The organism is Halomonas garicola (assembly GCF_055382465.1).
The window spans coordinates 2,649,300-2,706,015 of record NZ_AP043931.1 but is presented as its reverse complement, the minus strand read 5'-3'; the positions used below and the strand labels follow the sequence as shown (position 1 = coordinate 2,706,015).

At 63.7% G+C, this 56,716-nt stretch carries 49 protein-coding genes and 1 riboswitch (2 of these 50 only partly in view); of the genes, 22 read left to right on the top strand and 27 right to left on the bottom strand.

Going from position 1 to position 56,716, the window contains the following annotated elements; all coding sequences use genetic code 11:
* The 3 genes from ACZ46Y_RS12990 to cydD form a co-directional block, all read right to left on the bottom strand.
* Positions 1–565: the 5' end (the start) of a cytochrome ubiquinol oxidase subunit I gene (locus tag ACZ46Y_RS12990; RefSeq protein WP_311955646.1), read on the bottom strand. It extends 848 nt beyond the left edge of the window; 565 of the gene's 1,413 nt are visible here — the first part of the coding sequence; its start codon is at positions 563–565; the stop codon falls past the left edge of the window.
* 137 nt (positions 566–702) lie between these two features.
* A complete protein-coding gene (gene cydC / locus ACZ46Y_RS12985) occupies positions 703–2,448 on the bottom strand; it encodes a thiol reductant ABC exporter subunit CydC (protein ID WP_311955645.1) in 1,746 nt (581 codons plus the stop codon).
* Entirely contained in the window at positions 2,441–4,114 is a 1,674-nt protein-coding gene (gene cydD / locus ACZ46Y_RS12980) for a thiol reductant ABC exporter subunit CydD (protein WP_311955642.1), read from the bottom strand. Before cydD ends, cydC begins: the two co-directional genes overlap by 8 nt.
* Before the next feature lie 204 nt (positions 4,115–4,318).
* Here cydD and hglS point away from each other — a divergent pair, with 204 nt between their 5' ends.
* A complete protein-coding gene (gene hglS, locus ACZ46Y_RS12975; RefSeq protein ID WP_311955640.1) occupies positions 4,319–5,722 on the top strand; it encodes a 2-oxoadipate dioxygenase/decarboxylase HglS in 1,404 nt (467 codons plus the stop codon).
* Between the two features lie 40 nt (positions 5,723–5,762).
* On the opposite strand, the gene ACZ46Y_RS12970 is transcribed toward hglS, so the two are convergent.
* A complete protein-coding gene (locus ACZ46Y_RS12970; RefSeq protein ID WP_311955638.1) occupies positions 5,763–7,007 on the bottom strand; it encodes a D-amino acid dehydrogenase in 1,245 nt (414 codons plus the stop codon).
* Positions 7,008–7,172: 165 nt separating this feature from the next.
* Positions 7,173–7,289, bottom strand: a riboswitch (glycine riboswitch).
* 144 nt (positions 7,290–7,433) lie between these two features.
* Here ACZ46Y_RS12970 and ACZ46Y_RS12965 point away from each other — a divergent pair.
* Complete coding sequence (locus ACZ46Y_RS12965) at positions 7,434–7,727, top strand: hypothetical protein (protein WP_311955635.1); 294 nt, start codon at positions 7,434–7,436, stop codon at positions 7,725–7,727.
* A 25-nt stretch (positions 7,728–7,752) separates the two neighbouring features.
* Here the strand turns inward: ACZ46Y_RS12965 and ACZ46Y_RS12960 are convergent, their stop codons facing one another.
* A complete protein-coding gene (locus ACZ46Y_RS12960; protein ID WP_311955634.1) occupies positions 7,753–8,640 on the bottom strand; it encodes a DMT family transporter in 888 nt (295 codons plus the stop codon).
* A gap of 89 nt (positions 8,641–8,729) precedes the next feature.
* Here ACZ46Y_RS12960 and ACZ46Y_RS12955 point away from each other — a divergent pair, with 89 nt between their 5' ends.
* Complete coding sequence (locus tag ACZ46Y_RS12955) at positions 8,730–9,659, top strand: sirohydrochlorin chelatase (RefSeq protein WP_311955632.1); 930 nt, start codon at positions 8,730–8,732, stop codon at positions 9,657–9,659.
* Here ACZ46Y_RS12955 and ACZ46Y_RS12950 read toward each other — a convergent pair.
* Positions 9,558–10,025 (bottom strand): TspO/MBR family protein, encoded by a 468-nt coding sequence (locus tag ACZ46Y_RS12950; RefSeq protein WP_311955630.1) that lies wholly within the window; start codon positions 10,023–10,025, stop codon positions 9,558–9,560. The genes ACZ46Y_RS12955 and ACZ46Y_RS12950 overlap by 102 nt on opposite strands.
* A gap of 45 nt (positions 10,026–10,070) precedes the next feature.
* A complete protein-coding gene (locus tag ACZ46Y_RS12945; protein WP_311955629.1) occupies positions 10,071–10,442 on the bottom strand; it encodes a hypothetical protein in 372 nt (123 codons plus the stop codon).
* 186 nt (positions 10,443–10,628) lie between these two features.
* Here ACZ46Y_RS12945 and ACZ46Y_RS12940 point away from each other — a divergent pair, with 186 nt between their 5' ends.
* The gene (locus ACZ46Y_RS12940; RefSeq protein ID WP_311955627.1) at positions 10,629–12,347 is read left to right on the top strand and encodes a putative bifunctional diguanylate cyclase/phosphodiesterase; all 1,719 of its coding nucleotides are present in this window, start codon (positions 10,629–10,631) and stop codon (positions 12,345–12,347) included.
* On the opposite strand, the gene moaA is transcribed toward ACZ46Y_RS12940, so the two are convergent.
* Genes moaA through mobA form a run of 3 tightly spaced genes read right to left on the bottom strand, consistent with a single transcriptional unit; the run spans position 12,344 to position 15,236 of the window.
* Complete coding sequence (gene moaA / locus ACZ46Y_RS12935) at positions 12,344–13,342, bottom strand: GTP 3',8-cyclase MoaA (protein WP_311955625.1); 999 nt, start codon at positions 13,340–13,342, stop codon at positions 12,344–12,346. The two genes, ACZ46Y_RS12940 and moaA, sit on opposite strands and share 4 nt — an antisense overlap.
* Positions 13,339–14,625, bottom strand: coding sequence for a molybdopterin molybdotransferase MoeA (gene moeA, locus ACZ46Y_RS12930; RefSeq protein WP_311955623.1), 1,287 nt, complete (start codon positions 14,623–14,625; stop codon positions 13,339–13,341). The genes moaA and moeA overlap by 4 nt, the downstream gene beginning before the upstream one ends.
* The gene (gene mobA / locus ACZ46Y_RS12925; protein ID WP_311955622.1) at positions 14,622–15,236 is read right to left on the bottom strand and encodes a molybdenum cofactor guanylyltransferase MobA; all 615 of its coding nucleotides are present in this window, start codon (positions 15,234–15,236) and stop codon (positions 14,622–14,624) included. The genes moeA and mobA overlap by 4 nt, the downstream gene beginning before the upstream one ends.
* Before the next feature lie 268 nt (positions 15,237–15,504).
* Here mobA and ACZ46Y_RS12920 point away from each other — a divergent pair, with 268 nt between their 5' ends.
* Genes ACZ46Y_RS12920 through ACZ46Y_RS12905 form a run of 4 tightly spaced genes read left to right on the top strand, consistent with a single transcriptional unit; the run spans position 15,505 to position 18,104 of the window.
* On the top strand, positions 15,505–15,816 hold the full coding sequence (locus tag ACZ46Y_RS12920) for a DUF1244 domain-containing protein (protein WP_311955621.1): 312 nt from the start codon (positions 15,505–15,507) through the stop codon (positions 15,814–15,816).
* 51 nt (positions 15,817–15,867) lie between these two features.
* Positions 15,868–16,389, top strand: coding sequence for a molybdenum cofactor biosynthesis protein B (moaB, locus tag ACZ46Y_RS12915; protein ID WP_311955619.1), 522 nt, complete (start codon positions 15,868–15,870; stop codon positions 16,387–16,389).
* Entirely contained in the window at positions 16,382–17,605 is a 1,224-nt protein-coding gene (locus ACZ46Y_RS12910; protein ID WP_311955618.1) for a molybdopterin molybdotransferase MoeA, read from the top strand. The genes moaB and ACZ46Y_RS12910 overlap by 8 nt, the downstream gene beginning before the upstream one ends.
* A 37-nt stretch (positions 17,606–17,642) precedes the next feature.
* Positions 17,643–18,104, top strand: a complete 462-nt coding sequence (locus tag ACZ46Y_RS12905) for a DUF3465 domain-containing protein (RefSeq protein ID WP_311955617.1) — start codon at positions 17,643–17,645, stop codon at positions 18,102–18,104.
* Positions 18,105–18,106: 2 nt separating this feature from the next.
* On the opposite strand, the gene ACZ46Y_RS12900 is transcribed toward ACZ46Y_RS12905, so the two are convergent.
* Together ACZ46Y_RS12900 and ACZ46Y_RS12895 are read right to left on the bottom strand one after the other, a co-directional pair.
* Positions 18,107–18,658 (bottom strand): hypothetical protein, encoded by a 552-nt coding sequence (locus ACZ46Y_RS12900; RefSeq protein WP_311955615.1) that lies wholly within the window; start codon positions 18,656–18,658, stop codon positions 18,107–18,109.
* Between the two features lie 14 nt (positions 18,659–18,672).
* Complete coding sequence (locus ACZ46Y_RS12895) at positions 18,673–20,448, bottom strand: OPT family oligopeptide transporter (protein WP_311955613.1); 1,776 nt, start codon at positions 20,446–20,448, stop codon at positions 18,673–18,675.
* A gap of 272 nt (positions 20,449–20,720) precedes the next feature.
* Between ACZ46Y_RS12895 and ACZ46Y_RS12890 the strand changes: the two genes are divergently transcribed.
* From ACZ46Y_RS12890 to ACZ46Y_RS12870, 5 genes are all read left to right on the top strand, one after another.
* On the top strand, positions 20,721–21,659 hold the full coding sequence (locus tag ACZ46Y_RS12890) for an ABC transporter ATP-binding protein (RefSeq protein WP_311955611.1): 939 nt from the start codon (positions 20,721–20,723) through the stop codon (positions 21,657–21,659).
* Positions 21,656–22,417, top strand: a complete 762-nt coding sequence (locus tag ACZ46Y_RS12885) for an ABC transporter permease (RefSeq protein WP_311955609.1) — start codon at positions 21,656–21,658, stop codon at positions 22,415–22,417. Before ACZ46Y_RS12890 ends, ACZ46Y_RS12885 begins: the two co-directional genes overlap by 4 nt.
* Positions 22,418–22,469: 52 nt before the next feature.
* Positions 22,470–23,474 carry a nucleoid-associated protein gene (locus ACZ46Y_RS12880; RefSeq protein WP_311955606.1) on the top strand — a complete coding sequence of 335 codons (1,005 nt, stop codon included), beginning with the start codon at positions 22,470–22,472 and terminating at the stop codon, positions 23,472–23,474.
* A gap of 87 nt (positions 23,475–23,561) precedes the next feature.
* Complete coding sequence (locus ACZ46Y_RS12875; protein WP_311955604.1) at positions 23,562–24,011, top strand: tellurite resistance TerB family protein; 450 nt, start codon at positions 23,562–23,564, stop codon at positions 24,009–24,011.
* Entirely contained in the window at positions 24,012–24,653 is a 642-nt protein-coding gene (locus tag ACZ46Y_RS12870) for an exopolysaccharide biosynthesis protein (protein ID WP_311955601.1), read from the top strand.
* 40 nt (positions 24,654–24,693) lie between these two features.
* On the opposite strand, the gene ACZ46Y_RS12865 is transcribed toward ACZ46Y_RS12870, so the two are convergent.
* The gene (locus tag ACZ46Y_RS12865) at positions 24,694–25,404 is read right to left on the bottom strand and encodes an SIMPL domain-containing protein (RefSeq protein ID WP_311955598.1); all 711 of its coding nucleotides are present in this window, start codon (positions 25,402–25,404) and stop codon (positions 24,694–24,696) included.
* A 153-nt stretch (positions 25,405–25,557) separates the two neighbouring features.
* Between ACZ46Y_RS12865 and ACZ46Y_RS12860 the strand changes: the two genes are divergently transcribed.
* Positions 25,558–26,106 carry a ferritin-like domain-containing protein gene (locus ACZ46Y_RS12860; RefSeq protein WP_311955596.1) on the top strand — a complete coding sequence of 183 codons (549 nt, stop codon included), beginning with the start codon at positions 25,558–25,560 and terminating at the stop codon, positions 26,104–26,106.
* Positions 26,107–26,266: 160 nt separating this feature from the next.
* Here the strand turns inward: ACZ46Y_RS12860 and ACZ46Y_RS12855 are convergent, their stop codons facing one another.
* From ACZ46Y_RS12855 to ACZ46Y_RS12825, 7 genes are all read right to left on the bottom strand, one after another.
* A complete protein-coding gene (locus ACZ46Y_RS12855; protein WP_311955594.1) occupies positions 26,267–27,238 on the bottom strand; it encodes an ABC transporter substrate-binding protein in 972 nt (323 codons plus the stop codon).
* Positions 27,239–27,333: 95 nt separating this feature from the next.
* Entirely contained in the window at positions 27,334–28,701 is a 1,368-nt protein-coding gene (locus ACZ46Y_RS12850) for a GntP family permease (RefSeq protein WP_311955592.1), read from the bottom strand.
* Positions 28,702–28,843: 142 nt separating this feature from the next.
* Positions 28,844–30,880 carry a TonB-dependent receptor domain-containing protein gene (locus ACZ46Y_RS12845; protein ID WP_311955590.1) on the bottom strand — a complete coding sequence of 679 codons (2,037 nt, stop codon included), beginning with the start codon at positions 30,878–30,880 and terminating at the stop codon, positions 28,844–28,846.
* A gap of 234 nt (positions 30,881–31,114) precedes the next feature.
* Positions 31,115–33,601 (bottom strand): trimethylamine-N-oxide reductase TorA, encoded by a 2,487-nt coding sequence (gene torA, locus ACZ46Y_RS12840; protein WP_311955586.1) that lies wholly within the window; start codon positions 33,599–33,601, stop codon positions 31,115–31,117.
* On the bottom strand, positions 33,598–34,257 hold the full coding sequence (locus ACZ46Y_RS12835; RefSeq protein ID WP_311955583.1) for a TorD/DmsD family molecular chaperone: 660 nt from the start codon (positions 34,255–34,257) through the stop codon (positions 33,598–33,600). The genes torA and ACZ46Y_RS12835 overlap by 4 nt, the downstream gene beginning before the upstream one ends.
* Positions 34,254–35,927: a c-type cytochrome gene (locus ACZ46Y_RS12830; protein ID WP_311955581.1), complete on the bottom strand. Its 1,674-nt coding sequence runs from the start codon at positions 35,925–35,927 to the stop codon at positions 34,254–34,256. Before ACZ46Y_RS12830 ends, ACZ46Y_RS12835 begins: the two co-directional genes overlap by 4 nt.
* Before the next feature lie 487 nt (positions 35,928–36,414).
* Positions 36,415–37,941 carry a Na+/H+ antiporter NhaC family protein gene (locus ACZ46Y_RS12825; protein ID WP_311955578.1) on the bottom strand — a complete coding sequence of 509 codons (1,527 nt, stop codon included), beginning with the start codon at positions 37,939–37,941 and terminating at the stop codon, positions 36,415–36,417.
* A 296-nt stretch (positions 37,942–38,237) separates the two neighbouring features.
* Between ACZ46Y_RS12825 and ACZ46Y_RS12820 the strand changes: the two genes are divergently transcribed.
* On the top strand, positions 38,238–38,708 hold the full coding sequence (locus tag ACZ46Y_RS12820; protein WP_311955575.1) for a flavodoxin family protein: 471 nt from the start codon (positions 38,238–38,240) through the stop codon (positions 38,706–38,708).
* Between the two features lie 159 nt (positions 38,709–38,867).
* On the top strand, positions 38,868–40,124 hold the full coding sequence (locus ACZ46Y_RS12815) for an ISL3 family transposase (RefSeq protein ID WP_464380047.1): 1,257 nt from the start codon (positions 38,868–38,870) through the stop codon (positions 40,122–40,124).
* Positions 40,125–40,229: 105 nt separating this feature from the next.
* Here the strand turns inward: ACZ46Y_RS12815 and ACZ46Y_RS12810 are convergent, their stop codons facing one another.
* From ACZ46Y_RS12810 to clrA, 6 genes are all read right to left on the bottom strand, one after another.
* Positions 40,230–42,131 carry a WD40/YVTN/BNR-like repeat-containing protein gene (locus ACZ46Y_RS12810; RefSeq protein WP_311957382.1) on the bottom strand — a complete coding sequence of 634 codons (1,902 nt, stop codon included), beginning with the start codon at positions 42,129–42,131 and terminating at the stop codon, positions 40,230–40,232.
* Positions 42,132–42,159: 28 nt separating this feature from the next.
* Positions 42,160–43,236, bottom strand: a complete 1,077-nt coding sequence (locus ACZ46Y_RS12805) for a P-loop NTPase (RefSeq protein ID WP_311957384.1) — start codon at positions 43,234–43,236, stop codon at positions 42,160–42,162.
* A 13-nt stretch (positions 43,237–43,249) separates the two neighbouring features.
* Entirely contained in the window at positions 43,250–44,062 is an 813-nt protein-coding gene (locus ACZ46Y_RS12800; protein WP_311957386.1) for an ethylbenzene dehydrogenase-related protein, read from the bottom strand.
* A gap of 68 nt (positions 44,063–44,130) precedes the next feature.
* Positions 44,131–44,871, bottom strand: a complete 741-nt coding sequence (locus tag ACZ46Y_RS12795) for a molecular chaperone TorD family protein (RefSeq protein ID WP_311957388.1) — start codon at positions 44,869–44,871, stop codon at positions 44,131–44,133.
* A 12-nt stretch (positions 44,872–44,883) separates the two neighbouring features.
* The gene (gene clrB / locus ACZ46Y_RS12790) at positions 44,884–45,864 is read right to left on the bottom strand and encodes a chlorate reductase subunit beta (protein ID WP_311957390.1); all 981 of its coding nucleotides are present in this window, start codon (positions 45,862–45,864) and stop codon (positions 44,884–44,886) included.
* A 12-nt stretch (positions 45,865–45,876) separates the two neighbouring features.
* A complete protein-coding gene (clrA, locus tag ACZ46Y_RS12785) occupies positions 45,877–48,648 on the bottom strand; it encodes a chlorate reductase subunit alpha (protein WP_311957391.1) in 2,772 nt (923 codons plus the stop codon).
* A gap of 300 nt (positions 48,649–48,948) precedes the next feature.
* Here clrA and ACZ46Y_RS12780 point away from each other — a divergent pair, with 300 nt between their 5' ends.
* The 5 genes from ACZ46Y_RS12780 (at position 48,949) to ACZ46Y_RS12760 (ending at position 54,958) form a co-directional block, all read left to right on the top strand.
* Positions 48,949–49,308: a c-type cytochrome gene (locus tag ACZ46Y_RS12780; RefSeq protein WP_311957392.1), complete on the top strand. Its 360-nt coding sequence runs from the start codon at positions 48,949–48,951 to the stop codon at positions 49,306–49,308.
* Between the two features lie 595 nt (positions 49,309–49,903).
* Positions 49,904–51,490 (top strand): ABC transporter substrate-binding protein, encoded by a 1,587-nt coding sequence (locus ACZ46Y_RS12775; RefSeq protein WP_311957393.1) that lies wholly within the window; start codon positions 49,904–49,906, stop codon positions 51,488–51,490.
* Positions 51,475–52,449 (top strand): ABC transporter permease, encoded by a 975-nt coding sequence (locus ACZ46Y_RS12770; protein ID WP_464380046.1) that lies wholly within the window; start codon positions 51,475–51,477, stop codon positions 52,447–52,449. The genes ACZ46Y_RS12775 and ACZ46Y_RS12770 overlap by 16 nt, the downstream gene beginning before the upstream one ends.
* 32 nt (positions 52,450–52,481) lie before the next feature.
* Positions 52,482–53,342: an ABC transporter permease gene (locus ACZ46Y_RS12765; protein ID WP_311957396.1), complete on the top strand. Its 861-nt coding sequence runs from the start codon at positions 52,482–52,484 to the stop codon at positions 53,340–53,342.
* Entirely contained in the window at positions 53,339–54,958 is a 1,620-nt protein-coding gene (locus tag ACZ46Y_RS12760; RefSeq protein ID WP_311957399.1) for an ABC transporter ATP-binding protein, read from the top strand. The genes ACZ46Y_RS12765 and ACZ46Y_RS12760 overlap by 4 nt, the downstream gene beginning before the upstream one ends.
* Here the strand turns inward: ACZ46Y_RS12760 and ACZ46Y_RS12755 are convergent.
* Positions 54,955–55,842, bottom strand: a complete 888-nt coding sequence (locus ACZ46Y_RS12755; RefSeq protein WP_311957401.1) for a LysR substrate-binding domain-containing protein — start codon at positions 55,840–55,842, stop codon at positions 54,955–54,957. The two genes, ACZ46Y_RS12760 and ACZ46Y_RS12755, sit on opposite strands and share 4 nt — an antisense overlap.
* 110 nt (positions 55,843–55,952) lie before the next feature.
* On the opposite strand from ACZ46Y_RS12755, the gene tmpA reads away from it, so the two are divergent.
* Positions 55,953–56,716, top strand: partial view of a 2-trimethylaminoethylphosphonate dioxygenase gene (gene tmpA, locus ACZ46Y_RS12750; protein WP_311957404.1) — the 5' portion only. The gene runs 388 nt beyond the window's last position; only the first 764 of its 1,152 coding nucleotides appear in the window; the start codon lies at positions 55,953–55,955; its stop codon lies off the right edge, out of view.

The following is a 56,716-nucleotide window of genomic DNA, read 5'->3' as shown; positions in this document are numbered from 1 at the left end:
CCATGACCATGTGGGCAAAGCGGTAGCGGAAGGAGGGGTTGAAGATGGCCTCGGTCCAGGAAGTAATATGAAAGCGGCCGTCGATCAGCTCATAGCCCACCGGCGTCTGCATCCAGCTGTTGGCGGAGAGGATCCAGAACGAGGAAATGAAGGTCCCAAGCGCCACCATGAGCGCAGCAAACAGGTGCGCGCCTTCGGGCACCTTGTCGCGGCCAAACAGCAGCACGCCGAGAAAGCCGGCCTCGAGGAAAAACGCCGTCAGCACTTCGTAGCTCAGCACCGGGCCCAAAAAATTGGACGTGGCCTGGGAGAAGTTGCTCCAGTTGGTGCCGAACTGGAACGACATGACGATGCCCGACACCACGCCCATGCCGAACACCACGGCAAAGACCCTGGTCCAGAACAGCGCCAGGCGGTCCCAGGCGGGGTTCTTGGTTTTGTAGAACAGGCCGTGCAGCAGGGCGATGTAGGATGCCAGACCGATGGTGAACACCGGAAAAATGGCGTGAAACAGCACCACGAAAGCAAATTGCAGCCTGGAGAGCAGAAGCGGATCCAGCTCCATGATGACCTCCGGGGGATAAAAGGGGCGTACCGAAACAAGCCGGCAAATGTGCAGCTAAGTTTCATTCATATAGAGGTTAGCGCTTTTTGCAGCGGATTAGCACTGACCTATCGTCTATACGCTGTGTGAATATCCTATTACTGCGGGCTGCCCTCAGGGCCGTGGTGTATGGTCGCAGCGCGCGTCGGCCGGCCGTTGACCAGCGATATCGTCTGCTGAATGCCCGGTAGCGCGACCTCACCGCCGGCCTTGTGCACCAGATAAACCACGCTGCGCCCGGCAAGCCAGGCGTCAAGCGCGGCGCCCAGCGCCTGCGCCGTGGTTCGGTCGACGCCGGCAAAGGGTTCGTCGAGCACCACCAGCGCCGGGTCGCGCAGGAAAAGCCGCGCCAGCGCCACCCGGCGCGCCTGGCCGCCGGAAATCCGCCGGCCGCCTTCGCCCACCCGAGTCTTTAGCCCCTGGGGGAGCGCTCCCGCCCAGGCGGCAAGCGAGACCTGGTCGAGCGCCTGCCAGAGCGCTTCGTTGTCGGCCTCCGGGTTGGCCAGGCGCAGGTTGGCGGCGAGGCTATCGTCGAGCAGCTCGGTCTGCTGGGTCAGCACCGCGACCCGGCGGCGCAGCGCCTCCTCGGGCCAGGCGTCGAGCGCTATATCGCCAAGGGTGATGCTGCCTTCCGACGGCGCCAGCTGGCGGCCGAGCAGGGCGGTGAGAGTCGACTTGCCCGAGCCGGAAGCGCCCTCGACGGCCAGCCGCTCACCCGGAGCAAGGCGCAGCGAGAGCCCGTCCAGCGCCGGCTCCAGCGCGCCCGGGTAGCGCACGCCGACGTCGTCGAGGGTCAGCGTCAGTTCGCCCGAGGGGGGTGCTTTGGTGGGCTCCGGCTCGGCGGCAGGCGCGGGGTCGGCCAGCTCGTTGAGCCGCTCGGCCGCGCCCCGGGTGGCGCCGAGCCAGGTAAAGGCCGCCGGCAGCGCGCCGAAGGCCTCGTTCATGGCCAGCACCGCCATGGGCAGCATCACTGTTACCGCGCCGCTGATGCTGCCGGCCTCGAAGGCGCCGGCGGCAAGCCACAGGGTGACCGCAACGGCGGTGCCGGTCAGCCATACCTGCAGCGCGTTGCCCAGCGCCACCCGGCGGCCAAGCTGGCGCTGGCTTTCGTGCAGGCGGGCTTCCAGCCGTTCGAGCCGTTGCTGGCGCTCGGCCAGGGTGGCGTAGGCTTCAAGCTCCGCAAGCCCCTGCAAGGTTTCCATGACGCCGCCGCGCAGCGCCTCAAGCTCGCTTACGTGGCGGCGGCTCGCGGCCATGCCCAGCCGCGCCTGCCCCAGGGTAAACCACAGCCAGCCGGCCAGCAGCGCAGCGCCCAGCACCGCGCCGGCCAGGGGCACAAAATATGCCACGAAGGCGCTGAGCAGGGCCCCGGCTACCAGCGCCACGGCGGGCGGCGCCAGCAGCCGCAGGTAGAGGCTGTCCAGGGTGTCGATGTCCGCGGTCAGGCGGTTGAGCCAGTCGCTGGCCCGGCGGCCGGCGAGCACCCGGCTGCTTTGGCCGGCCAGCGCGGCAAACAGCCGGGTGCGCAGATCGGCGAGCAGGCGCAGCACCGTATCGTGGTTGTACAGCCGCTCCAGATAGCGGCTCGCCGTGCGGGTGACGGCAAACAGGCGGATCAGGCCGCCGGGCACGTAGACGTCAAGCGTTGCCGCCACGCCGGCGGCGAACAGCAGGCCGGTGAGGCCGGTCGCGGTGATGAACCAGCCGGACACCGCAAACAGCCCCAGCGCCGACAACAGCGTCAGCGCCATGAGCCCCCCGCCCAGCCACAGCCGGCGGCGGCGTTTGGCGAGCACGCCGAGCCAGGGGCGCAGGGTGCGCATAAGGGATGAAGAATCAGCCATGGGGCACCTCCTCGAGCCGGCCCTGATCCAGCTGCCAGCGGCGGCTGGCCAGGGCAATCAGCGCCGGATGGTGGGTGGCGATGATCAGGGTGCGCCCGGCGGCCTTAAGCGCCTCAAGGGCGCTCATGATCGCCTGCTCGCTGCGGGCGTCGAGGCTGGCCGTGGGCTCGTCGAGCAGCACCAGCGGCGCGGCCGAGAGAAACACCCGGGCCAGCGCCAGCCGCTGGGCCTGGCCGCCGGATAGCCCGGCGCCGCGCTCGCCGACGGGCGTCTGGAGTCCCTGGGGCAGGCGCGCGAGCAGCTCGCCCAGGTGCGCGCTTTCCAGCGCCCGGGTGAGCGCGGCGTCGTCGGCCTCCGGGTCGGCCAGGCGCAGGTTGTCGGCAAGCGTGCCGTGGACCAGCAGCGGGCGCTGGTCCATCCATGCAAAGCGCAGGTTTGGGGCGCGCCGGCAGGCGCCGTCCTCCTCGGGGGCGACAAAGCCCGCCGCCAGCTGCAGCAGCGTGGACTTGCCGCTGCCCGAGGCGCCGGTGATCACGATGGTATCGCCCCGGTTGACCGTCGTCGTGACCGGCCCCAGCACCGTGCCGCGGCCCGGATGGGCGACGCTTGCCGCGTCGAGCACCAGCAAATCTTCCTCGCTTGCGGGGGGCGGCGACGGGGCATCATTGCGGCGCGTGGCCGGCACCGGCTGGTCGAGCAGTTCGGCAATGCGTTCGGCCGCGCCCAGGGCGGCGGCGCGGTCGTGGTAGTGCTGGGCGAGGCTGCGCAGCGGCTGAAAGAACTCCGGCGCCAGCAGCAGGATGAAAAGCCCGCTGAACAGCGTCAGCTCGTCGGCGGGGCCGTAGCCGATATAGCCCAGCAGCCCGAAGCCCACGTAGATGGCCACCACGGCAATGGCCACCGAGGCAAAGAACTCCAGCACCGCCGAGGAGAGAAACGCCAGCCGCAGGGTGCGCATGCTGCGCACGCGGTAGCCGTCCGCCGCGGCGTGAATGCTCTGGGTGGCGCGCTCGGTGTGGCCGAACAGCCGGAGCGTGGTGAGGCTGCGCACGCGGTCGATGAAGTGCCCCGACAGCTGCGACACGGCGGCGAACTGCTCGCGGTTGAGCCGCTCGGCGCCCATGCCCACCAGCGCCATGAACAGCGGAATCAAGGGGGCGGCCAGCAGCAGAAAGATCGCCGCCAGCCAGTCGAGGTAGAGCGTGATGCCAAGCACCAGCAGCGGCACCGCCACGGCGAGTACCAGCTGCACGCGAAAGCGCGCCAAGTAGCCGTCCAGCGCCTCCACCTGCTCCACCGCCTGGTAGGCAAGCGACGCGGTGTGGTGCCCGGCCACCTGCACCGGCCCCAGCCGCGCCAGGTGATCCAGCAGTCGGTGGCGCAGGCGCTTGCGCACCGCCAGCGAGGCGTCCTGGGCCAGGGTTTCCCGGGCGTAGCCGAGCAGCCCGCGTAGAGGCAGCGTTGAAAGCCAGAGAGCAAACGGCAGCGCCATCCGGGCAAGCGGCCGGTGATCGACCAGCAAGGCGCTGGCGATCCAGGCAAAGAGCCCCGCCTGAAGTACGACCAGAGCCCCTTCCAGCAGGCCGCAGCCGGCGGCCAGAGCCAGGCGCCGGCGCTGGGTGGCGGCAAGGTCGGTGAGTAGCCGGGTGGCGGTAAGCGCGGGCATGAAGGCTCCTTGGCAGCACGGGCAACCAGCTTAAGCCCTGCGCCGGCGTTCGCCAACGTAACGCGCCGCCGGCGCCGGCCTTTTAACCCCTTTGCGACCTCGCTGGCGCCTTTATGCAGAAAAGCGGGGCAATTGTGGTACACGTCGCGGCCAAAGGGCGGTTATGGTGTGAGCACACGCTGCTGCTTGGCAAGGAGTCACTCCATGAGTCAGTGGATAAGTCCCGATCAGATACGCGCGCGCTTTGCCCGGGCGATGTCCGATATGTATCGCAAGGAGGTGCCCCAGTACGGGGCGCTGGTCGAACTGGTAGAGGCGGTTAATCGCGAAACTCTCGCCGCCGATGTCGGGCTTGCCGCCCGCCTGGCCTCCGCCGACGGGGTGCGCCGGCTGGGCGTGGAGCGCCACGGTGCCATCCGCGTGGGCACGCCGGCCGAGCTTGCCATGCTGCGCCGCCTGTTCGCGGTCATGGGCATGTTCCCGGTGGGCTATTACGATCTTTCCCCGGCCGGCGTGCCGGTACATTCCACGGCGTTTCGGCCGGTCGCCGACGACGCCCTCCAGGAAAATCCGTTTCGCGTGTTCACTTCATTGCTGCGTCCCGAGCTTATTACGTCGGACGACCTGCGCGAGCGGGCGCTGGCGCTGCTCGACGCCCGGGACATTTTTACCCCCGGCGTAAAAGAGCTAATCGAGCGCAGCGAGGCCCAGGGCGGGCTCGACGAAGGCGACGCCAAAACGTTCGTGAACGAGGCGCTGGAAACGTTCCGCTGGCACAGCGACGCCACCGTGGACAAGCCCACCTACGACGCGCTTAGCGCCGAGCACCGGCTGATTGCCGACGTGGTGTGCTTTCGCGGCCCGCACATCAACCACCTGACGCCGCGCACGCTGGATATCGACGAGGTCCAGCGGCGCATGCCCGACTACGGCATCGAGCCCAAGGCGATCATTGAAGGGCCGCCGTACCGGGGCTGCCCGCTGCTGCTGCGCCAGACCAGCTTCAAGGCGCTCGACGAGCCGGTGCGCTTTACCGGCGATGCTCAGGGCTCGCATACCGCTCGGTTCGGCGAGATCGAGCAGCGCGGCGTGGCGCTGACGGCCAAAGGGCGTGCGCTGTACGACCGGCTGCTGGCAAGCGTCAACCAGCAGGCGCCGGCCGCGGACAACGCCACCCACCAGGCGCGGCTGACGGAGGCCTTTGCCGAGTTTCCCGACGACGACGCCGCGCTGCGCCGGCAGGGGCTGGCATTTTTTCACTATTGGCCGGCTAGTGACCTGCGGGAGTCCCAGCGGCTTTCCGATGAGGCCCTCCAGACGGATAACGTCGAGGCGCTGGTGGAGCGCGGCGCGCTGCTGGCAACGCCGATGGTGTACGAGGACTTTTTACCCGTGAGCGCCGCGGGGATTTTCCAGTCGAACCTGTCCGGCGAACCGCCGCACCGGGACGACGGGAAGGAAAGCCGGGACGAGGCGCCGCCGGACGGCTCGAGTCAGGCGCAGTTTGAGGCCGCGCTGGGCGCCGAGGTGATCGATGAAATCGCGCTCTACGCCCGGCGCGAGCGCGGTTCCCTGGAAGCGGCCCTGAAGGCGCTGAAAAGCCGCTGAGCGGCGGCATCGGGCCATTACCCATGGCCGCCGCGCCTGCTTAGCGGGCCCGGGCCGGCTGCCCTGTGCTTGAGACGTCGGTGACGGTATCGGCCAGCATCTCGGCGGTAATGGCGGAAAGCGTCCAGCCCAGGTGGCCGTGGCCGGTGTTATAAAATACCGTCGGCTGCTTGCCTTGCCCGACGTGGGGCATCATGTCGGGCATCATCGGGCGCAGCCCGGCCCAGGGCACCACCCGGCGGGTGCTGACGCCGGGGAAGCACTCTTCCACCCAGCGGATCAGCGGACGAATGCGCTCGTCGCGGATATCCTTGTTGAAGCCGTTGAACTCGGCGGTGCCGGCAACGCGGAAGCGCCTGTCGCCCAGGCGGCTGGTCACCAGCTTGGTTTCATCGTCCAGCAGGCTCAGCGTGGGCGCGGCGTCCTGGGAGGCCCGATCATCAAGCTCCACGGTGATGGAGTAGCCCTTGACCGGATAGACGTTGACGCGGTCGCCAAGCTTTGAAGCCAGCGCGCGGCTGGCGGTGCCGGCGCAGATCACCAGGCCGCCAAAGGTCTGGCGCACCGGCGCGCCGCCGGCGCTTGAGGTGACCCAGGCGCCGTCCTGGTCGGCGCCAAGGTCCTCGACGCAGTAGCCGTAGTGAATATGGCCGCCGCGGCGCTCTATGGCCCCGGCGAGCCCTTGGGTAAACTGGTGAATATCGCCGGTGGCGTCGCTTTCTGTATAAAAGCCGCCGTAATACTCGCCGGCAAGCGTCGGCTCCAGCTCGCGCATTTCGTCCGGGGTCACCGCGCGGCGCTCAAGCCCGCCCCGGGCCAGCAGCTGGGAGACTTTGGCGGCGTGGTCGAAGCCGGCCTTGTGGCGGTAAATATGCAGAATGCCCTTGTGCTTGAGGTCAAAGTCGATGTTTTCCTCTTCCGCCCAGCGAAACAGGTGTTCGCGCGCGGCAATGGCCAGCCGCGCGGTTTCGGTGGTGTTGTCGCCGTAGCGCGGGATGGCGCGCATGAACTCGGCAAACCAGCTGAGCTTGTGCCAGCCGGGGCGCGGATTGACCAGCAGCGGCGCGTCCCCGCGCAGCATCCAGCGCAGCCCCTGGACAATAGTGGGCCAGTGGTTCCAGACCTCGGCGTTGGAGGCCGACAGCTGGCCGCCGTTGGCAAACGAGGTTTCCATGGCGGCGTAGCGGTTCTGTTCGAACACGCTGACGTCAAAGCCGCGCTTCAACAGGCTATAGGCGGTGGTAATACCGGTAATGCCGCCGCCGATGACAGCAATATGGCGCATGGTGTGCTCCCGAAGCAGGGGAAGAAGGGGATTCAAAAGCGCTGTAAAACAGCCGCGAATCGCTGTTCAGCGTTTGCCCCTTCCGTCTTGAACCTGAGAGATTCACGCGCGTCGGCGCTTGCTCCTTCGGTGCGCCGGCGGTGGCCGGCTGCTCTTCGGAATGTCGTTGTGCAGGCGGTCCGGTTGCCTGAGAGTTTCCGGGGCTGTTGCTCCTTCGGCGCTGCCGCTGGCGGCGCGTCTCTACACCACGCTCGCCAGGGCAGTCTCTCCCGCCTGCACTGACTCTGGGATACCCCGGGATAGAACGCAAAAGCAATGGGGCAAAGGTCTATACGGACGGCCTGACGTGTCGCCGGGGCAGGAAAGTTGCGCCAGGCGCAGCGATCAAGGGATGATGGGCGGATCATCTGCAAAAGGGAATGAACCATGCTGGCCAACGGATTTTTCGACGATGTCGGCGAGGCGATCGGCAACGCCATTCACGCGCTTGTCACCTTCCTGCTGGCGCTATTTGGCAACGCGTTTGCCGCCGTCGACGACTTTGTCGACGGCCTGACGCGCTCGCTTGGAATCAGCGACTCGTTTTTCAGCATCCTGGTGCTGGTGGTAGGGCTTTTCCTCCTGCTGGGCGGCTTTCGCGCCCTGCTTCGCGGGGGGCTACTCGGGGCGATCGTGCAAATTGGCCTGGGGCTATTGATCCTTGGCTGGCTGATGGTGTGACCGCGGCCGGCCGCCGCGCTTGCCGTCAGGCGCGCTGGCTCAGGCGGGCCTGGAAGATGCCGCCGGCGAGCACCAGCCCGCCGCCGGCCAGCTGCAGCGCCGTCAGCGCCTCGCCAAACAGGCTCCAGCCAAACAGCACCACGGCCAGCGGCTCGCAGTAGGCAAGCGTGCCGTATAGCGCGGTCGGCAGACGGTTGATGGCGAGCACGGCAAACAGCAGCGCCAGAAAGCCGGGCACCAGGCCGGTGCCCAGCAGCCACGGCCACTGCCAGGGCGCGGCGGTGAGCCCCTCGGGTCTTAACAGGGCAAACGGCAGAATGGCCAGGGCGCCGAAAAACAGCTGCCAGAATGCCCCAGTGCGGTCGTTAAGGCGTCGTGGCAGGCCGCGGTTGCTGAGGATAAAGCCGCTGTAAGCGAGCATGGCCAGCAGCCCGAAACCCAGGCCGACGGCGTCGCGCCCGCCGCCCAGCTGCAGACGAAACTCCTGCATCATGGCAAAGCCGAAAAGGGCGGTGGCAATACAGAGAATCTGGGCGCGCCCCAGCCGCTCGCGGAACAGAAAGTGGGCGACCACGGCAGAAAACACCGGCGCCAGATAGACCATCAGGATAGCGTTGGCCATCTGCGTATAGTTCATGGCCTGGACGTAAAACAAAATAAAAGCGGCGAGAAAGCCGCCGCTGATCACAACGCCCCAGCCCGGCGCGTAGCGCAGGTAGCGCCCGCGCCGGGTGAGCACCAGATAGAGCAGCAGAAAACAGGCGCCAAGCCCCAGCCGGTAAAAGGTGATGCTTTCGGCGTTCAGCCCGGTAATGCGCGAGATGACCCCGATGGTGGCCATGCCCACAGCGCCGGCAACGGCAAGCAGCAGGCTGGAAAGCGGAACGGCGGCGGGCCGGGACGAGGCGGGCATGGTACTCCTTGGGTATGACGGCAGTCGGTGCACGCCATGCTATGCCAGCGCCTTGGCATAGCGCCACTCTCCAATAGAAGGACGACGCAGTGTCAGACTCCAGGCGCGCGATTTTTCTGGTCGATAACGGCTCGCTGCGGCCCCAGGCAACGCACAGTCTGCGCCGGGTAGCGGCGCGGCTGAGCGAGGCCTGCGGTGAGCCGGTGCAGGCGGCATCGCTTTTGCATTCGTACAAGATCCCCGCTGACGAGCTCGGCGGCGAGCCGGCGATCACCCTGGGCCCGGCCGCCGAGCGGGCCGCCTCTCGGGGGGCAAAAGAGATCGTCGTGATCCCGTTTTTCTTTGGCCCCAGCCGGGCGCTGACCGACTATTTGCCCAGGCGTCTGGGCGAGATGCAGGCGCGCTTTCCAGGCGTTGGCGTGACGGTAGCGCCGCCGCTGGTGGACGAGCAGGCCCCGGTAGACCTGCGCCTGGCGCGGATACTCGCCGACCACGTGCGCGCCTGCGCCCCGGCAGACGCGCCGTTCAACGTGGTGCTGGTGGATCACGGCAGCCCCGCCCCCGAGGTCACCGCGGTGCGCAACCGCCTAGCGGGCCAGCTCAGCGTGCTGCTCGCCGGCGAGGCCACGGGCGTGATGCCGGCCTCCATGGAGCGCCGCGACGGCGAGGAGTATCGCTTTAACGAACCGCTGCTGGAGCACGCGCTGGAAAGCGAGGCCCTGGCCGGCAGCGACGTGGTGCTGGCCCTGCTGTTTCTCTCGCCGGGCCGCCACGCCGGGGAAGGCGGCGATATTGACGGCATCTGCGCGGCGGCCAAGCGCCGGCCGGGCCGGCGCATCGTCTCGACGGCGCTGGTGGGCGAGCACCCGGATATTGTCGCCATTCTGGCCTCGCGGGTGGCCCAGGCGCTGGGCGGCTCAGGCGCGGCGGTTGCGCCGCCAGACGCTGGCGTTGAGCGCCAGCGCCAGCGTGACCCAGAGCAGGTACGGCACCATCAGCCAGGCGGCAAGGACGCTTGAGCGGGCGAACAGCGCGATGGATACGGCGATCAGGCCCAGCAGCAGGGCGATATCCAAAAGCCCGAGCAGAATTTGCCGGCGGCCGAAGAACAGCCACGACCAGGCCGCGTTGGCGGCGAGCTGGAGCGCATAGACGATCAGCCCCGCCGTGCGCCAGGTCGACGGCTCGGCGAGAAACACCCGCCAGGCGGCAAGCGCCATGAGCAGGTACAAAATGCCCCAGGCGATGGGAAATGCCAGGTCGGGGGGCGTCCAGGCGGGCTTGGCCAGCTGGCGATACCAGCCGTCAGGACGGAAGCGCGCGCCGCTGGAGGCCGCCGCGCCCACCAGGCCGAGCGAAATCAGCAGGCTGAACAGTGAAAGCAAGAAAGGTCTCCCGGGTTGACGGCATCAGGTAGCGCCAGCATACGCTCAGCGCCGCTGCCAGGGCCAGCGGCGCTTCGGGGCCGGCAGCTCCAGGCATGCCAGGGCGCCGCCAAGAGGGAGCAGAATAGCCGCCAGCTGGCGATGGCAAACCGTGCTGCTGAGCACCCCGGGGCACTGTTTGAGGAGCAATTCGCAGCGCTCGCCGGCAATGCCGAGCTGGTCGCAGGCCTCCCGGGAGAGCGGCCGGGCCTGCTGCTGGCAGCGGCACAGCTCGCGCAGCAGCATGGTCAGCAAGGTGGCGTCCAGCCAGCACGGCAGCGGGTCGTCCAGGCGACCGGCAATGGAATGCTGCACCGCCTCGAAGGAGGTGCGCAAAAAGATCAGTGTCTGGCGCAGTTGGCGGGCTTCGCTGTTCATGACCGGGACGCCTTTGTAGTGATTCTCATTTACTTTAAAATAAAGTTAGCGGCAATCCGGCGCGCTGTCAAATGCCCACCCCCTGCCGTATGCCGGGTATAGCGCCGGCAGATACTTTACTGCTGCGCTGGATCTGGCATGCTATTGCAAGATAATCAACGCGATAACCAAGACCTTGCTGGCACCATGACTGACATATCCCCTATAGCGGACGGCCGCCCTGAAGACGCCGAGCTGCGCATTGCGGCGACGGCGTTTCATACCCATCTGGGCATGGCCATCACCGACCCCCAGTGTTGCATTCTCAAGGTCAACGAGACGTTTTTGCAGATGACCGGCTACGCCGAGGAAGAAGTGCTGGGCAGGCACCCGCGCACGCTAAGCGCCGGGCGCCACGGCGACGATTTCTACACGGCGCTTTGGCAAAGCGTTAACCGCCAGGGGTTCTGGGAAGGCGAGCTCTGGAACCGGCGCAAAAGCGGAGAGGTATATCCGCAGTGGGCGACGCTGAGCGCGGTGCATGACGAAAGCGGCGAGCTGACCCACTATGTCGCTACCCTGAGCGATATGAGCGAACACAAGGCCGCCGAGCGGGAGATCCAGCGGCTGGCGTTTTATGACCCGTTGACCGGGCTTGCCAACCGCCGCTTGCTCCTCGACTGCCTGGGCGAGAGCCTGACGGCCGCCCGGCGCGAAACGACGCACTGCGCGCTGCTGTTTCTGGATCTGGATAACTTCAAGCAGATCAACGATACCCTGGGCCACTACGCCGGCGACCAGCTTTTGCAGCGCATGGCCCGGGAGCTCAGGAGCACGCTTGGGCCAACCGACACCCTCTCGCGGCTGGGCGGCGACGAGTTCGCCGTCGTGCTTCATCAGCTGGATGCCGACCTCGGGCCGGCGGCGGAGCAGGCCGAGCGTATGACCCACAAGCTGCTGGCAGCGATCGGGCGGCCGATGGCGCTGGGTAGCGCCACGGTGACGGTGACCGGCAGCATCGGCATTGCCATGCTTGACGGCAGCGAAGACGGGGTGGAGTGCTGCCTGCAGCAGGCCGACATGGCGCTGTTTCAGGCCAAGGACGCCGGGCGCAATACCCTAGCCTTCTTTGACCCGCGCATGCAGGCCAAGCTGGTCAACCGGGCGCGGCTGGAGGCTGACCTGCGCCATGCGCTGGCCAACGACGAATGGCGGCTGTACTACCAGCCCCAGGTCAACGCGGCCGGCGAGCTCAACGGTGTTGAAGCGCTGCTGCGCTGGGCGCACCCCGAGCGCGGCCTGATATCGCCGGGGGAATTTATCCCGCTGCTGGAAGGGTCGCGAATGATTAATGAGGTAGGCGCCTGGGTGCTGGAAAGCGCCTGCGCGCAGCTGGTGGCGTGGCAGAGCGACCCGCGCACCGCGGCCTGGGAGATGGCCGTCAACATTAGCCCGGTGCAGTTTGTCGAGGCTGACTTCGTGCCCCGGGTCGAGGCTATTCTGCAGCGTACCGGCGCGCCGGCGTCAAGGCTCAAGCTGGAGATGACCGAGTCGCTATTCGTCGAGGCCGGAGACGAGACCCGGAAGAAAATGCAGCACCTGCGCGAGCTCGGCCTGCGCTTTTCGCTTGATGACTTCGGTACCGGCTATTCGTCGCTGGCGTATCTGGCCTATCTGCCGCTGGATCAGCTCAAGATCGACCAGAGTTTCGTGCGCGAGCTGCCCGCAAGCAAGGCCAACGGCGCTATCGTGGAAAGTATCATAGCGCTGGCCGGAAGCCTGGGGCTTGCGGTAATTGCCGAGGGCGTGGAAACCCACGCCCAGCATGAGTGGCTGGCCGCGCGCCGCTGCTGCGCCTACCAGGGCTATCTGTTCGACCGACCGCTGCCGGTGGCCGAGCTTGAGGCCTGCTGGCGCGACGCTTAGCCGCCGGTCATGTTCATGAAGCGCACCACCTGGACATCACCGTCGGTGGTGAAGTGGTGGCGCTCGGGCTTGAGCGGCATGGCGTTGATGATCGCCTCTTTCAGCGCGTCCATGTCGCCGGGATAGCGGCGCAGCACGGCGCGCAGATCCACCGAGTGCTCGTTGCCCAGGCACAGCAGCAGCCGGCCTTCCACCGTCACCCGGACGCGGTTGCAGGTGGAGCAGAAGTTATGGCTGTGCGGCGAAATAAAGCCGATGCGCGAGTCGCTGTCCGCCATGCGGAAGTAGCGCGATGGTCCCGGCGTGGCCTCGGTGGTGGGCACCAACGGATAGCGCGACTCGATGTCCGCCTTGACGTCGTCGCTGGAGTAGTAGGTCTCGTCCCGGCCGTGGTCGGACACTTCGCCCAGCGGCATTTCCTCAATGAAGCTGATGTCCAGCCCTTCATCCCGGGCGAAATCCACCAGGTCGAGGACTTCGTCTTCGTTGCGGCCCTTGAGAATTACCGCGTTGAGCTTGATGCGCTTAAAGCCCGCCTCCTTGGCGGCGCGGATGCCGCTGATGACCTTGTCAAGGTTGCCGGTGCGCGTCAGGCGCTTAAAGCGCTCCGGGTCCAGCGAGTCAAGGCTGATGTTGAGCCGGCGCATGCCGCCGTTATACAGCGCCTCGGCGTGCTTGGGCAGGCTCGCGCCGTTGGTCGTCATGGTGAGGTCGTCGAGCCCCGGCAGCGCGCCGATTTCGTCCACCAGCTTTGTTACCCCGCCGCGCACCAGCGGTTCGCCGCCGGTCAGGCGAATCTTTTCTACCCCTAGTTCGGTAAACGCCCGGGCGACCATGCCCAGCTCTTCCAGGGTGAGCACCTGGGCCCGGGGCAGGAAGGTCATTTCTTCGCTCATGCAGTACACGCAGCGAAAGTCACAGCGATCGGTAACCGACATGCGAACGTAGTTAACGCGCCGGCCGAAGCTATCGATGAGCTGTTGTTGTTGCGTCATGGGTCTCTCCTCAACGGCTGAATCGTGACCGTGTCGCCCGGCGATACCGCCGCGCAGGTATCGGGCAGTTCGATCAGGCAGTTGGCGTCGACCATCGACGCCAGTATGCCCGACCCTTGGGCGCCGGTGCTGCGCACCCCGAGTCGCCCTCGGGCGTCCACGGTATACACCCCGCGGATAAAGTCGCAGCGGCCTTCGCGCCCGGTAAAGGTTTCTTCGGCCACTGCTTGCCGCCGCGTGGGCGGGCGCGGCGGCCGGTCTTCCAAGCGTTCCAGAAGCGGTGCCACAAATTGTAAAAAGGCGACCATAGCCGCTACCGGGTTGCCCGGTAGGCCGACGAACGGCGTGCGCGCTTCGCCCAGCCAGCCGCAGGCCAGCGGACGCCCCGGGCGCATGGCCACGCGCCAGAACGCCAGTTGGCCAATCGCGTCCAGCGCCTCTCGGGTGTAGTCGGCCTGGCCCATGGAAACGCCGCCGCTGGTCAGCACCAGGTCGGCATCGGCGGTGGCGCGGTCAAGCGCCTCGCGGATGGTGGCCGGGCAGTCGGGCAAAATCCCCAGGTCAATGACCTCGGCCTGGTGCTCGCGCACCAGCCCGCCCAGGGTAAAGCGGTTAGCGTCAAAAATGCCCGCGGCGGGCAGCGCCTCGCCAGGGGCAGTGACCTCGCTGCCGGTGGAGAACACCGCCACCCGGGGACGGCGATACACGGCCACCTCGCCGGCACCCAGCGAGGCGGCAAACCCCAGACGGGCAGCGTCGAGCCGCTCGCCGACGGTAAGCGCCACGCTGCCCCGAGCGATGTCTTCGCCGGCCTGGCGGACGTTTTGCCCGGGCGTCACGCGATCCGGGGAGGCTACCATAACGTGGTCGGCGTGTATCTCCAGCTGCTCGCGCATGATCACCGTGTCGGCGCCGCTTGGCAGCGGCGCGCCGGTGGCAATGGTAACGCACTCGCCGGGGGCCAGCGTCGTGGTGAAGGGCGCTCCGGCAAGCGCCTGGCCGGCAAGCGCCCAGCGGGCTTGCCCGGCCTGCCAGGCAAGGGCGATGCCGTCCATGGCGGCGTTGGTGTTTTGCGGCACGTCGATGGGGGCGGTAATGCTTTCTGCCAGCCGCCGGCCGTGGGCAGCGTGCAGGGCAATGCGCTCTTGGGGGAGCGGCGCTTCCACCAGCGTCAGCAGGGTGTCGCGCGCTTGCTCCACGCTTAGCTGGCGGTCGTCCAGGTCGAAGCAGGAAAGCGGCCCGTCAGGCGCTTTTGCTGCGGGTGTTACCGGTGACGGGGTCATGAGGCCTCCCTGGCAAGCGTGGCTTCAAGGCGTGCCTTGTCGGCGGGCGTATTGACGTTGACAAGCTCGCCGGCGCAGTCGGCCATGTCTACCTCGTTGACATAGCGGCCGGCATAAAACTCGCGCACCGAGCGCTTGCCGGCGTCCAGCGCCTGGCCCAGCGCTGTAGCGAGATCGGTGCGCATCAGCGCGATGACCGGGTGCACCCGCTGGCCGTCGTGGGCCACGGCGATATCGGCATTGCCAAGGCCCTGGATCAGGCGCGCGGCGAAGTCTCGGGGCAGCGCCGGGATATCGCAGGGGGCGACCAGCAGCCAGGGCGTGCGCGCCGTGCAAAGCCCGGCGTAAAGGCCCATCAGCGGGCCGTGAAAGTTGCCGCGCTGGCCGTCCAACGCTTGGTCGGCCACGACCCGGTCGCCGTAGCGCCGATAGTTTTGCGGATGGCGGTTGGCGCTGATCACAAGCTCGCTCACCTGGCCGGCAAAGCGCTCGCTGACGTGGGCCACCAGCGGCCGGCCGGCGAGGAGCTCGAGGCCTTTGTCGCGCCCGCCCATGCGCCGCCCTTCGCCACCGGCGAGAATCAGCCCTGTGAGATCGTTAGGGGGTATCATGGCGGGGTCTCCCGTAGCCAGCCGTTGAGGTCATCAGGGGCACGGCGAGGCGCGTGCGATACCTGAGTAAATTTGTCGACTATGTGAATGATGGCGCCCGCGCTCCCGCTTTGTCCAGCCTGTTTGTTGACCAACTGATCAACATACGCTGTGATCGGCGGGCGTGGCAGGCGCTGGCCGCCGGCGCGCTTTTTGTTAAGCTGGCCGGTAGCCTCGCCTCATCGTCATACACGCTGCTTTGCAAGCGGCCTTTCTGAAGGAACCCCAAATGCAATCGTTTGACCATGCTACCCGCACCGAGCTTGAAGCCGCCGCCTTTCGCCGTCTGCTGCGTCACCTTGACGCGCACAAGGAAGTACAAAACATTGAGCTGATGAACCTGGCCGACTTCTGCCGCAACTGCCTGTCCAAGTGGCTCGTGGCCGAGGCCGAGGAGCGCGGCGAATCCCTGGACTACGAAACCGCCCGGGAGTACGTCTACGGCATGCCGTACAGCGAATGGAAGGCCCGCTATCAGGAGAAGGCCACGCCGGAACAGCTGGCCGCCTTTGAGGCACGCGAGGCACAGAAGCAGGGCTAAAACACCACGCCACCTTTTTCACGCCACCTTATTACAGAGGGCAATATCGCCATGAGCGAACCGATGATACCGCTGAATATCGCGGTGCTGACCGTTTCGGACACCCGTACCGAAGACACCGACAAAAGCGGCCGGACGCTTGTGGAGCGCGCCACCGAGGTCGGGCACCGAGTGGTGGAAAAGCGCCTGGTGGCCGACGACGTTTACCACGTCCGCGCGATTGTCGCCGGCTGGATCGCCGATCCCGACATCCAGGTGGTGCTGACCACCGGCGGCACCGGTTTTACCGGCCGCGACTCCACCCCAGAGGCCGTTTCGGTGCTGTTGGACAAGGAAGTCCAGGGCTTCGGCGAGCGTTTCCGCCAGCTCAGCGGCGACGAGATCGGCAGCTCTACGGTGCAGAGCCGCGCGCTTGGGGGGCTTGCCAACAACAGCGTGATCTTTTGTCTGCCCGGCTCCACCGGCGCCTGCCGCACCGGCTGGGACGGCATCCTCGCCGAGCAGCTCGACAGCCGCCACAAGCCGTGTAACTTCGCTAACCTGGTGATTCCGGGGCGGGGGCAGCATGGCTGAACAGTCTTCTCCTGAGCTTGGCACCGTTGAGCAGGCGCTGGGCGCGCTGCTGGAAGGCGTTACCCCGCTGGAGAGCGAACCGCTCTTGCTGGATCACGCCGGCGGGCGGGTGCTGGCCGCAGACCAGATCGCCCGGCTGAACGTCCCCGACTTTGATAACAGCGCCATGGACGGCTACGCCCTGCGCGCGGCGGATGGCGGCCAGTGGCTGTCGGTCAGCCAGCGGGTGGCCGCCGGCAGCGCCCCGGAGCCGCTGGCTCCCGGCACCTGCGCGCGGCTGTTTACCGGCGCCCCGGTGCCCCCTGGAGCCGACTGCGTGGTGATGCAGGAGCGCGTCGAGCGCGAGGGCGAGCGCGCCCGCTTCCCCGAAGAGCTGACCGTCGGCGACAGCATCCGCCGGCGCGGCCGGGACGTCGCCAGCGGCAGCGTTCTGCTTGCCGCCGGCACTCGGCTGGACGCCGCCGCACTCGGCCATCTGGCCGGGCAGGGCGTGGTCGAAGTCGAGGTGCGCCGCCGGCCGCGGGTGGCGCTGTTATCCACCGGGGATGAGGTCATCGATCCCGGCACGCCGCTGGGCCCCGGCCAGCTTTATAACACCAACCGGCCCATGCTCAAGCGCCTGCTGGAAAGCTTTGGTGCCGAGGTCACCCGCTGCGTCAACGTGCCCGACGACTTCGACGAGACCCGAGCGATCCTTGGCGAGGTTGCCTTTGATGCCGACGTGGTGATCAGCACCGGCGGGGTCAGCGTGGGCGAGGAAGACCACGTCAAGCACGCCCTGGAAAGCCTCGGCCAGCTGGACCTCTGGCGGCTCGCCATCCGCCCGGGCAAGCCGCTGGCCCTTGGGCGTTTACCCAACGCCCGAAACGGCGGCGACACCCGCTTTATTGGCCTGCCCGGCAACCCGGTTTCCAGCTTTGTTGGCGCCTGGCTGTTCCTGCGCCCGCTGATGGGCGCGTTTTCCGGCTGCCCGGCGCTTGACGCGCTGCCGGCGATCCCCGCCACCGCCGATTTTGCCACCCGCACCGGCCCGCGCAGCCACTACATGCGCGCCGCGCTTGCGTTTACCCCCGAAGGCCCGGTTGCTACGGCCTTTGCCGACCAGAACTCCGGCGTGCTCTCGTCGTGTGTGGGCGCCGACGCCCTGGTGGTCGTGCCGGCCCATACCGCGGTGGAGAAGGGCGACGCCGTGACCTGCCTGTGGATCAAAGGCTGATAAGCAGCCCTGGCGCCATTTTGAAGGAGCGGGTGGGATGAAAAGAGCGGGCGTATGGGGGCTGCTGCTGGCGATGATGATCGCCGGCATGGCGCAGTACAGCCCGTCGCTGCTGTCGCGGATCACCGGCGACGCCGGCCCGCCGGCGCCCGCCGCGGACGAGCAGCAGGGCGACGGCGCCCACCCGACTTACCAGCGGCGCCACCACCGGCAGCAGATTGCCGATAGCGGGCGGGTGGTAGCGATACTGGACGATGACCTGGACGGCAGCCGCCACCAGCGGTTTATTCTGCGCCTGGCCAGCGGGCAAACCTTATTGGTTGCCCATAATATCGACCTGGCCCCGCGGGTCAGCGGGCTGGAGGCCGGCGATACCGTGGCGTTTTACGGCGAGTACGTGTGGAATGACAAGGGCGGCGTACTGCACTGGACCCACCGCGACCCCCGGGGCGCCCATCCGGGCGGCTGGTTAAAGCACCGGGACCGCCGCTATCAATAGCTTCAAGAGGCCGTATTACTGTGCTGCTTTTGCGCCGCATCGAACACGTCCAGCGCGTGTTTGAACTGGTCGTTGGCCTTGGAGACGTACAGCAGCACTTCATCGACATAGCCGTCGGTTGAGGCCGACCAGATGCGGTTGATATAGCGCTCGCCCGCGGCAAAGGAGCTCATGATGTCAGCAAAGCTTTGAATGCCGAAAAGGTGCTTCATGCTGTTGCGCGCATCGGCAAACTGGCGTAAATCCTCGCGAAACAGATGATCAATTTCAAAGCGCATGTCATAGGTAGGCACCTTGTCCTTGCGGCCTTCCAGGGCGTTCAGGTTGGCCACGATGTTATGCAGCGACGTGTCCATGGTCGTCTGGTTGTTCTTGAGCGTATCGCTATGGATGGCGGCTTTGTTGGACTCCTTGATATACACAAGGGCACTCACAAAGCCCACCAGCATGGTCGGGGTAAACAGTAGCCAGTTAACCTCGTTTTCGTCCAGCGAGGCTAAAAAAGCACCGCCTAAAAAGGCGAGGATCACCAAAATAAAGGCTGCGTTTTTCATCTGTCTATTCCTTGTCAGGCCGATGCAATCACGTAAACGGCGTTGCCCACGCCAACCAGGGCCTCACCGACGATGAGGCCTGCGGCAATCGGAATGCCTTTATTTTCTGCCCACGCCTGGCCTTTGGTGCGGTCCACAATCTCGCGGATTAACGTGCCCACGGCGTAGGTGAGAACAATACTGAAGGGCAGATAAAAGCCCAGGCCGACGGTAATGCCCAGCCCCGTTTGCAGTAGCGACAGCAGGCCGCCCAGCACCGCCCCGGCGATGTACTTGGCGGCCGGCACGTCGCCGCCGGTAATGCCTTCTACCATAGAGGCCAACGCCTGACCCTGGGGCGCGGGGAACTCCTCGCCCCCGAGGCCAAAGGCCTTATGCAGCATAAAAATGAGAATGATAACGATGATGGGGCCAAGCCAGGCCCCCATAAACTGGCCCAGCTGTTGCTTGCGCGGGGTCGCCCCGACCAGGTAGCCGGTTTTCAAGTCCAACATCAGGTCGGTTGCCTGGCTCATCGCCACGCAGGTGGCAGCGCCCACGGTAATCGCCGCCACGATGGCCGGGCCGGTGCTCATGCCGCCAAACATCTGGGTCACCATGATCAACAGGGTAACGGCAATCAGGGTTAACCCCGACAGCGGCGACCAGTTGGTACGGCCAATGGATTCGGACAAAATTATACCCGCCATCCAAATCCACAGAGTACCTAGCGCGGCCATCACGACACCGCGCAATAAGCCCACTTCCTGGGCCGACGTCACGGCCATGACGCCGAGCAATATAGCGGCACCCACCACCGCGAAGTAGAGTAGCTTGATGGGCATTTCATCCTTGCTTAACGCCGCATTGTTCTTGGCTGATGACTGCATCGACTTGATCGCCGAGGCGATGAGCGGCAGGGCAAATAAAACCCCCACAATGGCGCCGCCAATCAGCATGCCGATCCCGGTAGGCCTGAATAATATTAACCGTAATTGGTTCGGGTCAGTGATGGTGGTGCCATCAACGACGGGAAACATGCCGGTAATATCCAGTAGCGGGGCTAATACCCAGTAGCAAACGAAGCCACCGATGATAAACGCAAGCCCGCCACGGCCGGCAATAAAGGCCACGGCGGCGGTCATTAAGGACAGATACCAGGTGCCGTTGAGGTAGGCCGGCAAGCCCAGCTGTTCGAACAGGGGCCAGTACTCAACCCCCGACACGAGAGAGACGACGTGCACGATGCCCGACAGCAGCATGGCGCCGACCAACAGCAGCGCCTTGCGAATGCCCGCCCCGGGCGATTTCAGAATCGACGCCACCGCCACCCCGCCGGGGTAGGTCAGGCGTTCGTAGTCGATCATCTGCTTGCGCAGGGGGATAATAAAGGCGATCCCCAGAAAGGCCCCGGCGATAGCGCCAAACGTCAAGACGTAAGGGTTGAACTCGGTGCCGTAGCCCAGAATAAAAATCGCCGGTACGGAAAACATCATGCCGGACGAGGCCCCGTTAACGCCGGAGGCCACCGTTTGAACCACGTTATTTTCCACGATGGACCGGCGACGCAGCATGCCGCGCAAAATACCAAAGCCTAAAATCGCCGCCAGCTCGGAGCCTTCGATGGAAAAGCCCAGCTTCAACGACGCATAGCCAATCGAAATGGCGAGAACAATACCCAGAAGATAACCCACAATAATGGCATGCAGCGTGAGTTCCGGGTAAGGACCTCGGGTAAGAGGGTCGTGGCTAAGGGAGCCTTGGGTCAGGGAGCCCTGGCTAGGCGGGGCGTCGGGGCTTTTTTTAGACATGCTGTTCTCAAGCTATATGCAACGAATTGACGGGCCATATGGCGTGCTTACAAGAGCGCGTTATACTTCTGCCACCTTGGCTGGCTGGCGTGAAAAATCCGCCGAAAATAACATGAATATAAAGTATGCCTCAAGTTGAAAATAAGCGCCGAGTTTGCCCATGCTGGCCGTCGCCAACGCCGCGGTAGAGCCGGGCGATACGTGCGGCTGGCGAGCGCTACCCCTAAGCGTGCTAAGGTAGAACGCCTTTACGTCTTGCTCGGGAGGCTGTGGTGAACGATTCCATCATTCGTATCAACGGCGTGGGCAAGACCTACGAGGGCGGCTTTGAGGCGTTGAAGCGCGTGGATCTTGAGATCCAGCGCGGCGAGATTTTTGCCCTGCTCGGCCCCAACGGCGCGGGCAAGACCACGCTGATCAGCATTATCTGCGGGCTGGTATCGCCCAGCAGCGGGGATATCCGCGTAGCCGGGCACGACATCATCACCCAGTACCGCGCCGCGCGAAAGCTCATCGGCCTGGTGCCCCAGGAGCTGACCAGCGAAGCGTTCGAAACGGTGTGGAACACGGTGAGCTTCAGCCGCGGCCTGTTCGGCAGACCGCCAAGCCCCGCGCACATTGAAAAGGTGCTGCGCGCGTTAAGCCTCTGGGACAAGCGCAACAATCGCCTGATGACGCTCTCCGGCGGCATGAAGCGCCGAGTGCTCATCGCCAAGGCGCTGTCCCACGAGCCCCGGGTGCTGTTTCTTGACGAGCCCACCGCCGGGGTCGACGTTGCCCTGCGCCGGGAAATGTGGGGCGTGGTGCGCCGGCTGCGCGAAGACGGCGTGACCATCATTCTCACCACCCACTACATCGAGGAGGCCGAGGAAATGGCCGACCGCATCGGCGTGATCAATCACGGCGAAGTGGTGCTGGTAGAAGAAAAGGCCGCGCTGATTCAGAAGCTCGGGCGCAAGCAGCTCACCCTGCAGCTGCACACGCCGCTTTCCCGGGTGCCCGAGGTGCTCGCGCCCTTTGATCTGACGCTTGCCGACGACGGCGCGACGCTCAAGTACACCTACGACGCCGCGGCGCGGGAAGAAGGCGAGCACGGCATCGCCGCACTGCTGAGCGCGCTAAAAACCGCCGGTATTCGCGTCAAGGATTTGAACACCCGGCAAAGCTCTCTGGAAGATATCTTCGTTGACCTGATTCAGGAGCGTGCATGAACCTCTACCCCGTCCGGGCCATCTACATGGCCGAAATTGCCCGGGTGCGCCGCACCCTGCTGCAGAGCATCGTCTCGCCGATTATTTCTACCTCGCTGTATTTTGTGGTGTTCGGCGCGGCCATCGGTTCGCGCATCGACCAGGTCGGCGGCGTGAGCTACGGCGCCTTTATCGTCCCCGGGCTGATCATGCTGATGCTTTTGACCCAGAGCGTGTCCAACGCCTCTTTCGGCATCTTTTTTCCCCGCTTTTCCGGCAGCATCTACGAGCTGCTTTCGGCGCCGATATCGTATCTGGAGATCGTCATCGGCTACGTCGGCGCGGCGGCGACCCGGTCGATCGTGCTGGGGCTGATTATCCTTGCCACGGCCAACTTCTTTGTGCCGCTGCACATTGCCCATCCGCTCTGGATGGTGCTGTTTCTGGTGCTCACCGCGGTGACCTTTAGCATGCTCGGGTTTATCATCGGCATCTGGGCCGACGGCTTTGAAAAGCTCCAGCTGGTGCCGCTGCTGGTGATTACGCCGCTGACGTTTCTCGGCGGCAGCTTTTATTCCATCGATATGCTGCCGCCGTTCTGGCAGGGCGTGACCCTGTTCAACCCCGTTGTCTATCTGGTCAGCGGCTTTCGCTGGAGCTTCTACGGCGTCAGCGACGTCAGCATCGGCGCCAGCGTGGCGGTCATCGCGCTGTTTCTGGCCCTGTGCCTGGCGACCGTGGCGTGGATATTCCGCACCGGCTACCGCCTCAAGCCCTGAGCCGGCGTTTCGGCCCAGGCCTTTATCCCGTACTGAATAAAAGACAGCCGCCATGCCGCTATTGCACAGCATCGTTCATCGCCTTGACCCGACTCTTGACGGCGAAACGCTAACCCTGACGCCCGCCGACGCCGCCCACCCGCTGGATGACCCGCACCTCGAGGCGCTGGCGGCGGCGCTGCATGAAACCTTCAACGCCAAGCCCAAGGGCTGGGGCCGCTTTGCCGAAGAGGGCGCCGAGGCCGCGCCGGTATCGGCCTGGCTGCAGGCCTGGCTTGACGGCAGCGATAATTTTGCCGGCGTGACGCAAAAGCTGGCCGAACGCCTGGCCAACCGCCTCGCCGGGCAGCTGGGCGTTGGCGGCTATCTAGTGCTCGTTGACCAGCAGCAGGGCGATACCCGCACGCTGCTCGTGGCGCTGGTTCACCAGCGCGAGGGTATCGGCATTGACGCCTCGCACCACGCCGTGCCCGCGGCCCAGCTCAACGTGCGCCAGCTGACCTTTGCCGCGCGGCTGAACATCACCCAGTGGCAGGGCGGCGACGGGCAGACCCAGTACGCGTCTTTTCTTAAGGAGCGCGGCGGCAGCAAGCTTGCCCTGGCGCTGGCCGAGTGCCTGGGCATTGTTGAGGGCGCCGACGCCCCGGCGGATACCCGCACTCTGCTCAAAGCGTTCAGCGACTACGTCGAGAAAGAGGACCTGGACGATACTGCCAGCCGGGAGAAAACCGACGCCCTGGTGGGCTACGCCAACGAGCAATTGAGCCGGGGCGAGCCGATGACCCTGGAAGACGTCTCGGAGCTGGTGGACGAGCAGCAGCCCAAGGCGTTTTACGACCATATCCGCAACGCCGACTACGGCCTGGCGGCGGAAATCCCCCCGGATAAGCGCACGCTCAATCAGTTTCGCCGCTTTACCGGCCGCGCCGGCGGGGTGTCGATCAGCTTCGATTCGCACCTGCTCGGCGGCAGCGTGGAATACGACGAGGCCGGCGACCGCCTGATCATCAAACAGGTCCCCGCCAAACTGAAAGAGCAGCTGAAAGGCCAGGGCTGAGCCCGGCGGTGCAACTCTGGCCTGTTGGCACGGTCAGAAAGGCCCACCGCCGCCCTTTAAAGATGACAGAACAAACAGGAGTCCCGCATGCTGGACGCCGTAACCCAGTTTTTTCAGCGCGCCCTGGCCGAGCCCGAGCAGAGCCGGGACCCGGCGCTGACCCTGGAGCTCGCCTGCGCCGCGCTGCTGTGTGAAGTCATGCGCGCCGACTTTGACTCAAGCGCCGACGAACGCGCCGCCCTGCGTACCATGCTGGTCTCAAGGCTTTCCGTGAGCGCCGACGAAGTCGACGAGCTGATGGCGCTGGCCGAGCAAAAGGTCGACGACTCCGTGGATCACTACCAGTTCGTGCGCCTGATCAGCGAGCACTACGGTGAGGTCCAGCGCTATGAGCTTGTCAAGCTGATGTGGCAGATGGCCTGGGCCGACGGCGAGGTCGACCCTCTGGAAGAGCACCGTATCCGCCGGCTGGCGGGGCTTTTGTACGTCAGCCACAGCGATTTTATCCGCGCCAAGCTGGCCGTAGAGGAGCGCTGAATGTCCGAGTCCGATACCTCCCAGACAGCGGCGGCAGAAGTGAGCGAGGAGGAAGAAGCGCCGTTAACCGCCAACCTCACTGAGCTTTTGGCGCTGCTGGAACGCATCGAGCGGCACAACCCCAACATCAGCGTGGACGACGTGCTGGCGGCCATCGGGCGGCGCTCCTTCGGCCCCATGCTGCTGATCGCCGGGCTGATCACTCTTGCGCCGCTGATCGGTGACATCCCCGGCATGCCGACCCTCATGGCACTGCTGGTGCTGCTCACCGCCGGCCAGCTGCTGGCCGGGCGCAAACGTTTCTGGCTGCCCGGCTGGCTGGTCAGGCGCAGCATCTCTCGGGAGAAGTTCGACAAGGTCCTGCCGTACATGAAAAAGCCCGCCCGCTGGGTGGATAAGCTCTTGCGCGTGCGCCTGCCGTGGCTCACCGGCTACTGGGGCAGCCGGCTTACCGCGCTTGCCGGCATCGCCATTGCCCTTGCCATGCCGCCGATGGAGTTCATCCCCTTTACCGCCAACGGCGCGGGGCTTGCGCTTGCGCTGTTAGGCCTGGGGCTTGTCGCCCGGGACGGACTGGTGCTGCTGATCGGCTTTACCCTGACCGTCGCTACCTTCGCCATTGTCGGGGTGAACCTGTTTTAAACCGTTCCTTTTAACATGCCCGGCGTTTCGGCGCGGCCGCTTATTCCAGGTAATAGTCCACCGTGGTGACCACGCGGACGGTCTTTTCGGCCTGCTGGGTCTGGCTGACGCCGGCGGCGTGGTCCCGGGCGCGGATCTGGAAGACGCCCTGATTGGCACGGCGAAGCTTGCCTACCTCGGCGCTGGCGTCTTCGGCAAACTGCTCGGCGGACTGCCGGGCAGCGGCGGTGGCGTTGGCGATCATTTCCGGCTTGATGTCGTTGAGCTGGCTGAACAGGTAGCTAGGGCCGCTATCGCCGTAGTCGGACGACAGCACCACGCCGGCATCCACCAGCTCGCCGATGGCCTGGGCGGCCTGGCGCACGCGGTCGATATTCTGGCTGCGCACGGTGAGGGTCTGGTTGATGATGAAGCTCGGCCCGCCGTCGCTGCTCTGGTAGGGATCGGCGCTGGTATCGTTGACGCTGAGCTTTTGCAGTTCCACGGCGTCGGTGTCGATCTGCTGGCGGTCGAGAAAGGCCATGACAGCGCGCTGGCTCTCCCGAGCGTTGGCCTGGGCCTTTTCCAGGGTGTCGCCGGTCGCCACAAAGCGCAGCGGCCAGAGGGCAGTGTCGGCGGTGACGTCGCGCTCGGCCAGGCCTTTTACCGTCACGTAGCGGTCGCCGGTGCCCAGATCGGTCAGGCCGCTGCCGATGAAGGTGGCGGCGATGATGCCGGCGGCGCCGAGAATCAGCGCGGGGACGATACGCATAGCGGCCTCTCTGTGTGATGCTGGATGAATACTGGGTTAACAAGTGACGCGCGGGCGCGGGGTTGTGGTGTATCACGGTAAGGTGAAATACTGCAAACACCGTGTAGCCCCGGAACCCGCCGAGGTACGCACATCCACAGAAGGAGAGACGTTATGGTTGATCAGCCGTTTCTGACCGACATCAAGACCATTCGCGAGCGCGCCCGCCGGCACATCGAGCAGGGTGCGGTAACGGAGGGCTACACCGCCGACCGTGAAAACGTCATCCGCCTGCTGAACGAGGCGCTGGCCACCGAGATTGTCTGCACCTTGCGCTACAAGCGCCACTATTACATGGCAGAAGGACTCAGCGCCAGCGTGGCCCAGGCGGAGTTCCTGGAGCACGCCCAGCAGGAGCAGCAGCACGCCGACTGGCTGGCCGAGCGCATCGTGCAGCTGGGCGGGGCGCCCAACTTTTCGCCGGAAGGGCTGGTGACTCGCTCCCATGCGGAGTATACCGAGGGCGATTCCCTGCGCGAAATGATCAAGGAAGACCTGATTGCCGAGCGCATCGCCGTGGACAGCTACCGCGAGATTGCCACCTACCTGGGTGACAAGGATCCGACCTCCCGCCGGCTGATGGAAGATATCCTCGCCCAGGAAGAAGAGCACGCCGACGACATGGCCGGCCTGCTCGACGGGCTGGATGCCATGGGCCGGTAAGTCGCTTGCCGGCGCGCGTAGAGCCGGCATGTGACGAAGACGGCATCAGAAACAAAGCGGCCGCCCCGAGATACAACTCGGGGTAGCCGCTTTGTTTTATGCCTCTATCCTGAATTCACGCTCCCCGCCGGGGAGCACTCTTTCCAGGCGATGTGGCTGATCAGGCGTCGGGGATCTCCAGCGCGTCCTGTACGGCGGGCCAGGCTTCCTGTTCGCCGCTGCGGGTGGTGACGCCTTCCGTGAAGGCCTTGACCTTTTCGGGGTGTTCCTTCAGCCACTCCCGGGCGACGTCGTCGGCGGGCTTTTCGTCAAAGCTGAAGCCGTAGATCATCGCGCTCTGGTCGTCGGCGCTGAAGCTCAGCTGGTCGAGCAGCCGGGTGGCGTTGGGCTGATCCTCGGCAAAGGCCTGGCGTACCAGGGTGCGCACGTTGCTGCGGCCGCCTTCGTCGCCCCAGAAGTCTTCGGGATCGTCGAGGTAGCGCACGTCGTACTCGATGTTCATCCAGTGCGGTGTCCAGGCGGTGAAGACCACCCACTCTTCGCGCTGTAGTGCGGATTTTACCGTGCTCAGCATGCCCGGGGTGGAGGTTTCGGATACGTTCCACTGGGTCAGGTCGTAGGTGTCCTTGTCCATGTTATCGTCAAGAATCTCGCTGATGCCCGAGCCCACTTCGATGGCATAAATCGTATCGCCAAACTTCTCGCGCAGCTCGGGATCCTTGAGGTCCTCACCCGAAGTCACGCCGGCATCATAGACGTAGGTGGGTACGGCAAAGCCCAGCCGCGCGCCGTCGACGTTGTTGCCCAGGTCGTTGATTACGCCTTCTTCCATGGCGGTGTCGTAGGAGGTGCTCTGGCCGGGCAGCCAGGCGGCAAGGTAGACGTCCACGTCGCCCTGATTCAGCGCCTCGTAGGCGATGGTGGAGCCCAGCTCTTGCTGCTTCGGCTCGTAGCCCAGCGCTTCCAGCAGCTGGCCGGCAAGCTCGCTCTTGACGGTGACCCCGGGCCAGGACGGCACGGCAAAGCGTACGTCGGCGGGCTCTTCGGCCACAGCGGTAGCGCTGGCGGCAAGCGCACCGACGAGTACGGCAGCGCCCAGGGCAGGGGGAACAAAGCGTTGATGGGAGTACATGGCGGCTCCTTGAAAATCCACGAATAGACATTCTACAAATAAAAGGTCAGAGCCAAACCTTACCCGCCGGCGCGCTCAAAGAGCAAAAAAGGCGGCTACAGCAGCACAAGCGACAGCAGATAGACCAGCAGGATGGCGGTGACGCCCTGCACCAGGGTGGCAAGGGTCTGGGCGCGGTAGGCCAGACCCACGCTCATGCGGCTGAAGCGCGAGACCACCCAGAAAAAGCTGTCGTTGGCGTGGGAGACGGTCATCGCCCCGGCGCCGATGGCCATCACCGTCAGCGTGCGTCCCATGTCGCTGCCCAGGCCCAGGGAGTCAAGCATCGGTGCGACCAGCGCCGAGGTGGTGACCAGCGCCACGGTGGACGACCCCTGGGCGGACTTCAGCCCGGCGGAGACGATGAACGGCATGAAGATGCCGATGCCCAGGGTGGAAAGCGTGTTGCCCAGATAGTCGCCCAGCGGCGAGGCGCTGAGCACCGCGCCAAACGCGCCGCCGGCCCCGGTGATCAGCAGGATGGGCGCGGCGGAGACGATGCCTTCGCTGATGCGCTCGCTGAACTCGCTGATCTTGCTGTCGCTTTTCAACAGCGTCGTGGACAGCAGCAGGCCGATGAGCAGGGCGGTAAGCGGCTGGCCCAGCAGGCTGAGTACGGCCATGGCGGTGCCTTCGCCGAAGGGCGCGGCGGGTAGCCGGGCCACGGTGCCGATGCAGATCAGCGCGATGGGCACGATGATCGGCGCGAACGCCGCCAGCGGCCGGGGCAGGCGGCCGTAGCTGGCCTTGAGCGCCTCCCAGTCCTGATGCTGGTGGCGGGCTTCCGCTTCCGTCAGGGTGTCGTCCACGTCGGGCTGGGTATTGACGAAGCGCCGCGCCCAGAGCATGCCGGCAAGCGCCGCCACGGCAGCCACGGGAATGCCGGCGGCAATGACCAGCCCCAGGTTGGACTCGAGCCCCAGGTTGCCCGCCGCGGCGATGGGCCCCGGCGTGGGCGGAATGAAGGTGTGGGTGGCGTAAAGCCCGGTGGCCAGCGCCACGCTCATGGCGATGGGCGAGGTGTCGAGCTTTTTGGCCAGCGACTCTTTCAGCGAGTTAAGGATGATAAAGCCCGAATCGCAAAACACCGGTATGGAGACGATGTAGCCGATCACCGACATGGTAAGCGTAGGGAAGCGGTCGCCGAGTCTGGCGATCATGACGTCGGCCATGGTGATGGCAGCGCCGCTCTTTTCCAGGATCACCCCGATGATGGTGCCCAGGACGATGACCAGGCCGATGTAGCCCAGAATGCCGCCAAAGCCGGAGGTGATGGTCTCGACCACCGAGTCGATCGGCAGCCCGTAGGCAAACGCGGCGATGAACGCCGCCCCCAGCAGGGCAAGAAACGGATGCAGCTTAAGCTTGCTGGTGGCGAGCACGATAAACCCCACCACCAGCAGTAATATTACGATCAAACCCATGGTTGTCCCCTGCGCGTTGCGTTTTCATGTCGGGCGGCCGCCGTTGCAGCGCCGCAAGGTGCTTTAATACGCACCCGCCGGGGAAATGTAAAGAGGGCAAAACCGCGCCTTGTGCCCGCACCTCGGCGCGGGCACCGGGCGGTTAAAATTCCACGGTAACGCCGAGGTTGTAGCGGCGTCCGTCGAGGACCTTTTCGAAGTCGGCGTAGTTCACGTCCTTGTCCAAGGCGTTGTACACGCCGCCAAACAGCTTGGCGCTGGGCGTGAGCTGATAGGCGGTGCCCACGTCGACAAAGGTGTAGGAGGGGATTTCCCGACCGCTGCTGCCGTGGAACTGCGGCGCGCCGCTGGAGCGGCCGCGGAAGTTGACCCGGGTCCAGGCCGAGAGCGGGCCTTGCGGCTCCCAGTCAAGGGTGGCGTTGGCCATGTGCTCGGGCAGGTTGTTGAGCGAATCTCCCTTGTCGTCGCCGCTTTTCTGCTCGGAGTCGGTATAGGTGTAGCTGGCGGTGAGCGAGTAGGCCTCGGCCAGCGGCAGGGTCAGCGTGGCTTCGACGCCCTGGGTCACGGCCTTGTCGATATTCTTGCGGGTGTCGATATAGGCGTACTCGTGGTCATCGCCTGCTACTACGCACTCTGGCGCCACGTCGTCGCCGCGGTAGGCGCCGCTGTAGCACACCGGGTCTTCGGCGATCTTGTCCTTGAACTCGTTATGGAAGACGGTGAGCCCCACCTGAGTGCCGCTGTCGTTGCCCCAGAGCACCCCGAGCTCTTTGTTCAGGCTTTTTTCCGGCTCTAGGTCCGGGTTGCCGATGAGCAGCGCGTTGCCGCCGGGTCCGCCCGTGGCCTGGCCCCAGCCCGGCGCGGTATAGCGCAGGTCCGGCGCGCGGTAGCCGCTGGTGATACCGCCTTTTACCGTCCACTGCGGCGTCGTGTTCCACACGCCGTAAAGGCGCGGTGACCAGTGGGTGCCGTAGTTTTCGTCCTTGTTCAGGCGCGCTCCGCCGGTGAGAGAGAAGTCCTCGGTCAGCATCCACTCGTCTTCGACGAACAGCGCCCACTGCCAGCGGTCGATCTTGCCTTTATCGTCCGCCAGGGTGTTGCCCTGGCTGGTGAGCTTTTGCGTCTCGTACTGGCCGCCAAGCGTCAGCATGTGCATGCCCAGGGGCAGCACCGTCTGGGTATTGAACACGGTATCTTCGTAGTTGATGCCGCCCCGGGCGTTGGGGTTGCGGACTTTCTCGTGCTGGACGTAGCTGTCCGAGGTGCCGATGTCCCAGCTCCCTTTGTGGCTGAGCGTATAGTGGCGGCGGTCGTATTCATCCTTGGAGCGGGTGTTGGGGCCGCGCCGACCCTCTTCGGCGATGGATTCGCCGGGATTGGTGGTGCGCTCCTGCTCGCTATAGCCGGCTTCCAGGGAAAGGTCGTGATCCTCGGAGGCGTTCCAGCTAAGCTCGGCCGTGGCGTTGGCCAGGCGCTGGTCGTTGTAGCCGTTGACGATCTGGTCTTCGTCGCGCTGGGAGTACTGCCCGTAGACCTTGAGCCCGAGCACGTCTTCCTTGAGCGGCCCGCCCACGTAAAAGCGGCTCTGCTGCCGATTGCCGGAGTCGGCGTCTTCCTGAATCGTGGTGTCGACGGTGACGCTGCCGCCCCATTCCCGCTCGACGCTGCGGGTGATGATGTTGACCACGCCGCCCAGCGCATCGGAGCCGTATAGCGACGACATCGGCCCGCGGATGACCTCGACCCGCTCGATAGCCGAAAGCGGCGGCAGCCAGCCCTGCTCGATGCCCGGGCCGTCGCTGCCGGGGCGCGTCTCACGCGAGCCCTGGCGCTTGCCGTCGACCAGCATCAGCGTGTACTTGGCGCCCATGCCGCGAAGGCTGATGTCCTTTGAGGAGCCGCCGCCGGTGACGACCACGCCGGGCACGTCTTTCAGCGCGTCGGTGACGTCGCGGTAGGCCTTGTCGTCAAGCGTCTGACGGTCAATCACGCTGATCGAGGCCGGCGCATTTTTGGTCTGCTGCTGGTAGCCCGTGGCCGTGACCACGACGTCATCGAGCTCGGCGGTGTCCTGGGCCTGGACAGCGGCGCTGGCAAGCCCGGCCATGGCCAGCGCCAACCCACGCTTGGGAAACCTGGGGTGGGGTCGTGAGGCCTGCCGGGGCGGAAGAAATGACATGATGTTCCCTTACGGTGCGTTGTATGAATTAGCAGCGCGGCATAAGATAATGGGAATACTTTTTATTTGCAATAACTATCGCATCCATGCAGGGAACTTTTTAGCGTTAAAAATGCCGCCGTCCGACGGTGCGCGGTCGTTGCCAAACGCCAGGCATAAATACCAGACACAAAAAACCGGGCCGCGTTGGCGGCCCGGTTAAGGGGATGGCATCAAACGTTTCGCCTGTCAGCGTTAGCCGGCGTCGCGCGGTGACGGCTGGGAGAATACCGTTACCTCGGGCAGGTCATCGGTAAACTTCTCGACGTCGGCGACCCCGGTCTGTCCGCAGTTGGCCTGGGCCAGTTTGGAGGTGGCGATGCCCGGCGTCAGGACGTTGACGTCGCCGTAGCTGCACAGGCTGCCGATCTCGGTCGGGTCGACGGGGTCGAACCAGCCGCCTTCCTGGACGCGAATGACGCCGGGCATGATGTCTTCGGTTACGACCGCGCCGGCGAGCAGCTGCCCGCGATCGTTGAAGACCCTCACGACGTCGCCGTCCTTGATGTCGCGCTCCTCGGCATCCCGGGGATTGAGCCAGCAGGGCTCCCGCCCCTGCACCGCGTAGGTCTCGCGGAAGGAGGTGCCGCAGATCTGCGAGTGCAGGCGGCCGCGGGGGTGGTTGCTGGCAATGCTCAGCGGGTAGCGGGTCGTGGGGCCGTCCAGGCGTTCGATGGGCTCAAGCCAGGTTGGGTGCGGCGGGCAGTCGTCGTAGTCGTACTCGGCGATGGCCCGGGAGTAGATCTCGAACTTGCCGGTGGCCGTGCCCAGGGCGTTGAGAATCGGATCTTCGCGGAAGGCTTCGTGCCTGACGAAGTATTTCTGCTCGTCCTTCAGCGGAAAGCCCAGCGGCTCGTTGGATTCCCAGAAAACGTCAAAGACCGGCATTTCCATGCCCTTGGCGCGGGCTTCGATCTTGGCGCCTTCGTAGAACCCGCGAATCCAGTCCATCTCGGAGCGACCTTCGGTAAACTCGTAGCCTTTACCCATTTTGTCGGCAATGTCGGCGAAAATATCGAAGTCGCTGCGCGCCTCGAACTGGGGCTCGACGATCTTTTTCATCGCCACGACATGGCTCAGGGCGTAGTCGCCGAGCTGTTCGATATCGTTGCGCTCGTAGGAGGTGGTGGTGGGCAGGACGATGTCTGCGTGCCGGGCGGTGGCCGTCCACTGGAAGTCGTGGACGATAAAGGTGTCCAGCTCCCGCCAGGCGCGGAGCATCTCGTTGCGGTCCTGGTGGTGGGCAAAGGGGTTGCCGCCCGCCCAGTAGGCCAGCTTGACCAGCGGAAGCTTAATCTCGTTGCCGTTGAACTGCATGGTCTCGCCGGGATTGAGCAGGGTTTCCACAAAGCGCGCTACCGGAATCATGGTGTCGCTGCCGGACTCGTCAACGGAGCCGCCGTCGCCGCCGCCGGCGGCATCGCCGATGGCCTTGAGAATGGGGCTTTCGTGAGTCGGCGCGCCGCCGGACGAGTAGTGATAGCTGAGGCCGTAGCCGCCGCCGGGCAGGCCGATCTGGCCGAGCATGCAGGCCAGGGTGACCAGCATCCAGGTGGACTGCTCGCCGTGGTGCTGGCGCTGCATGGAATAGCCCAGCGCAAACATGGTGCGGTGGTTGGCAAAGCGCCGGGCCAGGTCGCGGATGGTGTCGGCCTCAAGGCCGCAGATCTCCGCCGCCCAGTCGGCATCCTTGGGTTGGCCGTCGGCCTCGCCGGTCAGGTAGGGGAGAAACTCGTCGAAGCCGCTGGTATAGCGGTCGAGGAAGTCCTGATCGTGGAGATCTTCGCTGTACAGGGTGTGGGCGATGCCCAGCATCAGCGGAACGTCCGTCTGCGGCTTGGGCGCGATCCACTCGCCGTCCAGGTAGTCGCAGGTATCGGTCATCAGCGGGTCGATGGAGAGGGTGTCGACGCCGGCTTCCTTGAGCGCCTCCATGCCCTCGAAGGCCCCGTGGTCAGCGATCTGCCAGGAGATCTGGGAGTTGTTGCGCGGGTCGCAGCCCCAGTACACCATGAGCTCGGTATGCTCTGCGAGCACCGGGTAGGTGGTGCACTGCTCATACACTTCGATGGATCCGCTCACGTAGGGCAGAATGACCTGGGCCGCCCCGGTGGAGTAGTCGCCGATGCTCGAGGTAAAGCCGCCGGTCAGGTTCAGCATGCGCCGCAGCAGCGTCTTGCAGTTGTGCAGCTTGCCGGGGCTTTTCCAGCCGTAGGAGCCGCCGTACACCGCCTGCTGGCCGTAGGTGTCGCGCACCCGGGTAATTTCCTTGGCGACCAGGTCAATCGCCTCTTCCCAGGAAACGCGGACGAAGTCGCCGTCGCCGCGGCTGTCCGGGTCGGCCCCCGGCCCCTGCTCCAGCCAGGCGCGACGCACCATGGGATAGCGGATGCGCGAGGCGGAATAGATCGAGTCGCGCACCCCGTCAAGCATCGGGGTGGGGTGCGGGTCCTTCGCCCAGGGCTTGAACTCGACGGCGCGGCCGTCTTCGACGATGCCCTTGAAGGCTCCCCAGTGGCTGCCGGACAACATTTCCTGCTGGCCGGTCTGGGCCAGGGCGCCGCGGCTCAGCAGCGACATCGAGAACGGCATGGAACCCAGCGCCACGGTGGCGGCAGAGCCCTGGAGAAAACGGCGCCGGGAGAAGGCGCTGACGGGAGCGTCGGAAAACTTGGTACTCATGCGAACTCTCCTTCAATTCGTTCGGTCGCTATCGCTTCTTCCCCCTCGAGCGCAGCGGCGGACTCGCGGATCAGGGCAAGCAGTAAATCGCCCGCGGCGCCGTAAAAGCCGCCGGCGTCCTGGCGGGTGAGCGCCGCGCAGAAGGCCGGCACCCAGCCCTGGAGCCGGCGGATCAACTCTTGAGCGATGCGTTTCTGGCCGTCGCGCAGCGCCATGGCAAGGGCGGCAAGCTCGATGGCCAGGTGGTCGGCCGGTTCACAGCACTCGCCGCTTACGTGCAGGTCGAGGGCGCGCAGCGTGGCTTCCATCTCGGTAACCGGCGTGCCGCCGAGCACCGTGCCGTCGGCGCCGGGCTGCCAGGCGCTTTCGTAGGGCAGCACGGCGCTGGGCGGGAAGATTCCCTCGAACAGCGCCGTATAGCGGCGCTGCAGCGTGACGGCAAGCGGTGTGGGCGCTTCCCGGGTCAGGGCCTGGTCGATGGCTTGGGCCGCTTCCCGGGCGCTCAGCTGCTCCCCCATTTGCGCCAGCGCGTCGCGCCCGGCCGGGGCGACGTACGTTTCCACCAGCCCCGCGTCGGGCGGCGCGGCGAACACGCCGCCAAGCCAGTCGGCCGCGGTCATCAGCGCGCTGACGTCGGTTGCGGTGTCGCGGCTCATTGCGGCACTCCTTCACTGGCGTGCTCCGGCACCGCCTCGCCGGCTTTTTCGGGGGTCAGATCGCTTGAGTGGTTCTGCAGGTACGCAAGGATCAGGCGATACTCGTCGTCGCTGAAGGTGGTAAAGCGCTTCATGGACTTGAGCGTACCGATCCACTGGTTGGCGGTGTAATGCCCCTTATCCGGCAGCGTATGGCAGGACGAGCAGCTGGTCTGGTAGGCATCCTTGCTGTAGCTCCATAGCTCATCCAGGTCGAGATTGACCTCGTCGGCGGCGGACCAGGCTTCCAGAGAGACCGGGCGCCAGACCTGATCGGTGTTGGGGTCGGTTTCGCTTTCGCCGCGCTGGGTGGCTTCAATCGCCCGGTCGCCAAGGGCGGCCATGATCACCCGCTGACCCTTTTCCTGATAAATGACCGTGGGCGAGTTCTCCGGCTGCCAACCCTTGATCTCGAACTTGAGCCTGTCGTTTTCCCGGTCCAGCACTTCAAGGGAGGCGCCGCCCAGCAGCTTGCCGTCTTCGCCCTCGCCGTCCTGCTCCGCCGAGGAGAGGAACAGCGACTTGGTGCCGGCCACGTGGACGCGATCGCCCACGTCGACCTTCTGCGGCTCGCTGGTCGGCAGCGGCGGCCGGCTGTCCACCATGGTGTCGAGCATCACCACTTCTTCGGTGCGGTTGGGTTCGGGCATGCCCGGGGCCGGGTTATCAATGGCCGGCAGGTGGTTCAGATAAACGGCCATGGCCTGCAGATCTTCCCAGGGCAGCTGCGACGTATTGTCGATGACTTCCGCCATGTCGCCGCCGGCGGTACGGCCGATGGGGCTGATGCCGGTATGCAGGTAGTTGGCGATGGACGCGGCCGACCAGAAGCCGATGCCGGTCTCGTCCGGGGTGATGTTGGGGTAGTGGCCGGTACCTTCGGGGTTTTCACCGCCGGCGTAGCGCTTGTCGCCGGGGACGTTACCCATGAAGGTACGCGGCGAGTGGCACTCTACGCAGTGGCCGGCGCCTTCCACCAGGTAGCGGCCCTTTTCGAACTGTTCGCGATCGACGTCTTCGGGCAGGTTGTCAGCGCTGACGCCCACTTCCTCGGTGCTCTTGTCGTTGAGAAAGGCAAGCCGCCAGACACCGATGCCCCGGCGCAGGTTGTAGGGGAACTTGAGCTCGTGATCGGGCACTGCCTTGTCGCTTGCGGGCAGCTCCATCATGTAGGCGTAGAGGTCGCGCACGTCTTCCGGCTCCATGCGGACATAGGAGGTATAGGGAAACGCCGGATACAGGTTCTTGCCGTCGGGCCAGAGGCTGCTGGGACCGACGCCCTCGCGCAGCGCGCGGTCAAACTCGGCCAGGGTCCAGCCGCCGATGCCGTGCTCCGGGTCGGGCGAAATGTTGGGCATGTGAAACTTGCCGAAGGCGGTATCCAGCACCATGCCGCCGCCCAGCTGTTCGTCGCTCTCCTGGTCGGTCGTCGCGTGGCAGGTGGCGCAGTCGGAGGCGACAAAAATGCGCCGGCCGTTGTCGAGGTCCGCCTCGCCCTCGGCGCTTTCAATATCGGGGATGTCGTGTGTCGCTGACCACATCCAGGGGGAGGTCAGGACGAGGAATCCGGCGATGCCGATGATGACGAGTACCACCATCGCAACGGAAATTTTCTTGCCTTTGCTTGGCATGGCTTGCTCCCATGGTTGCCGCAATGGTGATGCGCATGACTCACGCAATATCCCGCTTGGGGATCGGTTATGCTCAAGCGCCCGACCAGTGGGTCATCAAGTTTCCTTGCACTGTCTATTCATTATTATATTCTTTTACGCTAAAGGTGGGCGACACTAGTGACAACAGCGGTGGTGTTTCAATGGGACTTTGGTTGATGTGAGTCAAAAAAGAGCGCTTTTTATTTTTGACGTTTTAACCACCTCGGCAAGTTTTATTCGTTATTATAAAGGTGCTTTTAAAATACGCCTTATTAAGGGTAAAAGAAGTATATAGTTTGCATTTTACTATGGCTGTCGTTCTTTTAAGGCGGCGCCTATCAATGCTCGCCTAGTTAGCGGTTACCAATAAAAAAGCAGCTCCCAAAGGAGCTGCCGTTTATCCATCAAACCAGCCATCAAAGAGGCCGGGAGGCTTTATCAGGCAAGCCTTGACGGGGTCGCCGGGTCATGACGTTTCCGGCGTTTTCCGGGAAGCCAGAAACTTGATCAGCAGGCCCTGGATCACCACCCCGATCAGCAGTAGCAGGTAGGGCGACGCGACGACGATAGAGCCCACATAAAGCAGGGCGCTTACCGCCGCCGGGACCGCAGCATAGGGGATCTGCGTGCGCACGTGGGCCACGTGGTCTGAGCCGGAGAAAATGGACGCCATCACCGTGGTGTCGGAAATGGGCGAGCAGTGATCGCCAAAGATGGAACCCGAGAAGATGGCCCCAATAGCCATGCTGACCAGCGTCATGTCGCCGATGTTGAAGGCTAGAGGGACGCCGATGGGGGTCAGAATCGCCATGGCGCCCCAGGAGCTGCCGGTGGAAAAGGAAATGACCATGGCGATGAGAAATATCAGCAGCGGAAGCAGGTTGGGTGACAGCCACTCGCGGGTCGCCTCGATGACGTAGTCCCCGGTTTCCAGGGCGTCGGTGACCGTGCCGATTGACCAGGCCAGCACCATGATCACCAGGGCGGGAAGCATCGTTCTGAAGCCCGCCAGCAGAGTTTTCTCGCAGTCTTCCATGGTCTGCTTCTGCAGCAGGGCCATTGCCATGCCTACCGCGACCATGGCGAAGGCCGCCCAGCTTAGCGCGACGCTGACGTCGGTATCGGCAATGGCGTCCATCAGCGGCTTGCCTTCGGCGCCGCCGCCGGTATACCAGAGCGCCCAGCAGCCGAAACCGATCAGCACGATCAGCGGAACGATGAAGTTCCACACGCTGCCGCGTCCTTCGGGGACCTCGCCCAGGTCTTCTTCCACGCTGGAAAGGGGCGTATCGCCGGGCGCAATCAGTTCGCCCTTTTCCGACGCCCGCCGCTCTGCCTTGCGCATGGAAGCAAAGTCGCCCATCAGGATGATCATGGGAACGGAGATCAGGCACAGCAGGGAATAGAAGTTCCAGGGGATTGACTGCAAAAATACCCAGTAGGGCTTTTCGTCGGTTAGGCTAATGACGGCAAAGGCGCCGGCAATCAGGGAGACCTGGTAGCCGATCCAGTCCGAAACGGGGCCGATGGTCGCCATGGGCGCCGAGGTGGCGTCCATGACCCAGGCGAGCTTTTCACGGGAGACGTTCTGCTTGGCGGTCAGCTCGCGCGACGCGTTGCCGACGATGACCGAGTTGACGTAGTCGTTGAAGAAGATAAGCACGCCGAGCGCCCAGGTGAGCAGCAGGGAGCCCCGGGAGGTGGATATTTTTCCGGATAGCCACTGGGCCAGCGCCTGGGAGCCGCCGGTGCGATGCATGAAAGCGGCCCCGGCGCCGAGCAGAGAGACGAGCACCAGAAACCGGGCGTTCCACTCGTCGGTCATGACCGCGGCAAACCAGTCGAACGTCTGGGCAATACCGGCAATCGGGTTGCCGGTGAATATCCAGCCGCCTATCCAGATACTCACGAACAGCGAGATGTTGACCCGCCGGGTCGCAAGGGCAAGCGCTACCGCAAAAAGCGGGGGCAATAGCGAGATGAAAGCGTCCAAGGCCGGTCTCCTGCACGTTGTTTTTCTGCTGTCTGTCTACTGATCGTAGTCGCCCCCGGCGGGATGAACAATTCGCTTGCGTTCTACTTTAGTGGCCGTAGTGGTAATGGTAGTGGCAGTGGCCATAGCGGTTATGGTGGCTGCTGGCTGGGGGAGGGTGACGGTATCCGGCGTGGGGTGATGGCCGCTCAAGAAAGTGCCGGGTCTGGTACCGTGAAGAGGCCGGGGGATGCTATAAGGCCCGCGGCGGTTCGCACTCGGAATGGCATTCGTCCTCACACAATTCGGAGGCCCCCATGCCGGAAAGCAAAACGCTTCTGATTATTGCGCACGCGCCCTCTCCCAATACGCAGAAGCTGTCCCGCGCCGTTGCCAGCGGCGCGTCGGATGCCGACATCGACAACGTCGCCGTGCGGTCGCTGGCACCGCTTGATACCCAGCCCGACGATATCAACAGCGCCGACGCCGTTATTCTGGGTACCACGGAAAATCTTGGCTATATGGCCGGCTTAATGAAGGACGTCTTTGATCGCTGCTATTACCCGTGCCTGGAAAAAAACCAGGGGATGCCGTTCGCGTTTTATGTTCGGGCCGGCCACGATGGCACCGGTACGAAGCGAGCGATTGAAAGTATTACCCAGGGGATGAGCTGGAAGCTGGTGCAGGACCCGCTGATTTGCCGAGGAGAGTTTCAGGAAGCGTTTGTCGAACAGTGTGAAGAGTTGGGGCTATTGATGGCGGCGAGTTTAGACGCCGGCATTATCTGACGAGCCCTTAAGTGCTCATACTAAGTCATCATATAAAGCACTCATATAAAAAAGCAGCCCCACGAGGGGCTGCCGTTTATCGGCTCTTCGACGTCGGGTGTGGAATTCACCCCCTGAGCTAGGCCAGGATATGACCTCCACGATGACAGGAGGTAGGACATGAACGGCACTCAGATTCTAACCCTTGGCCTGGGTCTTGAAGCGCCCTGGATTCTCAAGGACCAGCACCTGGATACTACCGTGTCACCTCACCGGCTGGAGCTTCATGTTGAAGCCGAACGAGGTAGCCTCTACCCCTGCCCGGAGTGCGGTAAGGCCTGCCCGGCCCACGACTTTGCCGACAAGACCTGGCGCCACCTGAACTTCTTCCAGCATCACTGTTACCTGCACGCCCGCGTGCCTCGCACCCAGTGCCCCGAGCATGGCGTCAAGCGCATCGAGGTGCCCTGGGCGCGGCCGGGCAGCGACTTCACCCTGCTGTTCGAGCAGGCCGCCATGGCCCTGGTCCGGGAGATGCCGGTGCTGGCCGCTGCCCGCCTGATCGAGATCACCGACAAGCGCCTGTGGCGCATCGTGCATCACTATGTCGGCCGCATGCTCGAGCAACTCGATTTATCCGCGGTCAAGGCCGTGGGCCTGGATGAAACCGCGGCCAAGCGCGGCCACCGCTACGTCACCGTGTTCCTCGACATGCAGCGCAAGACCGAGCCGGTGCTCTTCGCCGTGCCAGGCCGGGGCAAGGCCACGATCGAGGCCTTCAGCGACTTCCTGGCCGCGCATCAGGGCGCTCCCGGCAAGGTGCTGGAGGTGGTCTGCGACATGTCGCCGGCCTTCCTCAAGGGCGTGGAAGAGCAGTTACCCCACGCCGAGGTCACCGTCGACTGGTTTCATATCGTGCAGACCTTCACGCGGGCGCTGGATGAGGTCAGAAAGCGTGAGCGGCGCGAACAGCCCCACCCCAAGCACCTGCGCTGGGCCATCCTGCGCAACGCGGAATCCGACAACCTGACGTCCCACCAGATCGCCGCGTTGCAGGAATTGCTGGCCGACGAAAGCGCCACGGCCGACGCCTGGCTCATCAAGGAGAAGCTGCGCTGGATTCAGCAGGCGCCCACGCCTCGCGGGGCCCGCTGGCGGATCACCCACTTCCTCAATTTCGCCCGGGAGGCGATCGCAGACAAGGCCTTGCTGGCCCCGGTCAGGAAGGCACTGAACACCCTGGAACGGCATGCCGAGCGAGTCATCCGGCGCTGGACGTCGTCCCTGACCAACGCACGACTGGAAGGGATGAACAGTCTGTTTCAGGCCGCCCGCTCACGTGCTCGCGGGTACCGCAACGAAAGCACCTTCATCACCATGATCTACCTGATTGGCAGCCCGGTCGGGAGCATGCTGGATCAGGCCCAATCCACATGAAACGTCGAAGAGCCCGTTTATCTATGCGGTTTATCTATGCTGTTTATCTATGCCGTATTACCTACGCCGCATTACCTATGCCGTAAAAAGCGGCGCGTCGGGCGGTTAGCGCCGGCGCAGAATGGTGCCCTGGTCACCTACGGCGTAGGCGGTGCCGCCCCGGGTGGCGATGACCGAGCGCAGGCCGAGCTCGGTGCCGGTGGGTTCGCTTTGCCACTGGCCGCCTTCCAGGCGCAGGGCGCAGCCGTGGGTGCCCACGGCGTAGACGCCGGCGGCGGCGGAGCCTGAGATCGACAGCAGGTCGTCGCGCACGCGGATGGGCAGCAGGTTCCAGCGCTGGCCGTTGAAGTGGGCCAGGGTGCCGGAGAGCCCCACGGTGTAGATGTTGTCCAGGGCGTCGCCCCAGACGCCGTAGAGGAAGTTTTCGGTGCCGGCGGCAAAGTCGGTCCAGTCGCGGCCGTTGTAGCGCAGCACCAGGCCGAAGTCGCCCACGGCGAGCAGGTGTTCGTCGTCCATGCCCCAGAGATGGTAAAGCGCCGAGGCGGTGCCGCTGGGCAGCCGCTTCCAGCCCAGGCCGTCGAAGTGCAGCACCAGGCCTTCGTCGCCCACGGCGTAGATCGAGTCCGGGCGGGTGCCCCACATCGAGAGGATGGTGATGTCCAGGTGCAGGTCGAAGTGCAGCTGCCATTCGCGGCCGTCGAAGCGGAAAATGCGCCCGAGCTGGCCGGCGGCGTAGAGCCCGCCACGGCCTGCGTCCCACACGCAGTGCAGGTTGAGGTCGGTGGGCGCGGGGAGCTGCTCCCACTGCGCATCCTCGCCGGCCAGGCGCAGCACCGTGCCCGCTTCGCCGCAGGCGTAGCACACGCCCTGGGGCGTTTCCCAGAGGTTCCACAGCTGGCGGTCGGTGGGCGAGTCCATGGCCTCCCAGCGGCGCTTCTGGGCGGTGGCGCTCACCGCCGGGGCAAGGGCGTCGATGAAGTCCGGCGCGGCGGTCATGATGGTGCCGAAGTCGCCGACGACCAGCGCCTCGCCGGTGGAGAGCGGCACGATATCCATGAGGTCGTGCTGGCAGTTGCTCTCCAGCTGGTACAGCCGCGGCTTGCGGGTAGCGGAGCGAGCCTTGGAGAGATAGTCGCGCAGATAGAACAGATAGCCACGGTCGCCGACGATCAGCACGCCGTCCTTGTACGGGCGTAGCGAACGCAGGCGGGGCATGGGGGTGTCGACGTCGATGGCCTCGAAGCGGCCGTTGGCGTAGCTCACCAGCTCGCCGCGAAAGCCGCCCTGATCGACGAAGTAGCGTCCGCCGCCGAGCAGCAGGGTATCGTCATCGACGACCAGCAGGGCCTGAAAGCCCGAGCTCAGCGGGCAGTCCAGCGCTTCCCAGTCGCCGTCGGGGTGCCGACGGATGACGGTGCCTTCGCCGCCGGCGGCGTAGACGCTGCCGCTCGGCGTGCAGGCGACGGCGCGCAGGTTGATGTAGGTGGGGCTTTTTTCCCGCTGCCAGGCGTGGCCGTCGTAGTGCAGGATCATGCCGTCGTCGCCTACCGCCCAGGCGTGGCCGGAGGCGTTGCCGTCGATGGCAAAAAGCGGCGTGTTTTCCGCGCAGGCGGTAAAGCTCTGGCTATCGTCGTCGATGACGCCGCCGTGCTGCTGCGTCCAGCGGGAGCCGTCGAAGTGCAGGATGCAGCCCATCCAGCCGACGGCGAAGAGGTTGTCCCGGGATGGCCCCCAGATGCCGTGCAGCGGCAGGTTGCCGGGGGTTTCCATGGGCTTCCACAGCCGGCTGTGCGCGTCGGCGTGGCCGTCAAAGTGCAGCACCATGGCTTCGTCGCCGACCACGAACACTTCGCCATCGCCGGCCCAGCCGGACCACAGCACGTCGCCGTCGCCGGCGCCGACTTCGGGCGCGCGGTGCCAGGCCGCGCGCTGGGGAGCGTTGGGGTTGGCGCCGTCGAGCAGCTGGCGAAAGAAGCGGCGGCGATCCGGGTTGGCTGTCTGGGTCATGAAAGCGTCCTGGCAAAAAGCAAAGGGGTTACTGCCGCAGCAGGTCGGCGAGCTGGCCACGCAGTTCGTCCTGCTGGTCCTGGGGCAGAGCAGCAAGGGCCGCGTCGAAATCGCTGCCGGCGCCGTCCTCCAGGGTGTTAAGCGAGGCCACGGCGGCATCGGCGAACATCGCCCGGGCGTGTTCGACGCAGGCGTCGATCACCGGAGCAAACGCTTTGGCCTCGGGGCCTTCCGGGGCGTCGATGACGATCGGCCGGCCGCTGTCGGAGCCGCTGGCGAGCGCCGGCGACAGCGGAATCTGCGCCAGCGACTCGATCTCGTGCTCGGCCAGCGCCTCGGCCAGGTGGGCCCGGGGGAAGAGGTGGAACTCGCCGCTGCAGTGCGGGCAGGTGATGCCGGACATGTTCTCTACCGCGCCGAGCAGGGGCATGCTGCGATCCTGGCAGAAGCGTACCGCCTTGAGGCTGTCCATCAGCGCGACTTCCTGGGGCGTGGTGGCGAGCAGGGCGGCGACGTCTTGGCCTTCGAGCATGTCGGAAAGGGTAATCAGCTCGTTGCCGGTGCCCGGGGGCATGTCGACGACGAGAAAGTCCAGCGGCCCCCAGTCGAAGGAGCCGATCAGGTGGTGCATGAAGTCGTGCTTGTAGGCATCGCGCCAGACGATGGGGGTGTCGTCGGTTTCCATCATGAACGCCAGCGAGCCGACCTTGACCGGATGCTCGATGCCCTCGGCGTGAAACGCCTGGGTGGAAAGTCCTTCCTTGTCCAGGCGGATGCGTTCGCCGGCAAAGCCGAAAAAGCGGCTCTGGTTGGGGCCGTGGATGTCGGCATCGGCGACGCCAACGCGGTAGCCCCGGGCGGCGAGCCCGGCGGCGACGTTGGCCGAGACGGTGCTCTTGCCCACGCCGCCCTTGTTGGCCATGACCAGCAGGATCTGGCCGACCTGGCTCAGCCGCGACTCGATCAGGCGCTTTTCGTGCTGGGGCTTGTCGAGGCTGCAGGTGCTCTCGTGGGGGCAAAACTGGCAGGAATGGCCGCGGCCGCAGTCGGCCGGCGCCAGCGCCAGGGGGTCACGCTCATCGGGCGAGAAATGGGAAACCGACATCGTCGTTACCTCTTTAACCTTCTGTTGATATCTCGGCGTCGTCGCCAACACCGGTATCCAGCATGATCCAGGTGTGGGTCACGCGCTTGTTGCCGTCGCGCTCGTTATCGCTGCCCTGCCACAGGGCGAAGCCCATGGGCACGGTGTCGCGATCAAAGTCGACGCTGTGCTCGTCGTCTTTTGCGTCGAGGGGGCGCGACATTACCACATGCCACTCGCTGTGGGCGCTGTTCTCATCGGTGATATAGGCGCTGGCCCCTTCCACGTTCTGCTTGGGCAGGGTGGTGGTGCTGCCGTAGCCGCCGGCGGCGAGGTTGTCGATCTGCTCTTCGTGGTCGGCGCGCCAGTACCAGATGTTGACGGGGTTATCCGGCCCGGAGCCCATCATGTAGGAGGTATCGGTGCCGTTGATGGCGTACTGTACCGCCACGCCGTCGCGGAAGTCGTCCACGGTGGTGCGATCGTTCTGGGTCGCGTCCTTCCAGCGCAGGCGGAGATAAAAGCGCTCGTCGGTGCGGGCGACCTGGAAATACAGCTGCTTGCCGGCCTCGATTTCGTCGGCGAAGCGCAGCTTGACCGACTGGTGCACCGGCGGGGCGGGCAGCAGGGCGGTGCGATAGGTGGGCAGGCGGTCCCAGATCAGGTCGTCAGGGTCGTCCTGGGTGCGCAGGTAGATATTGCCCGGCACCGTTGCCACCTTGACGGTGTCGCCGGGTTTGACTTCGGTGATGTTGGGGTCGCGCTCGTCGTGGTCCGCCAGGGCCTCGGTGGCGGCAACGGTCAATGCCAGCGCGGCCGTGCCCAATAACAAGTGACGCAGTTTCATGGCATGTTCCTCAACGGTGTAGGGGTGCCGGGCGGAAGCCGCCCGGGACGTGGGCTGAGCGGCGGCACTCAGTCCCACATGGCCTGGTTGGCAGCGCCTGCCGCCGCCTTGCTGCCCGGGCGCGGGCAGGGGCCTGCCTGGGCCTCGAGCGCGGCGCGCTGGCGGTTGGCCCAGTCGGGCAGAGCCTTGACCAGGTGGGCCAGGGTGGCATCCAGCCCGTGGTCGGCGGCGTCGGCGTAGGCGGCCTTGACCGCATGCAGCAGCGGGGCCAGGTGGCGGGCGATAAAGTCGCGCCGGGCGCGGCGATAGGGCGAGACGTCGCCGCCGTCGGCCTGGGCCCGGGCCTCTAGATGGCAGAGCAGCGTGCAGAATTCGAGCATGGTGACCAGGTGGTCGGGCTCGTCGGCGTGCCCCTCGTCGCCCTGGGCGGCCTGGAGGTCGAAGTGACGATAAAAGGCCTGGACGTTGAGCATGTAGCTGCCGGGGGTCTCCCCGGCGAGCAGCGCTTCGTAGGCGTTGGCGACCAGCGGCACCCGGGGCTTGCCGCGGCGGCCGTGGATAAAGGTCGCCATGTAGCCGACTTCCAGCGCGTCAAGGTTGGCGCTTGCGGGGAGCGTCGGCCAGGTGTCCCCGGTGAGCGTTTGCCAGGCCGGGGCCAGGGCGGCGTGCAGGCGGCCGTCTTCCAGCGCCTGCTGGGTTTCGGCCAGCGGGTAGCTCAGCAGTACCGCGGCGAGGCGGTAAAGCGACGCCTCGGCGGCCAGGTGCGCGGCCTCGGATGAGGCCGCGGGAGCGACGGTTGATTCGGTCATGGCGCCTCTCCCTCAGCTCAGCTTGAACATTTCGGCGTGCTTGAAGCCGATCAGGGTATCCATCAGTTCGCTTTCCTTGCCGTCGGCCTTGGCTTGACGCTCTTCTGCCAGGGTATCCAGCACTTCGCCTACCCGGGGGCCGAACAGGGTTTCCAGGTAGTCGAGCGGGATGCGCGACTCGTCCAGCTCCTCGCCGTCGGGGCCGATCTTGGGCGGCGAGGTCGGCGGCACGTAGAAGACGTTGGGCTGGGTGCCCCATTCGGCGTGCAGCGGCAGCGCGACCTTGTGCTTGTCCACCAGCATGTGGATGGGGCCGTCCTCGTCGTCGCGGTAGCCGATCCAGCGGATCCGGCCGACGCACTGCTGGGCGCAGGCGGTGGGCAGACCCTTCTCGATGCGCGGATAGCAGAAGATGCACTTTTCCGACTTGGAGATCTGCTCGTTGAAGTAGATCTTCTTGTAGGGGCAGGCGTTGACGCAGTAGCGATAGCCCCGGCAGCGCTCCTGGTCGACCAGCACGATACCGTCTTCCTGACGCTTGTAGATGGCGTTGCGCGAACAGGCCGCCAGGCAGGCCGGGTTGGCGCAGTGGTTGCACAGCCTGGGCAGGTAGAAGTAGTAGCTGTTGGGGTAGTCGCCTTCGCCCTCGTCTTCGTCCCAGTTCGCCCCCCAGGTGGGTTTGACGTTGGGCCGCAGCCAGGGGTCGGTGCCGGTCATCAGCGCCTCGGAGTAGTTGTACTCCCAGGGGATGCCGTAGTCTTCCTGGCTGGGCTGGCGGCCCAGGCGCAGAGCGCCGTCTTCGTCAAAGCCGCCGCCCATGTTCTGGTAGTCGCGGGGGTAGCCAAGCCCGGGCTGGGTTTCCACGTTGTTCCAGTACATGGCCTCGCGGCCGTTGCGGTTGGTCCACATCAGCTTGCAGGCGGCGGTACAGGTCTGGCAGCCGATGCATTTGTTCAAATCCAGCACCATGCTGAGTTGGCGTTTGACAGCCATGGGTATCTCCTCTTAAACGGCGTGCGGCTCGGCGATGTCTTCGGCTTTGGCCAGCTCAATGTCGTAGCAGCTTTCGTGGATATGCTGGTTGGCGTTCCACATGGCGTAGATGAACTTCAGGTGCCCCCAGCCGCCGACCAGTTCCAGCGGCTGCAGAAAGACGGCGTTGGACATGTTCATGTTCTTGCGCCGGATGTACTGATGCGGCTCCCAGCCGTGCTCCATCATGATCGAGTCCACGGGGATGCTGGGGTAGAACTTGGCCTGGGCGAAGAATTCGCCGACGCCGTTGAACATCCGCACGCGGTCGCCGTCCTTGATGCCGCGCTCATCGGCGAGCTGCGGGTTGATGTAGATGTTGGGCTCGCCGCGCTGCAGACGCAGCAGGTATTTGTTGCTGCGCCAGTTGGAGTGAATGCCCCAGCGCGCGTGGGGCGAGTAGAAGTGCAGCGGATAGTTCGACGCTTCCGGGCCGGCGTAAAGGCGCGCGGTGGGCACGGTGGACTTAAGCTGCTCGAAGCGCGGGTGGTCGCAGTAGAAGGTAATCCGCCCAGTCAGGGTGTCGTAGGGCTTCTTGCCGTCGGTCTGCGCGGTGAAGGGGTTGTACGGCTCGTCGGGCTTGAGCGGCTGATTGCTGCCGGCGTGCTCGTTCATCACGATAAAGCCCCGCTCGGCGGCTTCTTCCAGGCTCACGCCGCCGAATTCCGGCGAATCCTCGACGATGTGCTTGAGCACGTCGTGATCGGTATTGAGCGTGCCCTGCCGGGTAAAGTCGTCGTGAATGGTGTGCAGGTCCCGGGTGACGTCGCCGTCCTCGATGGGGCCGATGTCCCGAGCAAGGGCACGCTCCTGAATTTTCTTGGTCAAAAGCGCCATGATGTCCCAGTCCGGCTTGGACTCGCCTACCGGCGGCACCGACTGAGTAAAGATGTTGGCAAAGCGGTGGTAGCCCTGGGTGCGGATATCCCAGGCTTCGTAGTGGCTGGCCGCGGGCAGGATGTAGTCGGCCCACTCGGCGGTGGAGTCCATGCGCACGTTGATGTTGACGTAAAGCTCGCTTGCCTGGCGCAGGTGCTCTTCGCGGTAGGTTTCCGACATCTTGTTGCGGCGGAAAGTGTTGTCGGCGATGGAAATCATGCCCTTGATTTCGCCGTAGTAGGGCATCCATTCCTTGTCGATGGACTCCTGCATCATGTCTTCCATCTCGTCGAGATCGAAGCCCACGCGCTCCTTGAGCTTGGCGTTGTCAAAGTGCTGGCGCGCGCCTTCCATCATGCCGCCGCGCAGAAACTCGCCCAGACCACCGGGTTCCAGGCGGGCGGATTTCTTGCCTTCAAAGCCGGCAAGCTCGGTCCAGCGCGGGTGGTGCCAGGAGACCCAGGAGGTATCCAGCCCGCCGGTGCGGCCGCCGTGGCCGGTCAGCGCCAGCGTCAACGCGTAGCCCCAACAGGTGTAGAGGCAGTTGGAGTAGCTGGAGGTAATGTAGCCCAGCATGATGATGGCCTTGTTGGCCGCGGCGATGTGGCGGGCTTCCTGGCGCACCATGCCCGGGTGAATGTTGGTGGTGGCCTGGGTCTCTTCCGGGGTGTACTTGGCAGCCTCGCGCTTGACCTGCTCGAACACCGGGGTCACGGCAATGCCTTCGAACTCGAATTCGCCCTCGATGGCCGGGTCCACGTCGCCAAGCTTCAGGGTCTTGTCGTCGTCGCCCATGGAGCCCTTGGCCTTGACGCCCTGGCCGCTGTTCAGGTCCCAGTGGTAGAACACCTCATCAGAGCCGCCGTCGACCAGGTCGGCCTCGCGCAAGAGTTTGCCGTTGTCCACGCGCACCAGCATCGGCAGGTCGGTCTGCTCCTTCATGAAGGCCGGCTTGAAGAGCTTTTCTTCGATGATGACGTTGACCAGCGACATCGCCAGGAAGGGGTCGGTGCCCTGCTTGATGGGCATCCACAGGTCGGTATGAATCGAGCTGGGGTTGTAGTCCGGGGCGGTACTGGTGATGCGCGCGCCGTTATATTTGGCCTCCCAGATGTAGTGGGCATCGGGGATGCGGGTGGCGTTGGGGTTGATCATGCCAAGCATGATGTAGTCGGCGTCAAACCAGGCGTCCGAGGTGAAGCTTTCCAGCGGGTTGCCGTAGGCCAGATGCGCGCCGGTCAAAAGGTCGCCGACCACGGTAAAGCCGTCGAGCTGGATACCGCCGACCAGGGCGGCAAAGCGCGCGGGGCCGGACTGGCGGACCATGGTCTGGTTGCCCGAGCCCTGGTGGGTCTTGAGCTTGCCCGGGCCGTACTTTTCGAAGATATCGATGACTTTATCGGCGACTTCTTCGGTGGCCTGATCCCAGGAAATGCGCTGCCACTTGCCCTCGCCGCGTTCGCCGGCGCGCTTGAGCGGATAGCGCAGGCGGTCGGCCTCGTACATGGAGGTGGAGTGGATGGCGCCTTTCTGGCAGCCCCGGGGGTTGGCGTCGGGCACGTTGGGATTGACCTGGGGGTACTTGGCGATCTGCTCCTCGCGGATGACGATGCCGTCCTTCACGTAGACGTTCCACGCGCAGTTGCCCATGCAGTTGATGCAGTGGGCGGCGTGGCCCACGTGGTCCCAGGTCCACTCGTTGCGGTACAGATCTTCCCAGCTGCGGTAGGGATATTCGCTTGCCAGGGTGTCGCCGATCGGCTCCAGGCGGTTGAGCGCCCAGACGTTGCCGCTGAACATGGCGCCGGTGCCGGTCAGTCCCAGGCCTTTCAGGAAGTCACGACGCTTTACCTTCCACATCCCCATGGTTTTCTCCTCGTCTGCTGCTACCGCCAGGGTGCCGGGCTGTCGCCTGATGCCGGCGCTCATCTGACCGGGTGGTCACGCTTGGGTAACAAAATCGTTAATGCGCTTGTTAAGTTGGCCGCAGAATACCACCGCCGCTACCATGCTTGAATAGCGCGACCGGCTTTTCGCGGCGATGGTTGACGTGAGTCAAGCGCTGGAGACCGGCGCCATCATTGCGGCTTGCTGACCGGGCAAAGTCGCTGTTTAATAGCGGGCAAGAGTGGCCTGACCGCCATTGGACTCAGTAGGGAGAGCAATATGAGAATCATGCAGCACGCAGCGCTGACCGCTGCCGTCATGTTGAGCACCGCCGCGCTTTCGGGCGTCGCCGTGGCGGACGGCGACCCGGAGGCAGGAGAAGGCAAGGTCGCCGCCTGTGCGGCCTGCCACGGCCAGACCGGCATGGCATCTGCCGATACCTACCCGAACCTGGCCGGCCAGTCGGCCACCTATCTGAAAAGTGCGCTGACGGCCTACCGTGAAGGCAACCGCGAGGGCGGCATGTCAGCGGTAATGGAGCCCCAGGCAGCGAGCCTGTCGGATGAGGATATCGCCGATATCGCGGCGTACTACAGCGAGCAAACGCCGGACTGCGCAAGCGCCGACGACGAGAGCTGACGAAGCGCCGCTGGCGCGTCATCACAGGCGGCGTATGGCCGCCCTGTCTGTGTGCTGGTCCGCGGTCGGAAGGTCCGCGGATCGGCGTTTTTCGATGCTATTCGATGAAAAAGCTTCGTTTTGACGGAAGTTAAGGCACCTCTATGCCAGGCTTCCCGGCCAAACTGGCGTTACCTCATTTTCTGCCTCCCCTCAGTCAGTATACTTGGTTCAGTACATTTATATCAGTGCATTTAGAAGAGCATTGACGCTGATTTCCTACCTTCACCCTCTTACCCACTTTACTGCAGTCATTCTATAAACTCGTAAAACTGACCCTCATTTAAATAATGCAATGGGGTCAATATATCTATGTCTGGTAGTTTATTGAACTCTCTTTTTTTGTGTGATATCAATTTATCTCTATCGCTTCCAGGAGTTAAAATAATTGAATGTTCGGCAGACGTTCTTTATAGTGCCTTCCTTTGCAAGGGGTAATATGCCCTTTCTTGACATCTTGTTTTCCGTATGAAATATTTCGTTTTTTTATAGATGTCGACACAAGAAGAGTTTCTTGTGTTTGTTAATTCATGCTGTCTTAAAGAAGGTTAAGTGAATGAAAGAAGTGAAACGTTCAGCAGTCAGAACAGGAGTTACTCGGCGCTCTTTTTTGGGCATGGGGGGCGCGCTAGGCGTCGCCGCTACCTCGGCAGGCTCTTTTGTTCTTCCCGCCTTCGCTAGTGAGTCATCTACGCCGGCCCGCGGAGGACACTTCCGCTTGGGACTTTCGCGCGGCTCTACTAGCGATACTCTGAATCCGGCGCATTTCGCTGATGTCTTCATGCAGAGCCTCGGCTTTGCCATTCATAATTATCTTACCGAAATAGATGAAGATGGTCAGCTTAAGGGCGAGCTGGCTGAAAGTTGGGAGCCCAGTAATGATGCGAAACAGTGGGTTTTCCAACTGCGGAAAGGAGTCACTTTCCATGACGGAAGTGATTTAACGGCTGAAGACGTTGTCGCATCTTTTAATCATCATCGCGGCAATGACTCTACTTCGGCCGCCAAGGGCATGGTTGATCCGATCGAGAGTATTACTACCGATGGCGATCATAAAGTTGTGTTTACCCTAAATAAGGGGAATGCTGACTTTGCCTATATCACCTCTGATTATCACCTGGCCATTCTTCCTTCGTGTGATGGAAAGATCGACCCTCGCTCTGGTATTGGCTGCGGCGGCTTTCAGCTACAAAGTTTTGAGCCCGGCGTCGAGGCCGTAGTCAAGCGAAATCCCGATTACTGGAAGTCCGATCGAGCCTGGTTTGACAGCGTCAGCTTTCTGTCCATTACCGATGAAGCTGCGCGAACCAACGCTCTGCGCACCGGCCAGATTGATGCCATGGACAGGGTCGATTTGAAAACCGTCAATCTGCTGGAAATGGATCCTCAGGTTCAGGTGAATACGGTAGAAAGCGATCAGATCTACTACTTCCCCATGAACGTGCAGGCGGAACCGTTTGATGACAACAACGTGCGCCTGGCCCTCAAGCACGCTGTTAACCGGGAGGATATGGTCGAGCGGGTGCTCAAGGGCTATGGCCGAGTCGCCAACGATCAGCCGATCGGCGGATCCTACCGTTACTTTGCCGATTTGCCCCAGCGCCAATATGACCCCGACAAGGCGCGCCACTATTTGAAGAAGGCCGGCCACGATTCGCTGAATCTTGACCTTAGTACGTCGGATGCGGTCTTTACCGGTGCGGTCGACGCCGCCGTGCTCTACAAGGAGCATGCGGCTGAAGCCGGTATCAATATCAATGTCATCCGCGAGCCGGCAGACGGCTACTGGGAAAACGTCTGGATGAAACGCCCCTGGTGCATGTCTTATTCAAGCCCGAGGGGAACGGCAGACTGGTTCTTCTCCCAGTATTTTGCCGGCGATGCCAGCTGGAATGACAGCAACTGGAACAACGACCGCTTCAACCACTTGCTGAACGAGGCGCGTTCGGAGCTTGACGAAGAGCGCCGAGCCCAGATGTACGCCGAAATGCAGTCGTTGGTGCACGAGCAGGGGGGCAGGGTATCTCCGATGTTTTCCAGCTATGTCAGTGCCGCCAGTCAAAAGGTCGGGCACGGCCGCATCGGCACCAACCGCGACATGGACGGTAATCGGATCGCGGAACGCTGGTGGTTCAAGGGCTAATCATGAATAAGTTGTTGCTGACAGTAGCCAAACGAGTGGGGCTTGGTCTAATCACCCTGTGGATCATATCGCTGCTGATCTTTTTAGCAGTAGAAATGCTGCCGGGAGATATCGCGACGGAAATACTCGGGCAGATGGCGACACCCGAAACCGTGGCGTCTATCCGCGACAAGCTCGGCCTAGGGCAGCCGCTTCCTATTCGCTATTGGGATTGGATGCTGGGCATTTTTCATGGTGATTTCGGGCAGTCCCTTGCGACGGACCGTGACGTGATGGGGATGTTGGACTCCCGGCTGATCAATACGCTTTATCTCGCCGGCTTTGCCGCAGCGGTCTCTGTTCCGCTGGCACTGGCGCTCGGCATTATCGCGGCGCTTTATCGTAACTCGGTAGTTGATCGTGCCGTTTCGATGTTCACCCTGTCTGCCATCTCCATGCCGGAGTTCTTTATCGCCTACGTGCTGATCCTGTTTGTGTCGGTTCAGCTTGGCTGGGTGCCCAGCATGTCCAAGGTGGAAGTGGGCATGCCCTTTCTAGAGCGGCTGCACATGACGTTGCTGCCCGCGCTGGCGCTGACCTTTGTCACCTGTGCCCACATGATGCGCATGACGCGAGCCGCCCTGATCAACCTGCTCTCGAGCTCTTATATAGAAATGGCCAGGCTCAAGGGCCTTAGCTCCTGGCAGGTGATTGTCCATCATGCCCTGCCGAACGCCTGGGCGCCCATCGTCAACGTCATTGCCATGAACCTTGCCTACCTTATTACCGGCGTCGTGGTGGTTGAGATAGTGTTTGTGTACCCGGGGCTCGGGCAGCTGATGGTCGACTCGGTTTCCAAGCGCGACTTGCCGGTAGTGCAGGCGGCGAGCCTGATTTTTGCGGCTACCTATATTCTTTTCAACCTCGTTGCTGACGTGATTGCCATTGTCAGTAACCCCAAGCTATTACATCCAAAATGACACCTACTGAGTATTTTCAAACCGGGGAGCCCGTGGCTGCGTCATCGTTGCAGCGGCCGTCTCTGGGATTCAGGCTGTACCATTCTCTTGTAGAAGCGCCATTGTCGGGTCAGATCGGCCTGATCATCATTCTGTTTTATCTCTTTGTGATTGTTTTGGCGCCCTGGCTTGCGCCCTATGGTGAATCTACCGTCGTGGGCGGGGCTTTTGAGCCCTGGGGCGGATCCCATCTTCTGGGTACCGACAGCCTTGGGCGAGATATTTTCAGCCGCTTGATTTACGGCGCTCGCAATACCGTGGGCATGACGTTTCTTATCACCGTTCTGACGTTTGTCCTGGGGTCGTCGGTGGGCATCATTGCGGCGGTTCTCGGTGGCTGGATTGATCAGGTTGTATCGCGCGTTGTCGATATCCTGATGGCCATTCCGCTGCTGATATTTGCGCTGTTGCTGCTGATGATCTTTGGTAGCTCCATCACGGCAATGATACTGATCGTCTCCTTTCTGGAATCAACGCGCGTTTTCCGGCTTGCCCGGGCGGTCAGCATGAACGTGGTGGTTATGGATTATGTAGAAGCCGCTCGGCTGCGCGGAGAAGGGCTGTTCTGGATTGTCCGCCGAGAAGTGCTGCCCAATATATTAGCGCCGCTTTTCGCCGAGTTCGGGCTGCGTTTCTGCTTTATCTTTCTGCTGGTCAGCTCGCTGAGCTTCCTCGGGCTTGGTCTGCAGCCGCCGACCGCCGACTGGGGTGCTATGGTGCGTGAAAACGCCATGCTGATCACCTTTGGCAAATTCACGCCGCTGTTACCCGCTGCCGCCATCGCAGTGCTGACGATTTCCGTCAATTTGGTAGTGGACTGGTTTTTGAATAAGGCAAGCGGGCTTTCAAAATGAAGCAAAGCGATAGCAAGGTAGCGAATAAAGACATTTTGCAAATCCGTAATCTGGTAATTGAAACGGATAGCCAAAAGAAACCCAAGCAGCTGGTCAAAGGCGTTAGCCTTGATTTGCAGCCTGGTGAGGTACTGGGAGTTATCGGTGAATCCGGGGCGGGTAAATCAACCATCGGCCTGGCGAGCCTTGGCTACGCTCGCGACGGCTGTGTGATTGCCGGTGGCGAGGTCATCTTTAACGGCACCGATATTCTCCGGCTTTCTGAACGCGAAAAGCGCACTTATCGGGGTCGCCATATTGCCTACGTTGCCCAGAGTGCGGCGGCGGCTTTTAATCCGGCCCACAAGCTGATCGATCAGTATGTGGAAGCGGCCGTGTATCACGGCGTTTGCAGCGCGGCAGAGGCCCGCGCCGAGGCGGTTGAGCTCTACCGGGAAATGGGGCTTCCGGAGCCCGAAACGTTTGGGCAGCGTTATCCGCACCAGGTATCCGGAGGGCAGCTGCAGCGGGCCATGGTGGCAACCGCGATGGCTTGCCGGCCGGATATTCTGGTGTTCGATGAGCCCACCACGGCGCTTGACGTCACGACGCAAATTGAAGTGTTGGCGGCTATCAGGACGACTATCCGTCTGCATAATACGGCCGCTCTGTACATTACTCATGATCTGGCCGTTGTGGCCCAGCTGGCCAACCGCATTATGGTATTGCGCAACGGAGAGCTGGTAGAAGAGGGCGATACCCGGACCCTGCTGGAAGCGCCGACCGAGGAATACACCCGCCAGCTGGTGAGCGTGCGTCACCTGCATAAGGAAGCGTCGCCGGCCGGTACCCCCGTCATGACGTTGAGCGGACTTTCGGCCGAATATAAACGCGGAGTGCCAGTACTAAAAGATGTCTCTGTTCAGGTAGACCTGGGCAGAACGGTCGCCATTGTCGGGGAGTCCGGGTCTGGAAAAAGCACGCTGGCACGAGTGGTTACCGGCTTGCTGCCGCCTATTGAGGGGAGCGTAAAGCTGTACGAAGCGTCGCTGTCACCCCAGCTCAAACATCGGGACAAGGACACCCTGCGCCGGCTACAGATGATTTATCAGCTACCGGATACCGCGCTCAACCCACGCCAGAAAGTCGAGGAAATCATCGGTCGCCCGCTGCAATTTTATCTGGGCCTTCAGGGCGCGGATCAACAGCAGCGGGTCAAAGAGCTATTGGCCATGACGTATCTGGATGACTCTTTCATGGACAGCTACCCATGGCAGCTGTCCGGCGGGCAGAAACAAAGAGTGTGTATTGCCCGGGCGTTAGCCGCTAATCCGGATATTATTATCTGCGACGAAGTGACCTCGGCGCTGGATCAGATCGTTGGCGAGCAAATTCTGGCTTTGCTAATGGAGCTACAGCGGGATTTGAACATGTCTTATCTGTTCATCACTCACGATCTGGCAACGGTGGATGCCATCGCCGACGAGGTCGTCGTTATGCAGCACGGCCGCGTGGTTGAGCAGGGCGCAAAGCACGAGGTGTTCACGCCACCGCACGTCGACTATACCCAGCGGTTGCTCAACTCCGTGCCGGATATGGACCCCGCCTGGCTGGATCGTGTCCTGGCCGCTGACTAATGTGATGCCCTGGCTTTGGTGATTAGCCAGGCGCGTATCTTGTCGATCGCTTGTGTAGACGGCTTTTGCGTATCGCGGAGCAGCCAGTGCCCGCTCTCGGTTCGAAGCTCAATGTCAGAAAGGCGGACGAGCTCGCCTGCCTGAAGCGTCGCTAGGATCAGCGACAAGGGGGCGAGCAGCAGGCCGCCGCCGGCCTTCGCCGCTTCCAGCGCGAGGATAAAGCTGTCAAACCTCAGCACCGGACTGGATAGCGGAGGAAAGCCGGCGTAGGCACACCAGTCAGACCAGCCCGCCCTTGCGCCGGCAAGGGCGATGACCGGGAGACTACGCCAGTCGTCCGTACTTTTTGCCAACGCCGGTGCGCATACCGGAACGAGTACATCCTCAAGCAGTAGCGTTGCCTCCGTGCCGGGCCAGGGCCCGTTACCGTAGCGGATTTCAAGGTCGGCATCTTCGACGGTGTAATCAACCGGCCGCTGAATACTAACGATGGACAGGTTGATTCTGTCATCCAGCCGGCGCAGTTCGGGTAGCAAAGGCGCAATCCACGCAGCCACAAAAGATACCGGGCTGGAAAGCGAGACGGACTGCGACTGATCGTGTGCAAATAAGTCCCGGGTGGAAGCGGCGATCGTCTGAAACGCCGAGCGGACGTGGGGCAGATAAGCAGCGCCGTCAAGCGTCAGCTCTACGCCTCGGGGTAGGCGCTGAAATAATTCGGTTGCCAGACGTAGTTCCAGATTGCGGATCTGCTGGCTAATGGTCGCCTGGGTTCGGTTTAACTCCGTCGATGCCAGGGTGAAGCTTTCCAGCCGAGCGGCCGCTTCAAAGGCCTGGAGCCAGTTAAGGGGAGGGATATGCTGATTAGCGTCAGGGGACGTCATTGTATCTCCCATAGATATTTTAGCGTCAAAGGGTAAGAAACGATTGTTTTTTTAATGCCTTAAAGACAAATATCATGACCTAGATCAATTGGCAAATGGAGTCAGCATCGATGTTGAGCGTGAGCAGTGTTCAATCCCTCGAGCGGGGTGAAGGCATTGAGGTGGTATGGGAAAACGAAAGTCGGGCCCGCTTTCATGCGGTTTGGCTGCGGGATCATGCCCCCGATAAGGACACCCTTGCGCCGGGAAACGGCCAAAGGCTTATCCGGGTCCAGGATATCCCTGCCGACGTGCGGGTTGAGACTGTGTCGCGTAAAGACAGAGGGAAAATCAGCGTGACTTTCGGCCCCGAAAACAAGACCACGGAATTTGATGCTGAGTGGCTGTTGGCCAACCGCTATGACCGGCCAGAGATGGCCAGCCGAGAACCGGGGTGGACGCGCAAGGAAGTCGTGCGCTGGGGGGCTGAGCTAGAGCCCGAGCTGCCCGTCGAAAGTTTTGAAAAAGCGCGGGAGCAGGGGGGTGAGCTCTACCGCTGGCTGCGGGATGTCGACCGGTACGGCGTGGCCAAGATGGTCGACATGCCGGTGGAAAGCGGGGCCATTTGTAAGGTGGTGGATCTGTTTGGGTTTGTTCGTGAAACAAACTATGGCCGTTTCTTTGAAGTCCGCACCGAGGTTAACCCGGTGAATCTGGCTTATACCGGGCTGGGCCTGCAGGTACACACGGATAATCCGTATCGTGATCCGGTACCGACGCTGCAGCTGCTTTCTTGCCTGGATAACTCCGTCGAGGGCGGGGACTCCGTGGTGGTTGACGCTTTCAAGGCAGTGGAGGTCCTGCGCGAAGAAGCGCCGCAAAAATTTGACCTGCT

Coding starts and splice junctions, on each gene's coding strand:
- cydC (WP_311955645.1), bottom strand. CDS start 2,448: ATGGCTGATTCTTCATCCCTTATGCGCACCCTGCGCCCCTGGCTCGGC.
- cydD (WP_311955642.1), bottom strand. CDS start 4,114: ATGCCCGCGCTTACCGCCACCCGGCTACTCACCGACCTTGCCGCCACC.
- hglS (WP_311955640.1), top strand. CDS start 4,319: ATGAGTCAGTGGATAAGTCCCGATCAGATACGCGCGCGCTTTGCCCGG.
- ACZ46Y_RS12970 (WP_311955638.1), bottom strand. CDS start 7,007: ATGCGCCATATTGCTGTCATCGGCGGCGGCATTACCGGTATTACCACC.
- ACZ46Y_RS12965 (WP_311955635.1), top strand. CDS start 7,434: ATGCTGGCCAACGGATTTTTCGACGATGTCGGCGAGGCGATCGGCAAC.
- ACZ46Y_RS12960 (WP_311955634.1), bottom strand. CDS start 8,640: ATGCCCGCCTCGTCCCGGCCCGCCGCCGTTCCGCTTTCCAGCCTGCTG.
- ACZ46Y_RS12945 (WP_311955629.1), bottom strand. CDS start 10,442: ATGAACAGCGAAGCCCGCCAACTGCGCCAGACACTGATCTTTTTGCGC.
- ACZ46Y_RS12940 (WP_311955627.1), top strand. CDS start 10,629: ATGACTGACATATCCCCTATAGCGGACGGCCGCCCTGAAGACGCCGAG.
- moaA (WP_311955625.1), bottom strand. CDS start 13,342: ATGACGCAACAACAACAGCTCATCGATAGCTTCGGCCGGCGCGTTAAC.
- moeA (WP_311955623.1), bottom strand. CDS start 14,625: ATGACCCCGTCACCGGTAACACCCGCAGCAAAAGCGCCTGACGGGCCG.
- mobA (WP_311955622.1), bottom strand. CDS start 15,236: ATGATACCCCCTAACGATCTCACAGGGCTGATTCTCGCCGGTGGCGAA.
- ACZ46Y_RS12920 (WP_311955621.1), top strand. CDS start 15,505: ATGCAATCGTTTGACCATGCTACCCGCACCGAGCTTGAAGCCGCCGCC.
- moaB (WP_311955619.1), top strand. CDS start 15,868: ATGAGCGAACCGATGATACCGCTGAATATCGCGGTGCTGACCGTTTCG.
- ACZ46Y_RS12910 (WP_311955618.1), top strand. CDS start 16,382: ATGGCTGAACAGTCTTCTCCTGAGCTTGGCACCGTTGAGCAGGCGCTG.
- ACZ46Y_RS12905 (WP_311955617.1), top strand. CDS start 17,643: ATGAAAAGAGCGGGCGTATGGGGGCTGCTGCTGGCGATGATGATCGCC.
- ACZ46Y_RS12900 (WP_311955615.1), bottom strand. CDS start 18,658: ATGAAAAACGCAGCCTTTATTTTGGTGATCCTCGCCTTTTTAGGCGGT.
- ACZ46Y_RS12895 (WP_311955613.1), bottom strand. CDS start 20,448: ATGTCTAAAAAAAGCCCCGACGCCCCGCCTAGCCAGGGCTCCCTGACC.
- ACZ46Y_RS12885 (WP_311955609.1), top strand. CDS start 21,656: ATGAACCTCTACCCCGTCCGGGCCATCTACATGGCCGAAATTGCCCGG.
- ACZ46Y_RS12880 (WP_311955606.1), top strand. CDS start 22,470: ATGCCGCTATTGCACAGCATCGTTCATCGCCTTGACCCGACTCTTGAC.
- ACZ46Y_RS12875 (WP_311955604.1), top strand. CDS start 23,562: ATGCTGGACGCCGTAACCCAGTTTTTTCAGCGCGCCCTGGCCGAGCCC.
- ACZ46Y_RS12870 (WP_311955601.1), top strand. CDS start 24,012: ATGTCCGAGTCCGATACCTCCCAGACAGCGGCGGCAGAAGTGAGCGAG.
- ACZ46Y_RS12865 (WP_311955598.1), bottom strand. CDS start 25,404: ATGCGTATCGTCCCCGCGCTGATTCTCGGCGCCGCCGGCATCATCGCC.
- ACZ46Y_RS12860 (WP_311955596.1), top strand. CDS start 25,558: ATGGTTGATCAGCCGTTTCTGACCGACATCAAGACCATTCGCGAGCGC.
- ACZ46Y_RS12855 (WP_311955594.1), bottom strand. CDS start 27,238: ATGTACTCCCATCAACGCTTTGTTCCCCCTGCCCTGGGCGCTGCCGTA.
- ACZ46Y_RS12850 (WP_311955592.1), bottom strand. CDS start 28,701: ATGGGTTTGATCGTAATATTACTGCTGGTGGTGGGGTTTATCGTGCTC.
- ACZ46Y_RS12845 (WP_311955590.1), bottom strand. CDS start 30,880: ATGTCATTTCTTCCGCCCCGGCAGGCCTCACGACCCCACCCCAGGTTT.
- torA (WP_311955586.1), bottom strand. CDS start 33,601: ATGAGTACCAAGTTTTCCGACGCTCCCGTCAGCGCCTTCTCCCGGCGC.
- ACZ46Y_RS12835 (WP_311955583.1), bottom strand. CDS start 34,257: ATGAGCCGCGACACCGCAACCGACGTCAGCGCGCTGATGACCGCGGCC.
- ACZ46Y_RS12830 (WP_311955581.1), bottom strand. CDS start 35,927: ATGCCAAGCAAAGGCAAGAAAATTTCCGTTGCGATGGTGGTACTCGTC.
- ACZ46Y_RS12820 (WP_311955575.1), top strand. CDS start 38,238: ATGCCGGAAAGCAAAACGCTTCTGATTATTGCGCACGCGCCCTCTCCC.
- ACZ46Y_RS12815 (WP_464380047.1), top strand. CDS start 38,868: ATGAACGGCACTCAGATTCTAACCCTTGGCCTGGGTCTTGAAGCGCCC.
- ACZ46Y_RS12810 (WP_311957382.1), bottom strand. CDS start 42,131: ATGACCCAGACAGCCAACCCGGATCGCCGCCGCTTCTTTCGCCAGCTG.
- ACZ46Y_RS12805 (WP_311957384.1), bottom strand. CDS start 43,236: ATGTCGGTTTCCCATTTCTCGCCCGATGAGCGTGACCCCCTGGCGCTG.
- ACZ46Y_RS12800 (WP_311957386.1), bottom strand. CDS start 44,062: ATGAAACTGCGTCACTTGTTATTGGGCACGGCCGCGCTGGCATTGACC.
- ACZ46Y_RS12795 (WP_311957388.1), bottom strand. CDS start 44,871: ATGACCGAATCAACCGTCGCTCCCGCGGCCTCATCCGAGGCCGCGCAC.
- clrB (WP_311957390.1), bottom strand. CDS start 45,864: ATGGCTGTCAAACGCCAACTCAGCATGGTGCTGGATTTGAACAAATGC.
- clrA (WP_311957391.1), bottom strand. CDS start 48,648: ATGGGGATGTGGAAGGTAAAGCGTCGTGACTTCCTGAAAGGCCTGGGA.
- ACZ46Y_RS12780 (WP_311957392.1), top strand. CDS start 48,949: ATGAGAATCATGCAGCACGCAGCGCTGACCGCTGCCGTCATGTTGAGC.
- ACZ46Y_RS12775 (WP_311957393.1), top strand. CDS start 49,904: ATGAAAGAAGTGAAACGTTCAGCAGTCAGAACAGGAGTTACTCGGCGC.
- ACZ46Y_RS12760 (WP_311957399.1), top strand. CDS start 53,339: ATGAAGCAAAGCGATAGCAAGGTAGCGAATAAAGACATTTTGCAAATC.
- ACZ46Y_RS12755 (WP_311957401.1), bottom strand. CDS start 55,842: ATGACGTCCCCTGACGCTAATCAGCATATCCCTCCCCTTAACTGGCTC.